This window comes from Vicinamibacteria bacterium (assembly GCA_035570235.1).
Taxonomy (GTDB): domain Bacteria; phylum Acidobacteriota; class Vicinamibacteria; order Fen-336; family Fen-336; genus DATMML01.
On the sequence record DATMML010000039.1, the window covers coordinates 1 to 42298 of the forward strand.

Consider the following 42298-nt stretch of genomic DNA (forward strand, 5'->3'; position numbering starts at 1 on the left):
GGGGGGGGGGGGGGTGCGGGTGGACATGAGCGGCGGGTTCGGCGAACAGGACCTGGGGGGCTTCTCGGACTTCTTCCGCACGTTCTTCGGGGGTGCGGGAGGGGGAGGTGGCTTCGAGGATGCGTTTGCGACCCGGCCCGGCGCGGACCTCGAACAGACCGTAGAGCTGAGCCTGCGGGATGTGCTTCGGGGTACCACCCGTACGGTGGAGGTGAGAGGTCAGGGGCACCGCCGCGTGGAGGTCAAAATTCCCCCCGGGGTGAAGGAGGGCTCGCGGGTGAGGGTTGCCGGCGAGGGAGGGGGCGAGGCGGGGGGGCCGCGGGGCGACCTCTACCTTCGCGTGCACATCACGCCCGACCCGAAGTTCGAGCGGAAAGGCGACGACCTCCAGACCACCGTGACGGTGCCGCTCACCACGGCCGTGCTCGGGGGCGAGGCCGATGTCCCCACCCTCGAGGGACCGGTGGGGATCAAGGTCCCCCCCGGAACCGCCCCCGGACAGACGTTCCGGCTGCGCGGCCACGGCCTGCCCCGTCTGGAGGCGGGCGGGGGCCGCGGGGATCTGCTCGCCACCCTGGGCGTGGCTGTCCCTAAGAAGCTGAACTCCCGGGCTCGGGAGCTCTTCGAGGAGCTGCGGGGGCTCGGACACTAGGCGCGCGATAGAGCGGCGGCGCCTTGACCAGCCGCGGGGGTCGGAGCTATTATCCGTCCATCGGAGGAGGACAATTGATGAAAGGCAAGCTGGTCGCGGGCCTGACCGCGGCGGTCGCGCTGGTCGGTTTGAGCGGGGCGGCGCAGGCGCAAAGCAAGAAAGCCGACCGTCCCAAAGTGGCGGTCATGGACTTCGACTACGGCACGGTCAACAACTGGTGGGGACAGTACGACATCGGCAAGGGCATGGCCGATCAGGTCGTGGACGCCCTCGTGAACGACGGCTCCTTCCGTGTCATCGAGCGGAAGAAGTTGGACACGGTGCTGGCCGAGCAGGACTTTGCCCGTAGCGACCGCGCCGACCCCAGTGCGGCCAAGCTCGCCAAGGTCGGGAAGGTGCTGGGCGTGAAGTACATCATCGCTGGCTCCATCACGAAGTTCGGGGGCGAGGAGAAGACCTACGGCGGGGGCGGTTTTGGAGGGGGCAAGATCGGCGGCCTCGGCCTGAAGAAGGCCAAGACCTACGTGACCCTGACCGCGCGCATGATCGACGCCACCACGGGTGAGGTGCTGATCTCCGCCAAGGGCGAGGGCCTCTCGACCAAAGGCGGCGGTCTGGCCTTGGGCGGAGCCGGCGGCGGCGGAGGCGCGGGATTCGCCATGGGCACCAGTAACTACAAGGACAGCGCCATCGGGGACGCGCAAGAGCAGGCCACCCAGAAGCTCGTGGCCCAGCTCGTGGCCCGCAAGGATCGCCTGGAGGAGTAGCTCTTTCCAGGTCACGCGGGGCCGCCGGTTGCCGGCGGCCCCTCTTTTTTTCTACACTCTCCCCGTCGGTACACTCTTCTCCCTGTCCATGTCTGAACCCGTCCTCACGATCGCCAACCAGCTCACCATCCTGCGCATGGCCCTCGCCCCCGTCCTGGTCGTGCTTCTGCACTACCGGGCCCACACGGGGGCCCTCATCGTTTTCGTGGTGGCGGGGTTGACGGACCTCTTGGACGGACTGATCGCCCGCCTGGGGCACCAGCGGACCACCCTCGGCGCCACCCTGGATCCGGTGGCGGACAAGATCCTGCTCGGCTCCTCCTACGTGGCGCTGACCTGGAGCTCGGGGCTCTATTGTGCGATCCCCGTCTGGCTGACCGTGACCCTCCTCTCCCGGGACGCCATCATCGTGGTGAGCGTGGCCGTGATCAACCTGACCCTGGAGCGCCGCGTCTTCTACCCCTCCCTGCTCGGCAAGTTCGCCACCGGAAGCCAGCTTCTGACCGCGGGGGTCGTGTTCCTGATGAACGCGGCGGGGGAGTGTCTGCCTTTGGTGGAGCACCTTTGCCGGCTCACTGCCGCGATCACCGTGGCTTCCGCCCTGCACTACGTTTATCGGGCCTCGGTCCGGCGGGTCCCGCGGCTTCCGGGCGCCTGAGCGGGTCGCGGAAGGCCGATCAGACCCCGAGCTTCTGGCGGAAGTAAGCGAGGGTGTTGGCGAGCCCCTCTTCCAGGGACACCCGTGGCTCCCAGCTGAGCCGCTCGCGGGCCCGGGTGATGTCGGGCTGACGCACCCGGGGGTCGTCGACGGGGAGGGGCCTCGTCACGATCCGGCTCTGCGAGTCGGTCAGGGTCAGGATCCGCTCCGCGAGCTGGCGGATGGTCAGCTCCTGGGGGTTGCCCAGGTTCACGGGTTCGTCGACCTCGGAGGTCATGAGGCGGTAGACCCCGTCCACGAGGTCGGAGATGTAGCAGAGGCTCCGGGTCTGGCTCCCGTCCCCGAAGACGGTGACGTCTTCCCCCCGCAGGGCCTGGCTGAAGAACGCGGGGATGGCGCGGCCGTCCTCCACCCGCATGCGGGGTCCGTAGGTGTTGAAGATGCGGGCGATCCGCGTCTCCACCCCATGCACACGGTGGTAGGCCATGACCATGGCCTCCGCGAAGCGCTTGGCCTCGTCGTAAACCCCGCGGGGGCCCACGGGGTTGACGTTGCCCCAGTAGTCCTCCCGCTGTGGGTGGACCAGGGGATCCCCGTAGACCTCGGAGGTGGAGGCGAGGAGAAAGCGCGCCTTCTTGGCCTTGGCCAGGCCGAGGCCGTTGTGCGTGCCCAGGCTGCCCACCTTGAGGGTCTGGATGGGCACCCGCAGGTAGTCGATGGGGGAGGCCGGGCTGGCGAAGTGGAAGATGAAGTCGAGGGGGCCGGGTAGGGAGATGTAGTTCGTAACGTCGTGCTTGACGAAGAGGAAGTCCCGTCCCGTGAGGTGCGCGATGTTGGTGACATCGCCCGTGAGCAAGTTGTCCATCCCGACCACGCTCAAGCCCTGGTCGAGCAGGTACTCGCAGAGATGGGATCCGATGAACCCGGCGGCCCCGGTGACGAGGGCCCTAGGCAAAGCTCAGCCCGCCGCCCGGGACGGGGGGCGGGGGCGGGAGCGCTCCGCACCGCGTCCCCTCAGTAGGCATGCTTTTGGCCAAACCCCCGGAAGAGGGTCAGGATCAGGATCTTGATGTCGAGGAGGAGCGACCAGTTCTCGATGTAGTAGAGGTCATACTCGATCCGCTTCTCGATCGACGTGTTACCGCGCCAGCCGTTCACCTGGGCCCAGCCCGTGATCCCGCTCTTGACCCGGTGGCGCAGCATGTACTGCGGGATCTGCTTCTTGAACTGGGCCACGAAGGGCGGCCGCTCGGGGCGTGGCCCCACCAGGCTCATGTCCCCCAGGACCACGTTGATGAGCTGGGGGAACTCGTCCAGGTTGAAGCGCCGGAGCCAGGCCCCGATCGGGGTGCGCCGCGGGTCCTCGGAACTGGCGAAGACGGGGCCGGTGTCCTTCTCCGCCTCGTCCACCATGGTTCGGAACTTGAAGATCTGGAACGTCCTCCCGTCCAGGGTCATGCGCTCCTGGCGCAGCAGGATGGGGCCCTTGCCCCCGAAGAGCTTGATGAGGAGCGCGATCAGCGGGAAGCCCAGGCAGAGCACGAGCAGGAAGGCGGTGCCGATCACCACGTCCATGACCCGCTTGACCATGCTGTTCCAGCCCCGGAGGGGGACCTCGTTGAGGCTGATGATAGGGATGCCGTCCAGGTCCTCCAGGGCGGCCTTGATGGTGGCGTACTGGACGAGATCGGGCACGACCTTGATGTCGAGGCACTCGTTGCTCACGGCCTTGATGAGGCCGACCAGCTTGGCATGGTCCTCGAGGGGCAGGGCCACGTAGATCTGATCGGCGCCCGTCTGCCGGGCCACCTCCGCCGCCTGCTCCAGCGTGCCCAGGACCGGGAGCCCCCCCAGACCCGAATGGCCAGGGGTGTCGTCCAGGAAGCCTAGGACACGGTAGCCCAGCTCGCGGTGGGCCCCCAGCGTCTCCGCCACCGCCCGACCCAGGTCGCCCGCGCCCGCCACCAGGACCTTCCTCACGTTGTAGCCCGCTGCCCAGAGCCGCTCCAAGTAGCGGCGTAAGGCAGAGCGACCCAGATTCAGGAGGACCACGTCGAGGAGGACGAACAGACCCACCACCGCCTGGCTGTATTCCCAGAGCGGGGCCACCTCGGGCTGGAACCGATAGTAGACGCGGACGTAGAGCGTGGTCCCCAGGGTCAGGGCGGTTGCGATGAGGACGCTGAAGAGAATGCCGAAGAACTCATCAATGCGACTGCGGCCGCGCTTCACCTGGTAGAGGCCGTGGAAGTAGAGCACCGCCGGCCAGAGCACGGAGAGGAGAGGCAGGAGCAGGAGATAGCGCGAGAGCTCGGGCACGCCCTTGGTGACCGGGATGACGCGGCCGAGGGCTTCGAAGCGGAGGAGGTAAGCCAGGATCCAGGCCAGGTTCGTGGCCACCACGTCGACGACGACGAACGCGGCGACCATCACGCGGGTCTGGAACTTCACCATGGGGGGTTCGTTCTCATGCGGGCCAGGCTCCCCTGGGCGGCTCCTCCGTCCGCCCCTGCTCCTTGAGCGCCTTCTCCACGAAGGCCCGGAACCGAGATTCGAACACTTGGCGGCTGCAGGCCTCGGCGCGGGTTCGAAGCGTAACCCTATTAAAACTCAGGGTCTCCAGGGAGTCAACGGCGGCCTTGAGGCCGGCGGGGGAGCCCTCCCCGAAGAGCACCCCCGTCTCACCCGGAGTGACCGATTCCGGGCCCCCGCCCTCGGCGAAGACCACGGCCGGGCGGCCGCAGGCCATCGCCTCCAGGGGCACGATGCCGAAATCCTCGATCCCGACCATGAGCACGGCGCGGCACGATCGGTAGAGCTCGCGCAGGGTGGGGTCGTCCACCCGGCCGATGAACGTCGCCTCGGGGGGGGCGAGGGCCCGGAGCCGGGCCTCCTCCGGGCCGGTGCCCACGATCTTGAGGGGCCGCCCGGTGCCGCGATAGGCCTCCAGGACGAGGTCCACCCGCTTGTAGGGGGCGAGGGCGGAGACCACGAGGTCGAAGTCGCCCGCGCCGCCCGCGCCGGGCGTGAAGAAGTCGGTGTCGACGGGGGGCGGGATCACCTCCGCCTCGCGGCCGTAGTAGCGAAGGATGCGGGCGGCCACGTGACGGCTGTTGGCCGCGTAACGGTCGACGGCACCGGAGGTCGCCACATCCCAGGCGCGGAGGGCCTCCGCGGCCAGGGGAACGACCCGGCGGGCCAGGGGGGAGAGCCGGGGAGGGGCGAAGTAGTCGAGGTAGCGGTCCCAGACGTACCGCATGGGGGTGTGGCAGTAGCAGAGGTGGAGGGCACCCGACGCGGCCCGCACCCCCTTGGCCACGCAGTGGGAGCTGGAGATCACGAGATCGTGGCCGGCGAGGTCGATAGAGGCGGCGGCGGCGGGAAAGAGCGGCAGGTAATGACGGTAGTGCCGGGCCGCGCCGGGGAGGGATTGCACGAACGTGGTGCGGATGTCGCGCGCCTCCAACTCCGGGCAGAGCGAACCCCGCACGTGCAGAAGGGTGAAGATGGGTGCTTCGGGAAAGAGCCGGGCCAGGGAGAGGAGAACCTTCTCCCCCCCCCGCATGCCGGTGAGCCAGTCGTGGACGAGGGCGACCTTCAGCGCATTTCCTGGGCGGCCAGCGCGGGGAGCGGCCGCCCCAGGGCCCTCAGATAGCCGGAGTGGATGGCCTTGACCGAGCGTTTCCAGCTGAAGTCGCGGACGCGGGACCGGCCCCGCTCCACGAGCACCGCGCGCAGGGCGTCGTCGCCCAGAACCCGCTCGATCCCAAGCGCGATCTCGTCCACGCTGTAGGGGTCCACGAGGAGGGCGGCGTCACCGACCACCTCGGGCAGGGAGGAGATGCGCGAGGTCACGACGGGGGTGCCGCAGGCCATGGCCTCCAGGGGAGGCAGGCCGAACCCCTCGTAGAGGGAGGGAAAGGCGAAGACCGAGGCCAGGCGGTAGAGGGCGGCCAGGGTGCGGTCGGGCACGAAGCCGAAGAAACGCACGTCCTGGCGCACCCCCGCGGCCTCCACGCTCCGGCGCAGGGAGCCGTAGCGGGTCACCTCGTCCCCGATGATGAACAGCTTCAGGTCGTCGTGGCCCGGGCGCTGCTTCACGCGTCCGAAGGCGGCGATCAGGCGTTCGAGGTTCTTGTGGGGCTTGATGTTCCCCGCGAAGAGCACGAAGCGGCCGCGGATCTGGTAGCGCTCCTTGACACGCTCCATCTCCTCCGGGCCGGGATCCTCCAGCATGGTGGCGTCGATCGCGTTGGGCACGACGAGAACGCGCTCGGGGTCGGCCCAGGGATAGAAGCGGAGGATGTCGCGGCGCGAGGCCTCGGAGACCGTGAACACGAGCGCGCTGCGGCGGATCGCGCTCCCCATCATGAAGTGCGCGTAGCGCCAGCCCATGCGGCTGGGCAAGTACTGGGGGAAGAGGAGGTGGATGCAGTCGTGGATGGTCACGACCGAAGGGATGGTGCAGAGCAACGGACGCACGTAGTGGGGCGAGTGGAGGAGCTCGGCCCCGAGCCGGCGGAGCTTGATCGGGATCGTGATCTGCTCGCGGAGGCTATAGCCGGCGGAATCATCCACCACGGGCACGAAGTTGTCGGCCAGGTCGCGGAGGGTGGGGGCGTCGTTGTGGTGGCAGAAGACGAAGTAGGTGCTGTCACCGTCCAGGCCGGCTAGGTGCCGGACCAGGTTGCGGACGTAGGTCCCGATCCCATAGTCCCTCCACTTCCGGGCGTCGATCGCGACCCTCATCGGGACTGCCGCTCCTTGATGAGCTCCTCGCCGCCGGTCGGGGCCCCTCGATTCCCAGAGGTCTCATCCAGGAGGCGCGGGGTCGGGGTCCACGTCGGGTGTCTCTCTCCAAGTGCCACTCCCACCCTAACATGAGCTCCCCGCCGGCCGCAAAGGGAATCAGCCCCTCCGCGCCGCGCGAAGGAGCCGGCCCGCGTCGCGACGCCGGGCCTGGCGTTCCGGCCCCGGCCCGAGGGCGGCCGCCCATCGGGAAAGGGCGAGCAGGAAGACGCGGGCGCGGAGGAAGGCGCGGGGCAGCCATCCGTTGTGCTTCCGGTAGTAGAGGATGTGGCTCCGGTGGTACTCCAGGTCCGCCCGGGAGCCCGCCCTCTGCATGCTCCGTCCGAGATGGTGGAGAACCTCTGCGGCGGGGGTGAAGAGGATCCGCCACCCCGCCCGACGCACCCGGACACAAAGGTCCACGTCCTCCTCGTAGAGGAAGAACGCTTCGTCGAATCCGCCCACGGCGAGGAGGGCCTCTCGCCGCGCGAGCAGGCAAGCGGCCGAGACCCAGACCGGCTCGTGTTCATCCGCGTGGATCCGCTCGGCCCGGGCCAGGGCGGCGGGGACGCGCGCGCGGACGCCGCGCACCAGGCGCCGCTGTCCCCACTCGCTCAGGGGCGTCAAGGCCGGCCCCGATGAGACCTGGATGGTCCCGTCCGTGCCCCGGGTGCGGGGCGCCACCACCCCGACTTCCGGCCGCGCGTCGAGGAGGGCGACGAGGGTCTCGAGGGCGCCCGGGCGGACCTCGGCGTCGCTGTTCAGGAAGAGGATGTAAGGGGCTCGTGCCTCGCGTAGCCCGCGGTTGGCGGCCCGGGCGAAGCCGAGGTTCTCCTCGTTCTCGAGCAGAAGGACGGTGGCAAACTCGCGCCGGACCGTCTCCGGCGAGAGATCCGCGCTGGCGTTGTCCACCACGATCACCTGCAAAGGCAGGGTCGGGTGGTCAGCCAGGGAACGGAGGCAGCGGCGGAGCTCCTCGCAGGTGTTGAAGGAGACGACGACCACCGCGACGCGGGCGGGATCGGGCCCCCCTTGGTAGGGCCCCCTCACGGGGTGGCCCCGTGCATCGCGCCCAGGGTTTGACGGGCGGTCTCGGCCCAGGAGTAACGCGCGGCCAGCGCACGCCCCCGGGACACGAGCGACTCCCGCAGGGCCTGTTCGCTTAGGAGGCGATCGAGGGCTCCCGCGACGGCGGTCACGTCTCTTGGCTCCACCACCAGGGCGGCCTCGCCGAAGATCTCGCCCAGGGCCGGCCGCCGGCTGACCAAGAGGGGTACGCCCCGGGCCGCCGCCTCGAGGGCGGGGAGCCCGAAGCCCTCGTACTCGGACAGGAAGACCGCGGCGTCCGCGGCCGCGTAGCACTCGGCGAGGGTGGCCTCGTCCGCGAAGCCCGCGAGCCGCACGTGACCGCCGAGGTCGAGCATTTGGACCAGTCCCTCGAGGTCGAGGCGGGGATGGGTCCGGTTCTCTCCGATCACGTCGAGGCGGAGCCGGGGCCAGGGCCGGCGCAGGAGGGCCACGGCATGCAGCAGCTCGGGCAGGCAGCGGCGGTTCAGGACCGCGCCCACGGTGAGGAGGTAGGGACCGCGGGCGCCCCGGCGGGCCCGCGCCTCTGCCCGGGGGGGCGGGGGCGGCAGGTCGTCGTCGGGGCCAAGGGGGACGTGGAGGATCCGGTCGGCGCAGTCCGGGAAGCGGCCCGCAATTTCGCGCCGTGTGAACTCGGAACAGGCGAGGACGGTGCGGGAGGCGCGGATGCTCGCCGCCACCAGCACCCGCCGGCGAAGACCGTCGAGGGCACCGAAGTCCTGGGGATGGGAGAAGAACGAGAGGTCGTGTACGGCGGTCACCCGGGGGACGTGGAGGGCGAGGGGACAGGTGTAAGCCGGCGAGAAAAAGACCTGGATGCCGTCGGTGCGGGCGGCCTCGGGCAGGCTCCGCTCCTGCCAGAAGAGTCCGCGCCGGGAAGGGAGGCCGCGGCAGAGGATTCGGGGATGGGCGAGGACGGGATCGGCGGGGGGAGGGCCGTTGAAGTAGGCCACGAAACGGTCGTCGGCGCCCGCGGTCCAGAGCCGGAGCAGGTTGCGGAGATAGCGACCCGTCCCCGTGGGCCGGCCTTGCAGCTCCCGGGCGTCGACGCCGATCGTGAGGGCCCCCGTCCCCAAGGGCCCCTGAGCCGGGCTCACCGGCCCAGGATACGGCGGTAGAAGCCCAGGGTCTCCCGCACCGTCGCATCCCAATCGAAGCGCCGGCTCCGGGCGAGGCCCTTCTGCCGCTGTTCCTCCGCATAGGCGGGGTCATCGAGGACTCGTTCCAGGCCCCCCGCGATCGATCCCGCATCGAGGGGATCGACGAGGGTGGCGGCATCGCCGGCAATCTCCTCGAGGGCCGATCCCCGTGAACAGACCACCGGCAAACCCGCGGCCATGGCCTCGGCAGCGGGGAGTCCGAATCCCTCCTCCAGGGAGGGCAGGACTAGGAGGGCGCAGGCGGCCATGAGGGCCCTGAGTTCGCGGGTGGCGAGGTAGCCGGTGGACCGGATCTGGGGGGCGATCTGGGAGCCACCCTGGGCCCATCCGGGGCCGGGTCCAACCAGGACGAGGGGGGGGGTGCGGGGCCGCCGGCGGGCGAGCCCCATGTAGGCCATGGCCAGGTTCACCACGTTTTTGCGCCCCTCGTCGCTGCCCACGTAGAGGATGGCGCCCCGGGGCAGCCCGCGGCGGGCGAGCACGGCCTCGACCTCGGGGGCGGGAACGGGGGCTCGGTAGATGGGGTCGACGCCGTAGGGCGTGACCGCCAGTTTCTCCTCGGGGACGTCCAGGAGGCGCCGGATGTCGGAGGCGGTGAACTCGGACCCGCAAAGGACGCCGTCCGCGCGACGGACGTGGGCCCGCACGAGGGGCACGTAGTCCCGCTGCACCTCCGCCCGCGTCATCTCCGGATGCTTCAGGAAGAACAGGTCGTGGATGGTGAGCACATGGCGGGCCCTCCGGCCGGGGACGATCAAGGGGTGGGGCGAGTGGATGAGGTCCAGGGGAGCCCCCACCAGGCGGTCCAGGGCCGGCGCCCCCAGCCGGTTCCAGGCGAAGTTGAGGGCGCGGACGGGGATGCGGCGGTCCACGAAGGTGACGTTGGGGGCCCAGGCGCGGGGGGGGTAGCGATCGCGGAGAGAGGCGGAGAAGAAGAAGAAGCGGTCCTCCGGCGCTGCCACCGGCAGCCTCTCCGCGAGGGCGAGGATGTAAGCCCCCGCCCCCGTGGGCCGCAGGAGGGAAGGCCGGAGGTCGAGGCCCACATTCATGGTCGGTTCCGGAAGCGATGATACCAAGCCGGGCCCAGGGGCACGAGGGGCTCCGGAGAGGGTCGTTGTGCTAAAGTCACCGCTCGCTCCCGTGGCCGCCACGGTGGGCCGGAGATACTCGATCGTGAACATAGGAGTGGTGGGCAGCGGATATGTCGGCCTCGTGGTCGGTGCGTGCTTGGCGGAGAACGGCAACTCCGTGGTCTGTGTCGACTCCGACGCAGAAAAGGTCGCGGCCCTCTCCGGGGGCGTGATCCCCATCTACGAGCCGGGGCTCGCGGAGATGGTGCCGCGCAACGTTGCCGAGGAGCGCCTGCGCTTCACCACCGATCTCGCGGGCGCGGTGCGGGGAAGCGAGGTGCTGTTCATCGCGGTGGGGACGCCCCAGGGCGAGGACGGCTCCGCGGATGTGAAGTACGTGCTCGGGGTGGCGGAGGGCATCGCCCGCGCCATCAACGGGTTCAAGATCGTGGTCAACAAGTCCACGGTTCCCGTGGGCACCGCCAAACGCGTGCGGGAAGTCATGGCCGCCATTACCACCCATCCCTTCGCGGTCGTCTCCAACCCCGAGTTCCTGAAGGAAGGGGTGGCGGTGGACGACTTCCTGAAGCCGGACCGGATCGTCATCGGCACCGATGACCCGAAGGTGGAAGCGGTGATGCGGCAGCTCTACGAGCCCTTCGTGCGCACCGGCAACCCCATCCTGGTCATGGACCACGCCTCCGCCGAGCTCACCAAGTATGCGGCCAACGCCATGCTCGCCACCCGCATCTCCTTCATGAACGAGATCGCCAACCTCTGCGACAAGGTGGGAGCCGACGTCCGCCAGGTGCGGCTGGGGTTGGGCCGGGACGGCCGGATCGGGGCCTCTTTCCTGTTTCCGGGCGTGGGCTACGGCGGCTCCTGCTTCCCCAAGGACGTGAGGGCGCTGCTCCGCATCGGCCACGACCTGGGCTGCGAGATGTCGGTGGTGGCGGCGGTGGATCGAACGAACGAGATGCAGAAGCGTAGCCTCGTCCCCCGCATCGAGGCCTATCTGGGCGGCCTGGCCGGCCGCGTGGTGGCGGTGTGGGGGCTGGCCTTCAAGCCCCGCACGGACGACGTGAGGGAGGCCCCCGCCCTGGCCATCATCGAGGCCCTCCTGGCCGGGGGCGCCGCCGTCCGGGCCTATGACCCCAAGGCCAGCGGGACCGCGCGCCGGATCTTGGGCAACCGCGTGGCCCTGTGCTCGCGGAGCTACGAGGCGGTGGAAGGGGCGGACGCGCTGGTAGTGGTCACGGAGTGGAACGAGTTCCGGGAGCCCGACTTTCAACGGATGAAGTCCCTGATGCGCCGCCCCGCGGTCTTTGATGGACGGAACATCTACGAGCCGAAGCAGCTGCGGGAGCTGGGTTTCCATTACGAAGGCATCGGCCGGCGGTGAGGGTGCTGGTCACGGGCGGCGCCGGCTACATCGGCAGCCATGCCGCCCGTGAGCTCAAGGACGCGGGTCACGACGTGGTCGTGCTCGACGACCTCTCGGCCGGGCATCGGGGGGCGGTCCCGGCCGGGATCCCCCTGGTGGTGGGCGACCTAGGCGATACGGGCGCGCTGCGTCGGGCCCTCTCCGGCGTGGAGGCGGTCCTCCATTTTGCGGGCCTCCTGAGCGTCGGGCAGTCGGTCGCGGATCCCATGCCCTATTACCTGACCAACCTCACGAAGGGGGTGGCCCTGCTCGGGGCCATGGCGGAGGCGGGCGTGCGGAAGCTGGTCTTCAGCTCCACCTGCGCGGTCTACGGGATGCCGGTCCGCATTCCCGTGGACGAGGACCATCCCCAGGACCCGATCAGTCCCTACGGGGCGACCAAGCGGGCCTTCGAGAGGGCCCTTGCCGACCTGGCCACGGCCGGGCGTCTGAGCGCGGTGTCTCTGCGCTACTTCAACGCCTCCGGCTGCCATCCCGACGGCTCGTTGGGCGAGGATCACCGTCCCGAGGAGCATCTCATCCCCCTCGCCCTGGACGCGGCGCTCGGACGGCGGCCCCCCCTCACCATCTATGGGACCGACTACGACACCCCCGACGGGACCTGCATCCGCGACTACATCCACGTGCAGGATCTGGCCCGGGCCCATATCGTTGGTCTGCGCGCGCTCGAGGGCGGCGAGCCCTTTCAGGCATTCAACCTGGGGAGCGAGAGCGGCTATTCCGTGCGGGAGGTCCTCCAGTCGGTGGAGCGGGTGGCGGGCAAGCCGGTGCCGGCCCGGGCCGGCGCGCGGCGACCGGGAGACCCCCCCCGGCTCGTGTCGTCCGCGGCCCGAATGCGTGCCCTCGGGTTCCGCCCCACCCATGTGGAGCTGGACGGCATCGTGGAGACGGCCCTGCGCTGGAGGTTGGATCACCCACGGGGCTACGGGGCGGCGGCATGAGCCGGGGCCGCCCCACCCCCCTCCTCGACCCCCTCCTGACCGTGGTCATGCCGGTTTACAACGAGGCGGCCACGGTGGAAGAGATGGTAGGGCGGGTGCTGGCAGTTCCCCTCCGTCTCGAGCTCATAGCCGTAGACGACGGCTCCCGAGACGGCAGCCGAGAGATCCTGCTCCGCTTGGCGGGGGAAATGGGCTTCAAGGTCCTGCTCCAGGAAAGGAACCAGGGGAAGGGGGCGGCGGTCCGCCGGGGCATCGAGGAGGCGAAGGGAGACGTGATCGTCATCCAGGACGCCGACCTCGAATACAGCCCCGAGGAATACCCGGAACTGATGGACCTCATCGTGAAGGGCAAGGCGGATGCGGTGTTCGGCAGCCGCTTCATCGGCCGCCACCGCTGCTTCCTCTTCACCCATTACCTGGCGAACCTGTTCCTGAACCTCGTCACCAACGTGCTCTACAACACCACTCTCACGGACATGGAGACCTGTTTCAAAGCGGTGCGGGCGGACGTCCTCAAGAGCCTGCGCCTTCGCAGCAACCGCTTCGGAATCGAGCCGGAGATCACGGCCAAGCTGTTCAAGCACGGGGCCCGGGTATACGAGGTGCCGATCACTTATGAGGGCCGGGACTACTCGGAGGGGAAGAAGATCACCTGGAAGGACGGCTTCCCCGCACTCTGGACGCTGATCAAGTACCGGTTCATGGACTGAGGCGGGGGCGCCCGGGCATGGGTCACGCCACTGGGGGACGGACGAAAGGGGCCAGGGGCGAAGTTCAGGGCGAGGTCCACCGTACCTTCCTCCTCGGGCCGCGGAGAGTGAGCGCCGCCCTTGCCCTGCCTCGGTGTTCCCGCTATACTTACCCGCCCGGGCCCGCTCGCTAAAGCGCGTCGTTCCAAGGAGATGAGGTCATAGCCCTTCCCGCGTTGCCGCCGCTGAACGGAGTCCCGCCCGCGGCCTCCCCTCGGAGGCGCACCGGCTTGGCGCTGCGGGCCGAGACGCTGGTCGTCTGGGCCCGCTCCGAGGTCCGTCAGTTCATCCGGCTCCTGTCCTACACCCGTCCCTACCGGGGACGACTCCTCCTCTCCTGGGTCGCCACCGCGGGATACGCGGCCTCCGGGGCCGTGCTCGTGTCGAAGGTCAAGCCGATCTTCGACGAGGTCCTGATCCAGGGCGTGAACGTGGGCAGGGTCTCCGCCGCCATCCTCCTCCTCTATCTCCTGAAAGGCGTCTGCTCCTACGTCTCCACCACCCTCGTGGCCTCGGTGGGGCAGAGGGCGGTGACCGACCTGCGCAGCGCCGTGTACGAGCACGTGCTGCAACAGTCGTTCACCTTCCTGGCCCGCCACACCACCGGCGCCCTCATGAGCCACATCACGACCGACGTGGAGAGGATCCAGAACGCGGTCTCGGAGATAGCGGGCGACCTCCTGAAGGAGGGCCTGACCGTCCTCGGCCTGCTGTTCGTCCTTTTCTACATGGACTGGCGGCTGGCCCTGTTCGCGCTGGTGGGCATGCCCCTGGCCTTTATTCCCCTCGTCCGCCTGGGCCGGCGTCTGCGCGCCTCCAACGAGACCTCCCTAAGGCGCTGGCGCGACATCTCCGAGATCCTGCAGGAGACGATCTCCGGATTCCCGGTGGTGAAGGCTTTCGGGATGGAGATGTTCGAGCTCGCGCGCTTCCGCCGCGCCGCCGGCCGGTTGCTCAACGTGAACATGCGGATCACCCGCACCACCGCCGTCCTGCCCCCCCTCATGGAGGCGGTGGGGGGGCTGGCGCTGATCGGGGCCCTTTTCTACGGCAGCAACCGCATCCGCACGGGTGACATGACCCCGGGAGCATTCGCCTCCTTTCTGACCGCGCTCTTCGCCATGTATACCCCCATCAAGCGCCTGTCGCGCGTGAACGCCACCCTGCAGGCGGCCCTGGCCGCCTCCTCGCGGATCTTTGAGGTCCTGGACACCCACGAGGAGGTTCGGGAGGAGAAGGCCGCGCTACCCCTCCCCCGGATGCGGGAGGGGATCGAGTACCGCGGCGTGGGCTTCCGCTACGCGGACGGCCACGGGGCCATCTTGCGGGGAGTGAGCTTCGGGGCCTGCATGGGCGAGGTGGTGGCGATCGTGGGGACGAGCGGGGCCGGCAAGACCACGCTCGTGAACCTCCTCCCGCGCTTCTACGACGTGACGGAGGGGGAGATCACCATCGACGGGGTGGACGTGCGGCGGGGGACGCTGGCCAGCCTGCGCGACCAGATCGGTCTCGTGACCCAGCAGACCGTGCTCTTCAACGACACCGTTCGCGCGAACATCGCCTACGGCCTGGAGGACGTGGACGCGGCCCGCGTGGAGTCGGCCGCCCGGGCCGCCTTCGCCCACGACTTCATCCTGGACCTGCCCCGACGCTACGACACCGTCATCGGGGAGCGGGGGAGCCGGCTCTCGGGGGGGCAGCGGCAGCGCATCGCGATCGCACGGGCCATCCTGAAGGACCCCCCCATCCTCATCCTGGACGAAGCCACCTCCGCCCTGGACGCGAAATCGGAGCGGCTCGTGCAGGACGCGCTCGCGAACCTCATGAAAGGACGTACGACCCTCGTCATCGCCCACCGTCTGGCCACGGTTCGGGAGGCCGCCCGGATCGTGGTCCTGGAGGGGGGCGAGGTCCGGGAGGTGGGGACGCACGAGGAGCTTCTGCGCAAAGGGGGGGTCTACAGCCGGCTCCACGACCTGCAGTTCGCGCCCGAGGACCCCGCCGTATGATCCGGTCGATGACCGGCTTCGGATCCGCAGCGGCGGAGTCCGAGACGCTGCGGGCGGCGGTCACCGTGCGCAGCCTGAACCACCGCTATCTGGACCTCACCGTCCACCTCTCCCGACGGCTGGTGCCCCTCGAGCCCGAGATCAAGGAACTGGTGCAATCCCAGATGTACCGGGGCCGGGTGGAGCTCTCGCTGGAGGCCACGTTTCCCGATGCCTGGGCGGAGGAGGTGGTGGCCTCCCGCCCCCTGGTGTCGCAGCTCGTGCACACCTTGCGCCAGATGCAGGCCGAATACGGTCTGGAGGGAGGGGTGCAGGTGTCGGACATCCTTCGTTTCCCAGGTGCGCTCCAGACCGCGGAGGCCCCCCCCGTCCTGGACCCCGATCGGCGGGGGCGTCTGCTGGCCCTCGTGGGGCAGGCGCTTCAGGGCCTGGCCGCCATGCGGGAGGCGGAGGGGCGGCGGCTCGAAACCGAGCTCCTCCGGAGCCTGGCCGCCATCTCGAGCGGGGCGGACCGCATCGAGGCCCTCTCCGTGGCGTCCCGGGAGGGGCGCCGCGAGGTCCTGCTGGAGAGGCTGCGCGGCCTCTCCGTGGAGCTGGGCCTCGACGACGCCCGTCTCTACCCGGAGGTGGTGCGGGCGGTCGAGCGGCACGACGTGAGCGAGGAGGTCCAGCGCCTCCGTTCGCACGCGGCCATGGCCCGGGAGCTCATCGAGGGGCAGCCGCCCTCGGGGAAGCGCCTGGACTTTCTGGCCCAGGAGCTGATGCGGGAGGCCAACACCATCGGGAGCAAGATCGCGGACGCCGCCCTCGTCCGGGAAGTGGTGGGCCTCAAGAGCGAGGTCGAGAAGTTCCGGGAGCAGGTCCAAAACGTTGAGTAGTCCACGGCCGAGCGTGGTGGTGGTCTCTGCCCCCTCGGGGGCGGGGAAGTCCACCGTGCTGGGAGTTGTGGTCCGGGAGCTCGAGGGGATCCGCTTCTCCGTCTCCCACACCACTCGCCCGCCCCGGCCGGGCGAGAAGGAAGGGGTCCAGTATCACTTCGTGGACCACGCGGGCTTCGAGAAGATGAGGGAGCAGGGCCTGCTCCTCGAGTGGGCCCCCGTGCACGGGTACCTATACGGAACCGCGCTTGCCGAGTACGAGCGAGCCCAGCGGGAAGGGGTGGACCTGCTCCTAGATCTGGACGTGCAGGGAGCGGCCAAGGTGCGGGCGATCCTCCCCGACGCCGTGACCGTCTTCATCCTGCCCCCATCCTATGAGGACCTTGAGCGGCGGTTGCGCGGGCGGGGCCAGGACGACGAGGCCGCCATCCGTCGGCGGCTAGAGGTGGCCCGCGAGGAGCTAAGCCGCTGCGTGGAGTATAATTACGCGATCGTGAACGACGACCTCGCCACCTGTGTGGAGGCGCTAAAGGCCGTCATCCGGGCTGCGCGCTTTCGCATGAGTCGTATGGAAGGGCCGGCCCGGGCCATCCTGGCTACCTTTACTTCGAACAAGGAGACATGAAATCAATGCAGCAGCCGAGCCAGCCGCAATTGATCCTGCCCAAGGACGTGGACAGCAAGTTCCGCTTCATCACCGTGGCCGCCCAGCGGGCCAAGCAGCTTCAGAACGGGGCCAAGCCTCGGGTAGAAGTGAAGAGCCGCAAGGCCACCCGGGTGGCCATCGACGAGGTCCTGGCGGGTTTGGTCTCCTGGGAAGTCCGGGATAAGCCGCCCGCGCCCGTGCCCGAAGCCTGAGGGAGCCCCTTGCCGACCGTCGTCCTGGGCGTCACCGGATGTATCGGGGCCTACAAGGCCTGCGAGATCCTGCGCGAGCTTCAGAAGCGCGAGGTGGACGTCCACGTGGTCATGACGGAGAGCGCGACCAAGTTCGTGGCCCCCCTGACCTTCGAGGCCCTCTCCCGCCACCCGGTCTTCCTCGATCAGTGGGCCCTGGGGGAGCAGAGCGACATCCGCCACATCAGCCTGGCCGACGCCGCCGACCTGCTGCTCGTGGCCCCCGCCACCGCGAACACCCTGGGCCGGTTTGCCCGGGGGATCGCGGACGACGCGCTCAGCACCCTCTACTCCGCCACCACCGCGCCCGTAGTGGTGGCTCCGGCCATGAACGTCAACATGTTCAGCCACCCGGCGGTGCTGGAGAACCTGCGCATCCTGCGCGGTCACGGGGTACGCATCGTGGAGCCGGGGGCGGGCTATCTGGCCTGCGGCTGGCTGGGCAAGGGCCGGCTGGCCGAGGTGGGGGAGATCGTGGAGGCGGCCCTGGCCGCCCTGGCCCGGCGACGGGACCTGGCCGGGGAGGCGGTGCTCGTCACCGCGGGGCCCACCGTGGAGGACATCGATCCCGTGCGCTTTGTCTCCAACCGGTCCTCGGGGCGGATGGGCTACCGGCTGGCGGAGGGAGCGCGCGACCGGGGGGCGCGCGTGACCCTCATCTCCGGCCCCACCTCCCTGCCCGCGCCGCGGGGCGTGGACTTCGTGTCCGTCCGCTCCGCGGAGGAGATGTCCCGGGCCGTGGAGGAGCGACTGGGGGGAGCGACGGTGGTGGCCATGGCGGCGGCGGTCTCGGACTATCGCCCGGCCACGGTGTCTCCCACCAAGCTCAAGAAGACGGACGGGCCCTCCCGGCTCGAGCTCGTGCGCACCCCCGACATCCTCAAGTCGCTGGGGGAGGGCAAGGGAGAGAGGATCCTCATCGGCTTCGCGGCGGAGACCGATCACCTGCGGGAGGCGGCCCGGGAGAAGCTCCGCGCCAAGCGCCTGGATTTCATCGTAGCCAACGACGTGACGACGCGAGAGGCCGGCTTCGGCGGGGAGATGAACGCGGCCGTCCTCATGGACGCGGACGGGCGGGAGACGGAAATTCCGCTCATGAGCAAGCGTGAGCTGGCGGAGCGGGTCTGGGACGCGGTGGCCGCCCTCCGCGCCGGGAAGGGCCGGGGCCGCCTCCAAGAGGCGGGAAAGGGCCGGTGAGCGAGCGGGACGAGGTCCTGGGGGAGCTCCGGGAGCGGGCCCGCTTCTACGCCACCCTGACCACTATCGGCGTGCCCGCCCCCCCGCCCGCCGCTCCCCCCGCGGCGGGTCCGACCGTGGGGGGAGAGGAGCTTAAGGCCGTTCGGGAGTCGCTCGGGGACTGCCAGCGTTGCAAGCTCGCCCACGGCCGCCGGAACATAGTCTTCGGCCAGGGCAACCCCGAGGCGCGCCTCATGTTCGTGGGCGAGGCGCCTGGGTCCGAGGAAGATGTGCAGGGCCTGGCCTTCGTGGGCAAGGCCGGTCAGCTCCTCACCCGGATCATCGAGGCCATGGGAATGAGCCGCGACGAGGTCTACATCGCCAACGTGATCAAGTGCCGCCCGCCCGAGAACCGCAACCCGGAGCCGGACGAGATAATGGCCTGCCAGCCGTTCCTCCAGAAACAGATCGAGACCATCCATCCCCGGGTGATCGTGGGGCTCGGCAAGTTTGCCGGCCAATGGCTGCTCAAGACCGCGGAGCCGATCTCACGCCTGCGTGGCCGCCTCGGGGAATACGAGGGCATCCGGGTCATGCCCACCTACCACCCCGCCTACCTTCTGCGGAACCCAGGGGCCAAGAAGGATGTCTGGGAAGACATGAAGGTCGTGCGCGGGCTCCTCGGCGCGTAGGCCCGCGGTTCCACGGGACCTGGCCCGGCCGTACCCCGCGGTAAGTTAACGGCCGCCATGGAAGGCCGCGCCGTCAACGTCGCCCTCCCCCTCCCCCTGCAGGTCGCCTTCTCGTACCGCCTGCCCCCGGGCCTGCCCACCCCGGAGCGGGGCGTGCGCGTGCTCGTGCCTTTCGGCTCGCGCCGCGTGATCGGGGTGGTCACGGGCTCGGCGGAGGAGGGCTCGGAGCGGGCCCTGAAGGACATCGCGCAGGTGCTCGACGATGGTCCGCTCGTGGCCTCCCCCCTGCTCGATCTGGCGGCCTGGGTGGCCGATCACTACCTCGCACCCCCCGGGGAGTGCTACCGGCTGGTGCTCCCGCCGGCGGGGATCAGAGCCAGCCGGGCGGTGGCGCGTCTCGCCCGGCCGGAGGCGGCCCCCGGAGATCCTGTGGTGGACGCCCTGCGCGGGGGCCCCCTCCGGGTGTCGGTGCTCGCGCATCGGCTGGGCGTCGCGTCCGAGGGTCGCCTGGCTCGGCTGCGCGCGGCGGGTATCGTGGAGGTCGACCAGGACCTGCGCGCTCCAGGGTTCCGTCGCGTGCGGGTGGCGGTCCTCACCGGGGCGGGGGCTCACGCCCGCGGCGCCGCCCAGCAGGAGGTTCTCGACCGGCTCCGGGAGGCCGGGGGCCGAGCCCGCCTCGCCGAGCTCGTGCGCGACCGGAGTTCCCTGCGCGGCGCGCTTAAGCGTCTGGTCCTGGGGGGCGCGGTCCGGATGGAGGAGGAGAGCGACGTGCGCGCCGCGGAGATGCTGCCCGGGGGAGCGGGGACCGCGCCCACCCCCACCGAGGACCAGGCCCGCGCTCTGGAGCCAATCCTGGAAGCGGTGTCGGCGCGGCGCTTCGCCCCCTTCCTCCTGCACGGGATCACGGGCAGCGGGAAGACCGAGGTCTACTTTCGGGCCGCCGAGCGCGCGCTCGACCAGGGCGGCGGCGGCCTCATCCTCGTCCCCGAGATCGCTCTCACCCCCCTTCTCGTGCGCGCGGCCACGGCCCGCTTCGGGAACACCGTCTGCGTGCTCCACAGCGAGCTCTCGGCGGGGGAAAGACACGATCAGTGGTGGCGGGTTCGGGAGGGAGGGGCCCGCTTGGTGCTGGGGGCGCGCTCGGCGGTGTTTGCGCCCGTCAAGGACCTGGGCCTGATCGTGGTGGACGAGGAACACGAGGCCGCCTACAAGCAGGATGAGAGCCCCCGCTATCACGCACGGGACGTGGCGGTGATGCGGGCCACGATCGAGGGAGTCCCCGTGATCCTGGGCTCGGCCACGCCCTCCGTGGAGTCGCACGCCAACGCGCTCCGCGCCAAATACACGAGGCTCGTCTTGCCCGCGCGCATTGGGCCCCGGGGACTCCCCAAGGTGCAGATCGTCGACCGCCGCCAGGTCCTGAAGGCGGGGGGGGACCCCATCTTGAGCCCTCCCCTGCGGGAGGCCCTGGCGGACCGTCTGGCCCGCCGGGAGCAGGCCCTCCTCCTCCTGAACCGCCGCGGCTGGGCCACCAGCCTCCTCTGCCGCGAATGCGGCCTGGAGGCCGCGTGCCCCAACTGCTCGGTGTCGCTGGTGCTCCACGAGGGGGGAGGCACGGCCCTTTGCCACTACTGCGGCCACCAGGGCCGGGCCCCCACCGCCTGCGGCTCCTGCCGCGGCGCCTACCTACGCCTCACCGGCTACGGCACCGAGCGCGTGGTGGAGGCCGTCCGGGCCGCGCTGCCGAACGCGCGCGTGGACCGCCTGGACCGGGACCGCGCGGGTCGCCGGGGCACGGTGGCGCGGGTCCTGGCCGCCTTCGAGGCGGGGGAGACTGACATCCTGGTCGGCACCCAGCTAATCGCCAAGGGCCACGACTTCCCCCGGGTCACTCTCGTGGGGGTGGTGGATGCCGATGTCGGCCTGGGCCTGCCCGATTTCCGGGCCGCGGAGCGGACCTTTCAGCTCCTGACCCAGGTGGCGGGCCGGGCCGGACGGGGGGAGGTGGCAGGCGAGGTCATCCTCCAGAGCCACATGCCCGACCACTATGCGCTCGGCTTCGCGTGCGCGCAGGACTACGAGTCGTTCTTCGAACGGGAGATGGAATACCGACGGACCATGGGCTACCCGCCTGTACAGGCCCTCCTGAACCTGGTCGTGCGCTCTCGGGAGGGGGCGGCGGGGAGGGGGGAGGCGGAGGCGCTGGCCCGCAGTCTGCGCGAGGGGGCGGGGACGTACCGGGTGCTGGGCCCGGCCCGGGCTCCCCTGGCCCGCCTGCGGCGGGAGCACCGGTTCCAGATCCTGCTCAAGGGCTCGCGCCGCGCCATGCGCGAGGCGGTGCAGCGGGCACTGGTCGCGCGCTACGGACCGACCCGCTGGCCGGGGGTGTCGGTGGACGTGGATCCCCTCAGCGTGATGTGAGTAGGGCTCACTCGCCGAAGAGTGAGCGCCACGTGAACAGGAACGGGCTCGGCGTGAAGGAGACCGCGAAGACAAGAAAGCCGAGAATGCCGACCGCCACCCTCACCCAGCCGAGGGGGGCGTGGTCGTTGAGGGTCGGCGGGTGGGGACGGCGGCCGAGGAGGAGGAGCAGAAGGCTCCACAAGAGCCAGGAGGGATGGAAGTAGAGCAGCGCCAGACAGGCCACAATTCCCAGCCGTGAAATGAGGGCCGCCCGTCCACGGACGAGGGCGTAGGTCACGTGGCCGCCGTCGAGCTGGCCGACCGGCATCATGTTGAGGGCGGTCACGAGAAGGCCGAACCAGGCGGCCAGACCGAGGGAGCCGATGGCCAGGGTCATGCCCTCCGGGGAGGGCCCCTGGAGCAGGTCGACGATCCATTGAAAGAGGAGCGGCGCGCCGAAGCCGAGGTATTCAGTTCCTTCGCCGCCGTTAGGCGGGGGAATCCAGCGCGCCTCCAGGACTCCGAGGACGAGTACGGGCAGGCAGACGACAAAGCCGGCGAGGGGCCCTGCGATACCGATATCGAATAGGGCCTTCCGGTTCGGGATCGGACTCCTGATCCTGATGACCGCTCCGAACGTGCCCACAAAGGGCAGAGCCACCCACCCGAGGAGGCCTCCGAGGGGCAGCCACAGTCCGGGGATGAAGAAAGGAAGCGTGGCGTCGACTCTGTAGTAGCGGCAGGCCAGGTAGTGGCCCATCTCATGGGAGAGAAGGATGGATATCAGGGCCACTGTGAGCTTGAGTCCTTCTCCGACGTCCCCAGACCTCTGCGCGCCCGCGAGGCAGACGGAGATCGCGGTGAGCGCGAAGAGGACGACGTGGCGGCCCCATCGGTTCCAGCCGGATTGGCGGGGGCGAAGCTCCGGGAAGCCGCCCGCCCAAGGATCCTCCTCGGGGGTGAGGTGCGCTTCGGACTTCCCGACGGTGGGGTGGGGCCCGGTCGGGGGCAGGGGAAACCTCACGCGGCGCCGGAGTCGGGCGCTACTGACTGAGGTTCTGGAGGTCCTTGCCCGGCTTGAACCGGATGGTTCGGCCTGGCGGGATCTTCACTTCCTTGCCCGTCCGCGGGTTGCGACCGATTCCGCGCTTTCTGGGCTTGACCTGGAAGACGCCGAACCCCCTGAGCTCGATCCTCTCCCCCTTCATCATGGAGTCCTTCATGGCCTCGAGGACGGCCTCGACCGCCACCTCGGCCTTGACTTTCGTGATGTCGGCCGCCTTGGAGACCTCGTTGATGATGTCCACCTTGATCATGGGGATGGACCTCCTTCTAAGTGCCACGTATTATAGGACTAGCCGGAATTCGGTGTCAAACGAACAGTGCTCCCTATCCCTCGCATCGCGATCGTCGGCCGGCCCAACGTGGGGAAGTCCACGCTCTTCAACCGCATCTGCGGTCGACGCAAGGCCATCACCGACAGAGGGGCCGGCTCCACGCGGGACCGGAACTACGCGCAGGTCTCGTGGCAGGGCGCGGCGTTCGAGCTTGTCGACACCGGGGGGCTCCTGCTCGAGACGGACGATCCCCTGCTGGGGCCCGCCGCCGACCAGGCAAAGCGGGCCATAGACGAGGCCGACCTCGTCCTTTTCGTGGTGGACGGACGGGCGGGGCTTCTGCCCGACGATGCCTCCATCGGCCGGCAGCTTCGGCGCGGGGGCAAGCGGGTGGTTGTGGCCGTCAACAAGATCGAGGGCGCCTCCGACGGTGCCCCCGAGTTCGCCCGGCTGGGCTTCCCGACCGTGCTGTCGCTGTCCGCCGAGCATGGGCAGGGTGTGGGTGATCTGCTTGATGCCGCGCTCATGGCCCTGCCGCGGGTGGCGGTGCCGGAGGAGGCGTCCCCGCCCCTGAGGCTCGCTCTCGTGGGCCGGCCCAACGTGGGCAAGTCGTCCCTGCTCAACCGGCTGCTGGGGTCGGAGCGAGCCGTGGTGTCCGCCATCCCGGGCACCACGCGGGACACCGTGGACAGCCTCCTCGAACAGGGGGGCAAGCGCTACCACTTCTTTGACACCGCGGGCATAAGACGGCAGCGCCTCTTGAAGGAGACGGTGGACCAGGTCAGCGTCGTCCAGGCCCGGCGCTCCATCGAGCGGGCGGATGTGGCGATCTTGCTCCTGGACGCCACGGAGGGAGTCCGCGAGATGGACGCCACCATCGCCGGCTACATCCAGAAAGCGGGTCGGGGGGTGGTGATCGCGGTCAACAAGTGGGACCTGGCCCGCGAGCACTCCGCGACCATGCGCGGCTTCGAGGCCGAGGTGCTCCGCCATCTCAAGTTCCTGAGCTGGGCGCCCCGGGTTTTCGTGTCCGCGCGGAGCGGGAAGGGCGTGGCCGGGCTCTTGAGCACGGCCGAGCGCGTGCAGGCCGCCCGCCAGACCCGGGTGACCACGGGGGAGCTGAACCGCCTGCTGGCGCGCGCCGCGGAGGCCCATGCCCCCAAGGCGGACAAAGGCAACCGGCAGGTGCGGATTCTCTTCGGGACCCAGATCGGGATCGCACCCCCCACTTTCGTGCTTTCCCTCAACCATCCTGTCGACCTGCACTTTTCCTACCAACGCTACCTCGAGAACCAGCTTCGGGCGGCCTATGGGTTCGAGGGCACGCCCATCGTGCTCAAGGTGCGGACCCGAAGACACTGAAATATCCTTGAGGGACGGCCCTCTTGACACCTCCAGTACGCTTTCTTCTTGACATCGCCAGGGGGGTCTCATATAATGGTTGAAATCCTTAGCGTAAGCCTTTGTAACTCCTGACTTTTCGCCTTTTCTTGAGCTGGTTCGGGCTCCCATGACGAAGGCCGACATTGCCAGGATTGTGTACGAAAGGCACGGGGGCATCTCGAACCGCGAAGCTGCGCGGCTGGTCGAAATCATCTTTGAGTCCATCAAGCGCCATCTCGGGGAGGGCGAGAAGGTCCAGATCACCGGGTTCGGAACGTTCGTGATCCGCCAGAAACGGGAACGGCGAGGACGCAATCCCCAAACTGGAGAGGAGATGTTGATCAAGCCCCGCAGCTCCGTTGTGTTCCGCCCGTCAAAGCTCTTCGCCCCGGCCGCAATCGAGTAGCTCTCTGCGGTCGCCCGCGATGGAAAAGCAGATCCCCAACAAGCTCTTCTTCAAGATCGGGGAGGTCTGCGAGATCACCGACACCCAACCTTACGTGCTGCGTTACTGGGAATCGGAGTTCCCGGCCCTGGCCCCGGCCAAAAACAGCTCGGGCCAGCGGATCTACCGGCGCCGGGACATCGAGACCGTGCTGCGGATCAAGCAGCTCCTCTACGAAGAGGGCTTCACGATCGCGGGGGCGAAGAAGCGGCTGGAGTCCGAGCTCGCGGGCCGCACCCCGACGCCCACCCCCGAGGGCCAGGTCACGCCGCCTCCCGACGACCAAGGGCGCGCCGTGCTCCGTGAGGTCCGGCAGCAGCTGCGGGAAATATTGACTCTGCTCCAGCGGGATGATACAAAACGGGTTTGACCGTCGGCGTCTCGGGATGTGGCGCAGCCTGGTAGCGCACCTGCTTGGGGTGCAGGTGGTCGCCGGTTCAAATCCGGCCATCCCGACCATAGCCCTTCCCGGGGTAGAGTCGCTCCTCCCCGACGGTGGCCGGAGCGAGTGCGACGCGAGCCGACCCCAAGCGAGGAGGTGACCGGTGGAAGTCCTTTCGACGCTCTTCTCCCCGGCCCGACTGGCCTTCGCGGGGTACATTCTGCTCGTGTACCACGGCGTCCTTGGCCCGCGTCGCTGGTGGCTCATCACGCTCCTCTTTTTCGTGGCGGAGATCCTTCACAACGATTGCCTGAAACCCGCTTTCAATAAGTGGGGCGAACGTCTCGCCGACTGGAACTGGAAGAAAAAGAAGTAGCCGCTCCGCGCGACTCCCACCCCGCCCGCTCACCACTGCTCCCGTCGTTCCCACGGGCCGTCCTCCTCGTCCCCTGAGGAGCGAGTCCTCTGCTCGGCGGCCGCGGGGGCCCTCCCCGATTTGTGGTATTCTGCTCGTTCGATTTGCGGGCCGAGGTCCACACCGGGCAGCCACGCGAGGGAACACCGGAGAGCATGTCGCCTCACCCCTGGGCTTGTTGGTGTGCGGTTGGTCGCGGAACCGAGTCCACCCATCCCGACCGTGACCGGCCGACCGCGCTCCTCGCCCCCGGACGCGGTCTTGGGGTTTTCCCCCTTCCATGAGCCAGCCACTCCTCCTGGTGACGAACGACGACGGTGTCCATGCCCCTGGTATCCGGGCCCTGGCCGCGGCCCTGGCCCACCTGGGGGAGGTGCACATCGTGGCCCCCGACCGGGAGGTGAGCGCCTGCGCCCAGTCCCTGACCCTGAAGCACCCGCTGCGGGCGGAGACCATCGAACCGCGGGTCCACGCCGTGGACGGCACGCCCGCGGATTGCGTGAACCTGGCCCTGGTCAAGCTGCTGCCCCGTCGCCCCGACCTCGTCCTCTCGGGGATCAACCGCGGGGCCAATTTGGGAGAGGACGTCTTCTACTCGGGCACGGTGGGGGGGGCACGGGAAGGGACGTTCTTCGGGCTCCCCTCGGTGGCCATTTCGCTCGCGGCGCGGGCGGAGATGGACTTCGAACCCGCGGCCGCGTTCGCGGCCAAGCTGGCGGCCCTGGTCCTGGAGAAGGGGCTACCGGAGCGCACGCTGCTCAACGTCAACGTCCCCCCCGGGAGCCCGCGGGGCACGGCCATCACCGTGCAGGGGCGGCGGGAGCACGAAGGAACCATCCTCGAGGGCCTCGACCCGCGTCGCCGGACGTACTACTGGATCGAGGAGGGCCGCGATCGGTGGGTGAGCGACGAGATGTCGGACATCCACGCGATCCGGCAGGGATTGATCTCGATCACGCCCCTGCAGACCGACACCACCCACCACGCCGTGCTCGCCGCCTTCCGGGGCTGGGAGCCGGGGCTCAACGGCAAGGGGCGGAAGTAGCCCCGTTTCCGGGCGTGCTCCCGGGGGCCGAGAGGGCTCTGCCCTCAGCCGCCGGCTCCAGCCGGACGGCAAGCTCGAGGGCCGAGCTTCTTGGGCGGCCCGGCGTCCTTCTCCCACGGCCGGGCTGAGTCGGACCAGGGAGGCGGGTGGATATGGTCGGCCTAGTCTGGAACAATCGCGGGAGGGAGGGGCCGTGAGCCTGGAAGTCGCCCGGGTCGTTCCCAGCAGTTGTCCCCTGGACTGCCCAGACGCCTGCAGCCTGGAGGTGACCCTGCAGGGGGAGCGCCTCGCCAAGATCGAGGGAAGCCGCGCGAACCCGGTGACGCGAGGGTTCATCTGCGACAAGGTCCGACACTACGCGGACCATGTCTACGGTCCCGGGCGGCTCCTCGAGCCCGGGGTCCGGCGGGGAGCCAAGGGGGAAGGCCTCTTCGCCTCCGCCTCCTGGGACGAGGCGCTGGACCGGGTGGCGGAGAAGATGGATGCGGTCCGGCGGGAATGGGGGGGCGAGGCGATCCTCCCCTTCTCCTACGGCGGCTCCAACGGCTACCTCTCCCAGGACACGACCGATGCCCGCCTGTTCCGGCGGCTGGGCGCCTCCCGCCTGGCGAGGACCGTCTGCGCCGCCCCCACCGGGCGGGCGGCCCAGGGGCTCTACGGCAAGATGCCGGGGGTGGCGCTGCAGGACTACGTCCACGCGCGCTTGATCGTCATGTGGGGCGCCAATCCGTCGGTCTCCGGCATCCACCTCCTGCCCTTCGTCCAGCAGGCCCAGAGGGCGGCCGCCCGCCTCGTAGTGGTGGACCCCCGCCGCACCCCCCTCGCCCGCCGGGCCGACCTCCACCTGGCGCTGCGGCCGGGGACGGACCTGCCCCTGGCCCTGGCCGTGCTCCGCTGGCTGTTTGAGACCGGGGCGGCCGACGGCGCCTTCCTAGCCGCACACGCCACGGGGGCGGAGGAGCTGCGGCGGCGGGCCGAGCCCTGGACGATCGCCCGGGCGGCGTCGCTGGCGGGAGTGGCGGCGGCCGACCTAGAGGCCTTCGCCCGCCTCTACGCGGCGTCCCGGCCGGCCGTCGTGCGCTGCGGCTGGGGGCTGGAGCGCAACCGCAACGGAGGCTCGGCGGTGGCTGCGGTGCTGGCCCTCCCGGCGGTGGCGGGGAAGTTCGGGGTGCGGGGAGGGGGCTACACCCTCAGCAACTCCGGGGCCTGGACGCTGGACACGGAGGGAGCCGCCGCCGAGCCCGAGGTGCCGACCCGCCTCGTCAACATGAACTTGCTGGGCCACACCCTCATGGGGGGGGTGGATCCGCCGATAAAGCTTCTCTTCGTCTACAACTGCAACCCCCTCGCCACCATGCCCGCTCAGGAGCGGGTGCGGGAAGGGCTCTCGCGGGAGGACCTCTTCACCGTGGTCTTCGACCAGGTGCGGACGGACACCGCGCGCTACGCGGACGTGGTCCTCCCCGCCACCACCTTCCTGGAGCGGAGGGAGCTATCTCGGGGCTATGGAGCCCTCGTGCTCCAGGACGCCCAGCCGGTCATCGCGCCCTGCGGCGAGTCCCGCTCGAACCATGAGGTCTTCACCGAGCTCTGCCGCCGCCTGGGCCTGGCCCGGGCGGGCGAGCCCGAGACGGCGGAGGAGCTCACCGCGGCCATCCTGAGCAGCGATCCCCGGGAGGGCGAGCTCCGGCGGTCCATGCGGGAGGAAGGGGTGGCCTTCCCGGTGGGCGGTCCGGCGCCCGTGCAGTTCGTGGACGTCCTTCCCCGTACCTCCGACGGGAAGGTCCATCTGCTGCCCGAGGAGCTGGACCGCGAGGCGCCCCGGGGCCTCTACGCCTATCAGCCCGACCCCGCCACGGAGCGCTTCCCGCTCGTGCTCATCTCTCCCGCCACCCACCGCACGATCAGCTCCAGCTTGGGCGAGCTGTACTCCCGTCCCGTCCCCGTAGAGCTCCACCCCGACGACGCCGCCGCCCGCTCGATCGCGGAGGGCGACCCCGTGCGGATCTTCAATGCCTTGGGAGAGGTTCGCTGCCGCGCCCGCATCAACCCCGACCTTCGGGGGGGAGTGGCCTTGCTGCCCAAGGGCCTCTGGAGCCACAACACCGCGAGTGGCACCACCGCCAACGCCCTCGTTCCCGACACCCTCACCGACCTCGGGGGCGGGGCCTGCTTCAACGACGCGCGCGTGCAGGTGGAGCGGCTCTAGCCTTTCCCGGGCGGCTTCAAGCCGAAGACCAGGAAGTACTGGTAGGGCAAGAAGGTGTGCTCGCGCAGGAGCTGAAAGCCCGCCGCTTCCATCTGCCGGATCAGGTCTTCGCGGGCGATCTTGATGGACAGGGGTGGACCCAGGGGCAGCTCCCTCTTGTGGAAGTCGATCATGACCACCTGGCCGCCCGGGCGCAGCATCCTCTTCATGCGGGCCAGGTAGGCCTCCTGGTCAGCGATGTGATGCCACGTATCGCAGATGAAGAAGCGATCCACGGAGGCGTCCCGCAGCAGGGGATCGTCGGGCGCGGCCAGGATGGTCTGCAGGTTGCGGATGCCGGCGTCGCGGATGCGGCGGTTCATGTACACCGTCATGTCCGGGCTGATGTCGACGGCATAGACCCAGCCCGTGGGTCCCACCGAGGAGGCGAGGCGGAGGGCGAAGTAGCCGGACCCCGCCCCGACATCCGCCACCACCTCGCCGGCCTTGAGGCCCAGAGCGGCCACGACCTCGTTCGGCTTCTGGTAGGCATCCCGCGCCGGGTCCTCCAGCATCGCGATGTAGGCCTGGGCATCGCCGTGAAGCTGGCGCATCTCGTGGGGCGTGCGCGGCGAGGAGTCCTGGGCGGGGGCGAGGGACATGGGACCGGCCAGGAGCACGGCGAACGCGGCTCTTCGGATTGGCACGGAGCCTCCGATCAAGTTCGGGCCACGGAATGCACGGCCTCGACCAGGCGGTCGACTTCTTCCCGCGTGGTGTAGCAGGCGCAGCCGGCGCGGACGAGGCCGTCCTCCCCGTGGGCCAGGCGGCGGACCGCGGTGGTCGCGTAGAAGTCGCCGTGGGAGACGAACACCGCGTGGCGGGCGAGAGCAGAGGCGACCTGTCCGGAGGGGTGGCCGGCCAGGGTGAAGGCCACGGTGGGTGTGCGGGGGGCCAAGGGGGAGGGCCCGTAGAGCGTTAGGCCGGGGATCTCGCCCAGGCCCGCCCAGAGACGCTCCACGTGGGCTTGGCTGCGCTCATGGAGGGCCCCAAAGACCTCGAGCAGGGAGGCTCGGCGATCGCCACCTCCGGCCAAGGAGGCCAGGAAGTCCACCGCCGCCGCTGCGCCCACCAGGCCCTCATGGTTCTGGGTCCCCGTTTCCAGGCACTCCGGTGCGCGGTCGGGGGCGGGGGCGAGCTTGGGAGGGTCCAGGGCCTCGATCCGCTCCCGCCGGCCATAGAGAACGCCCACGTGGGGGCCGTAGAACTTGTAGGCGGAGCAGGCCAGAAAGTCGCAGTCGAAGCTGCGCACGTCGGGAAGCACGTGGGGTGTGTAGTGAACGGCGTCCACGAAGACGAGGGCCCCCGCCGCGTGGGCCTTCTGCACGGCTCCGTGCACGTCGTTGATCGTCCCCAGGGCGTTGGAGGCGGCTCCGATGGCGAGGAGCCGCGTGCGGGGGGTGAGGGCCTGGGCTAGGTCGTCCTCGTCGAGCTGGCCCGTCTCCGGCCGGAGGGCGACCACGCGGACGGTGAGCCCTCGCTCACGGGCCACGGCGCGCCAGGGGTCGACGTTCGCGTGGTGGTCCAGTTCCGTGACCACGACCTCGTCCCCCGGGCCCCATCCCCGCCCCAGGGCCCGGGCCAGGTGGAAAGTGAGGGTGGTCATGTTGGCCCCGAAGACGATCTCGCCCGGCGAGGCACCCAGCAGGTCCGCGAGGGTGGCCCGGGCCCGGGCGAGGGCGGCGTCGGTCTCGAGGCTCGTGGGGAAGTGCCAGTGCGTGTTCGCGTTGTGGTGGAGCAAGTAGTCGTCCATGGCCTCCACCACCACCCGCGGGACTTGGGTTCCTCCCGGCCCGTCGAAGTGAGCGACGCTCCGTCCCTCATGACGGCGCTCGAGAGCGGGGAAGTGGCGGCGGATCGCCTCCACGTCGGCCACCCTCCCGGTGGTGCGGTCAGTCGCGACTCTCATGGGCCTCCGTTCCTCCGCGCGCCCCGCGGAGCATACCCCAGCTCGTGGCCCCGGCCGCCCCCGCAAAGCCGCACTGCCCGGCCCAGTAGAGGAGGATGATCGGGATGGGAGCGGCGGGGAGGGGGGCGTGGAAGCGATCGAGGGCGATCAGGCTGTCGCTGGCCGCGAAGGCCAGGGCTCCCAGGAGGCCGATCCACTCGTCCGCGCGCGGAGAACCGCGGGCGCCGATGCGTACCGCCGCCCTCCACATCACGACGCAGATGGCCAGGACGTAGAGGAGGACGGGAACGGCCAAGGCGCCGAGGTTGGGCAAGAGGAGGGCGTAGATCGAGGCGCCCCACCCCGCAAACGGCAGGGCGCGGAGAATCGCGAGCCGCGGGGTGTCGAGAAAGAACCCGGTCGCGTAGGCCACGTGCGCGCCCAAGAAGGCCAGGAGGCCAGGCAGGAAGAGGCCGCCCTCGAGGAGGGCGTCTCCGACCGCGGAGAGACAGAGGCCTACGGTCACGGCGCGGGCGAGAGGATCGCGCCTTTGCGCCGCCACTGCCGCGGCCAGACACAGCACGGGGAGGGGCTTGGTCAGGAAGCGCAGAGCGGGAAGGTCGAGCCCCAGTCCGACCAGGAAAGCGGCCGCGGCCAGGAAGCCAAGGCCGGCGAGCGTCACACGCCACCGCATGGCGCGGTGATTCTAACGGACTTCACGGTCCTCCCGCCGCCCGCTCCATCTTTGGTGTAGGCTCGGGCCGCATGGACGCCTTCCGCAGCCTCTTCCGGCCCCTCAACGGGCCGCGGGCGATCGTGCTCGCCCTCTTCATCGGCCTCCTCGTGCTGTTCCGCCACGTACTCGTGCTCCTGGTGTTCATGGTGGCGTTCGCCCGCCCGCTGCGTCTGGCCTCGCACTGGCTGGCAAGCCATACCCGCCTGCGCCGCTCGGTCGCCCTCCTGCTCCTGCTCGCGTCGGCCGCCGGGCTCCTGACGGTGGCGGTGGACCTGGGGATGGTGCGGGCGTTTGAGGCCTTCCTGGCCGCGCGGGAGGCGCTACCGGAGCGGATCGCCGCCTTCCGGCAGACGCCGCTCTTCCTTGAGGTTCAGGAGTACCTGGGGGGAGCGGATCTCATCGTAGACGCCGCCAAACGCTATGCGGCGGGGATCCTCGGCTATTTGGCGGTGGTGGGCCACCTGGTCCTGCACGCCTTCATCGGCTTCATCCTGGCCGTGGTGTACGTGCTGGAGCAGGAGGAGATCGACGGCTTCCGGGACCGGCTGGACCCGCGCTCGCTGGGGGGGACGCTCCTGCGATGGCTGGGCTACTTGGCGGACGCGATTTCCGTCACCCTGCAGTTCCAGATGGTGGTGGCCGCGTGCAACGCCGTCCTTACGTTGCCCGTGCTTCTCTTGGTCGGCATCCCCCACGCGGCGCCCCTTCTCTTCATGATCTTCTTGTCCGGGATGGTCCCCGTGGTGGGGAACTTTGTGGCGGGGGCGGTCTTGACCCTGCTTGCCTACCAGGCCAGCGGCTGGCCGGGGGTGGCGACCTTCGTGGGCCTGACTTTCCTGCTGCACAAGGTGGAGTCGTACTACCTCAACCCCCGCCTGGCCTCAAGGCACGTCCGGCTCCCCGGCTTCGTGCTCATCATCAGCCTGATCCTCTGGGAGGACCTGCTGGGCTTCGTGGGCCTCTTTGTCTCCTTCCCCTTCCTCTATGTGGCCAGCCGGATCGGAGCGGAGTTTAGGGAGGAGGAGGGAGGCGCCGTCGCGCGGGCTCCGCAAGCCGCGAGCGCCGGCTGAGAAAGACGAAGGGGAGCTGCCCGGTAAGGCAGCTCCCCTTGTCCAAACGAAAGAGGAAGAACTACTTCTTGGGCTCGTCCTTCTTGGGCTCGTCCTTCTTGGTGTCGTCCTTCTTCTCTTCCTTCTTCGCCGTGGCCTTGGTGCTCTTCTTGTGGGTGGTCTTCTTCTCGTCCTTCTTGTCCGCCTTCTTGGTCTCGTCCTTCTTGGTGGGCTCGGCGGGAGTGGTAGTGGCCGTGGTCTGCGCGAAAGCAACGCCGGAAGCGAACAGGAACGCGATGAGCAGCGCGAACTTCTTCATTAGATTCAATCTCCTAAAGAGGGGTTGAGAGCAAAACAACCATCAACACCCTCTAGTCCAGCAAGAGGGATGCCATAGGATGGGTGTAGCTCTGGTCGGCGTAAGGCTCTATTGCTGATGACGTTATGGACTGCGACGGGGAAAGGAGGCCGAGGCAGCGGGTTTGCGTGCACGCTTCCGAACAGCAATGTGCACGATTTGGTGCACCCCAATCCGGAGCGCCGCGAGCGCTTCCGCTGCGCCTCTCCGTGACCGCATAGCCCCCGCTCCTGGATCGTGCCATGCTCTGCGTCGCCGGAGGATCCCATGAGCAGCCCCAGCCAGCCCATCGTGCTCGTGGCCATGGGGGGCCACGCCTTCATGCAGCCGGGCGAAGCGGGGACCATCGACGAGCACGAGCGCAACGCCGACGGCATTGCCTCCCTCCTCATGACCCTGGTCGAGCGCGACTACCACCTTCTGATCACCCACGGCAACGGGCCCCAGGTCGGCAACCTCCTCATCCAGCAGGAGGGTGGGAAGGAGGTGCCCGCCCTGCCCCTGGACGTGCTCGTGGCCATGACGGAGGGGAGCCTCGGCTACATTCTCCAGCAGAGCTTGCTCAACCACCTGCGGAAGAGGCAGATGCGCCGCTACGTGGTGACGGTGGTGACGCAGGTCGTGGTGGACGAGAACGACCCCGCTTTCAAAGAGGCGCACAAGCCCATCGGGCCCTTCCTCACCCGGGAGGAGGCCGAGCACCGGCGCGATCAAATGGGCTGGAAGGTCAAAGAGGATGCCGGGCGGGGCTGGCGCCGCCTGGTGCCGTCGCCCCGGCCCCTGAAGGTGGTGCAGCGCCACATGATCCGCGACGCGGTCCGAGCCGGCCACATCGTGGTGGCCTGCGGCGGGGGGGGCATCCCGATCAAGCAGCGGGCGGACGGCAGCTACGCGGGTGTCGAGGCCGTGATCGACAAGGACCTGACCTCGAGCGTGCTCGCCACCGACGTCAACGCCGCCCTGCTCATCATTCTCACCGCAGTGCCCCAGGTCTACATCAACTTCGGCAAGCCCGACCAGCAGGCGCTGGGCGCGGTCACGCTCGAAGAGCTGGAGCGGCTGCAAGGGGAGGGCCACTTCCCGGCCGGGAGCATGGGGCCCAAGATCGAGGCCGTGATCCGCTTCCTGCGCAGCGGTGGCCGCCGCGCCCTCATCACGAATCCCGAAAGCCTCCCCCAGGCCATCGACGGGCGGGCGGGCACCCACTTCATCGGGGGGATCTGAGGGAAGGCCGCTTCAGCTCGAGACGCGGATCAAACCCCTCAATCGGGCGTGCTGGGGGCCGCTCGGGTGGGCCCACTGGAGGCCGTAGCAGAGGGCGCCCGCACCGTTGCGACCGGTCTCGCCCCAGACGACGCGCCCGGCCGCCTGGAAGGGCTGGGGCTCGAGGGCGAAGCTCAGGCGAAGGACGAGGTTCTCTCCCACATCGAAGGCGCCGGTCGTCCACACGCAGGCCCCGGCATCCGAGATGTTGGCGACCACGCCGAAGGCGCGGGGCAAGCCTTGGTTCTCGATGACGACCGTGACCGCGCTCCTCGGGATCACGCGGAGCGCATTCCGCTTGCGCATAGCCTCCCGGCTCCCCTTTACCGACCGACCCGCCCCCGGGTCGCCGGGGTCGCGGTCCGCTGAAACGGCCCCGCCGCCGGCGAGCAAGTCGAGACTACGCTCGGAGATGGGTCGGGTCAAGCAGGGCCCAGCCGCCGATGCGGAGCCACGGGGCTCAGGGGCGACCACACGCCAGCACCTGGGCTTTAGCGCGGTTGGTGCTGAGCAGAAGCTCGTCGTCGCTATCCGGAAAGCGATTGCCGGGCGAACGCTGGAGCATCAGGTCTACGGCGAGCCGCTCACGCGGGGAGAAGTCGGATAAGTCATAGATTTCCGGGCCGTTAAACATCACATCCCCGACTCGTGGAGAGTGCCCGAGACCGAAGGTATGGCCCAGCTCATGGAGCACCAGGGGCAGGCGCAGAGCCAACTCCCGGCTGCGCAGGGCGACGGTCGCGCCCGTTATGGCGCCGCGGCTGTCGATCTGGCGGCGGGTCACGCCTCCCGCTCCGAGTTGCAGGAGCACGGGATCGTTGGGGTCGATCCAGGTGCTCACGGTAAGCGCCCCCGGGGGGGCAGCGTCGGCCACCATGTACGTCACCACTCCCTCGGTGGCCGTGGTCAGCAGCGCGGCCGCCTGCTTGTGGATCTCCAGGGCCGCGGGGTCGGACCGGATCTCCGCGGAGGGCACGACGAAGACGGGACCCCGGAGGACCCGAGCCAGGGGCTGCCCGGCGGAGGGGCACGTGGCTTCCGTGCAGTTGTAGACGAGCCGGGCCGAGTACTCCTCGTCCAGTCCGGTCGGGCTGACTTTCGGCCAGAGGCTCAACGGGCTTGACCGAAAGAGTGTCCGGCGCTCCAGGAAGCCCGAGGCGCTCGCATCCACGTCCGTGGCGCCGGTGGAAACAGCCAGGAGCACGATCTTCCCCTCCGAGTCCGTCGTGTAGGCCCGGCCGTCCACAAGGACGCGGACTCCCGCCACCGGCTGCTGGGTCTCGCCGGAGATGAAGCTCAGGGCGTGGAGGGCGTGGAGGGATTGAACGGCGGGAGCGCCGGCACCGCCGAAAACGGGGGGAACCGCGGCCGCCGGCGTGGGACCGGTGGGGCTGCCCCCGTGGCACGCGACGAGGCCGGACGCGAGCGCTAGCAACGCGACAGACTGCCTCATGGGTTCCCCCGGAGGTGACCGCAGCCCTCTTCGGACCTGACTTGCCCGCGTCCGGCCTCGGCCTGCACTAGTGAGCTACGGACGGGCCGAGGTTGGGGACGTGATGGAAGTCACCCCCTGGCCTCTTACGAGCAAGGCGCGGGCCAGGTTCTTGGAGCCGGTTCTGTCCGGAACAAGCGGAGGCGGGCGCGGCTTCGGCACCACTTCGTGTCGCCTCCCAGCCACATCGGCGGCGACGGACTCCCGCCGTGCCATAATCGGCCCCGGCCCCGCCTTGGGCAGCGAGGGGGACGGTGCTACATCGGAGTCGGCGCCCTCGACGTGCCGTTCACGCTTCCCGCGGCGTCCGCCAAAGGTCGGCGGGGGTCTCGACGCTCCGCGTGCTTAACCTCACGCCCTCCTGGCCGTAGCGCCCGGCATGTGGGCGAGTCAGGAGGCCACGCTACGATGAACCGCCGCCGAATCAAGTCGAATAAACAGCCCTGGGCGCAGCGTCTGCTCGCTCGCACCCGGGGGGGCGGGGGTCGCGTTCCATCAAGCGCTCCGGTGAGGGAGGTGCGGTCATGAGCCCCCGCGGCCGTCCGGCCGGCCAGGTGTTGGGCTGGGGTCTGCTCGGAACCGCCCGCATCAACCGCTCCCTCGTGCCTCCCCTGCGCGCCTCCAGCCGCAACCGTCTCCTGGCCGTGGCCAGCCGCTCGGCGGAGCGGGCGCAAAGCTACGCGCGGGAGTGGGAGATACCTCGCTCCTACCCGGACTACGAAGCGCTCCTGGCCGATCCCGAGGTGGACGTGGTCTACATCCCCCTCCCCAACGCGCTCCACGCTGAGTGGACCGTGCGGGCGGCGCAGGCGGGCAAGCACGTGCTCTGCGAGAAGCCTCTGGTGCTCTCCGCGGAGGAGATGGCGCGGGTGGAGGCCGCGGCCAAAGAGGCCGGGGTGGTGGTGACGGAGGCCTTCATGTACCGGCACCACCCTCAGACGGAGCGGATCCGGGCGCTCGTGAAGGAGGGGGCGGTGGGACAGCTCGGCCTGGTGCGGGGGTGTTTCACCTTCGACCTCACCCGGTCCCAGGATGTCCGCCTCCTCCCCGAGCTGGGGGGCGGCAGCCTATGGGACGTCGGATGCTACCCGGTGAGCTTGGCCCGGTTCGCGATCGCCGCGGAGCCGGTGGAGGCCTTCGGCTGGCAGCGGAGCGGTCCCTCGGGGGTGGATGAGGTGTTCACCGGCCAGATGCGATTCCCGGGGGACGTCCTCGTCCAGTTCGACTGTGGCTTCCGCTCGCCTTTCCGGGCGGAGATGGAGTTTGTGGGGACGGAGGGAGTGCTGCGCGTACCCTGGCCTTTCCGCCCGGGAGCGGACGCGAGCGTGATGCTGACGCGGCGGAACGGGGAGACGGAGACCATCCCCACGGGGGGAGGGGACCGCTATGCCCTGGAGGTGGAAGACGTCGCGGATGCGGTTCTTGAAGGCAAGCCCCCGCGGGTTATTCTGGGAGAGAGCCGGGGCAACATGGTCGCCCTCCTCGCCCTCCTCCGGTCGGCCCGGGAAGGTCGCCCGGTGCGGATCGGCTAGGCGCGGAGGCTGGCGGCGGGGATTCGCACCAGCAGGTCCGCGAGCTCGCCCCGGCTCTCGGCTCCAATCGTGAAAGCGTCCAGCACGGGCGAGGCGAGGGCGTAGGCGAGGGCCTCGTCCACGCGATGGCGCATTTGGCCCTGGCCGAGAATCTTCATCCCGATGACGCCCTTCCCCTTTCGCTTCATCTCCTCGAGAACGGGGAGGACGGTGCCGGGGGGCGCGTCCATGTAAGCCCCGATGGGATTGAACCGGGCCAGGTCCACGTCCACCCAGTCCGTGGCGGCGGCAGTGCGGAGGGCCTCTAGAGAATGGCAGGAGACCCCGTGGGCCCCGATCACGCCCTTCTCCTTGGCCTCGCTCAGCACGGCCATCGCCCCCTCCCGCCGCCGGGGCCAATCGCCCTCGGTCAGGCAGTGCAGGAGCAGAATGTCGATGCGGTCGGTCCCGATCTCGCGGCGGAACCGGTCGAGGTCGGCCCGCATCTCCCCCTCCGTCTGGGCTTCGGTCTTGGTCATGATCACGACCTGGTCTCGGCGGAGCGTCTTAAGGGCTTCCCGGGCGTGGGCGTGGGTGCCGTAGGTGTCGGCCAGATCCCAGAAGGTGAGCCCCTGGTCGACCCCGGCCCGCAGAAGCCCGGCCAGGCCGGAGAGGCCCAGCTGGCGCGATTGATTCGAGCTGCCGCCAAACCCATGGGTCCCCGTGCCCTGGGCCAACCGAGAGACCCGTATGCCCGTGCCCCCGAGGGCGACGATGTCCTGGGCCTGCCGCGGGCGCGAGGCGGCGAGGAGGGGAAGGCGGCCCCAGCCGATGAGGGCGGCGGCCGCGGTGCCCTGGCGGACGAAGTCGCGACGGTTCATGTAGCACCCCCTTGCGACGACTCTAGCACGGCTGAATGGCGGACTCGCTGCCCTGTTCCAGCTTGAGGGCGATGTAGGTGGCGGCGGCGGAGAATACCACGGACCAAACCAGACCCTGGGCCACGGACCGGAGGCTGACCTCCGGAAGCGCCCGGTCCGGCCCCACGACCGGCGGGTAGACCTCGCCCGCCCCCAGCTCGCGGAAGGCCTTGTCCGGGAGGCTCACCTCGTCGTCGGTCGCTTCCGGGCGGTGGCTTGTCGGCCAATGGCTCCCTCCGAGGCCTGGAAAACCGGCTAGGGCGGGTACTTCTCCATGACCGACTCCACCACCCGGCGCGAGAGGGTGTGGTAGAGGAGGCGGGCGGCGGCGAAGATTTCACGGGCGAGCGCTCGGGTGCGGGCGTGCATGCCGAGCGCGGTGTAGAGGGGGCGGAGGTATTTCATCCGGCCCACGCGGGTGAGGACCTCGCGGATGCGGTCGAAGGCGGGGGGGTAGTCGGATCCCGCGGCGATGGTCAGCCACTCCACCAGGATCTCGTAGTTGCCGCGGGCCGAGAGGCCGAAGGCGGAGTCCAGCCATTGGCAGGAGGCTGAGTCCAGCTGTCGCGGCAGGTGCTGGAGGTAGACGAGGGTCTCGCTCGGGCTCCAGCGACGCATCCGATCCGGAGCCGGCCGCGCGCCCGCGGGCCAGCCCTCGGCGAGGGCGGTCAGCTCCTCGAGGGCGGGGGAGCGGAAGACGGGTGCGTTCTTTGGGAGGCCCGCCTGATAGAGCCAGGTGTCGACCTCGACGCGCCCCGCCACCCCCGGCAGTTGCTCCTCAAGGAAGGCGATGAACTCCTCGGAGGTGATGGAGGTGAAGCGGAAGCGATCGATGTAGGCGCGTAGGAAACGGTCGAAGCGCTCCCGGCCGGCCGTGCGCTCGATCAGGGTCAGGAGGCGCGAGCCCTTTTCGTAGGGGATGGAGGAGAACGCGTCGTCGGGGTCGATGCCCTTGAGGTCGGTGCGGAGGCGCGTGAGCGGAGACTCCGCCCCGAACCGCTCCACCGACTGCTCGAGAGCCTTCTGGCCAATGGCCCAGCCGAGAACGGCCTCCGCCTCGCCGTGGAGGGCCTCGAGGATTCGGCGTTCCGCCCAGACCGTGAAACCCTCGTTCAGCCAGAAGTGGTCCATGGTGGCGTTGGTGACGATGTTGCCGGTCCAGGAATGGGCGAGCTCGTGCGCGACCACGTCGACGAGCGAGCGGTCGCCGGCGAGCAGGGTGGGGGTTAGGAACGTCATCCGAGGATTCTCCATCCCGCCGTAGGGAAAGGAGGGGGGGAGCACGAGCATGTCGTAACGGTCCCATTCGTAGGGCCCGAACAGCTGCTCGGCCTTGGTGAGCATGGCCTCGATTCCCGCGAACTCCCAGGCCGCGGCCTCCACCGTCTCCGGCTCCGCCCACACCCGGGAGCGCGGGCTCAAATCACGGGGCTCCAGGTGGCCCACGGCCAGCGCGAGCAGGTAGGAGGGGATGGCCTGCGGCATCTCGAAACGGAAGGTACGGGCCCCCGGCCGGGGCGCGGGCCGGTGGGCTCCCGGGGCCGCGGACATGACTGCGGTCAGGGCCTCAGGCAAGGTGACCTCTGCCTCGTAGGTCACCCTCACATAGGGGCTGTCCTGGAGGGGCACCATGGTGCGGGCGTGGATCGGTTGGCACTGGCTGAACAGAAAGGGGTGGCGCTTGCCTTCGGTCTGCTCGGGCGTGAGCCACTGGAGGCCCACCGCTTCCGGCGACGTCTCATAGCGGATCGCGACCTCGCGGGTTCCCGGGGGCAGCTGGAGGCGCAGGCGGCGGCCCAGGATCGGGTCGGGGTCCCCGAGGGCGAAGGGAACGCGCACTCCCTCGCCCGCCTCCACGGATTGGATGCTGAGCCCCTTGGTGTCGAGGTCGAGTTGGCCCGCGTCCGAGCCCGCCAGCTCCAGGACGACCACGCCCTCCAGGGACCGGCGCTCGAAGTCGACGGCCAGGCGCAGGCGGAGTCGGCGGGTTCTAGGCTGGTCCGAGTCGAAGTAGGAGTGCGGATCCGGGCAGGTCACAAGTGTTTGTCTCCAGAGTTGTCGCGGGGAGCGCGTCGAGTCTGGGGGCGTGCCGGTCAGACCTGCCCGCGCTTGAGCTCCCCGTCGATGGAGGGTCGGACCTCGGGCTTCAGGGGGGCGTCGGCGATGAAGCCCACCGTGAGCAACCCCCCCTCCACCGGGACGCGCCAGGCGGTCAGGTGCTTGCCGCTTAGGGGTACCGAGACCGAGCGGGTTGGCGCGTCCTTCAGGGCCTTGTCCATGGCCGGCACCAGCCGAGCCGCGATGGCTTCCACGCCAGGGGGGGGCCAGTCCCCGCTGAAGGCGGCGATCTGACCTTGAACGTTGATGAGGAGTGCGCCCCCGGCCCGGGCCAGAAAGAGGCAGTCCTGCAGGATCTCCGTCCAGGTGGGCGGCGCGGGCGGCAGGGGTGGCTCCTCGGCCATGGCCGACTCCAGGTCCGCAACGAGCTCGAGCTCGGGCTCGGCTTCGTGGGCGGAGGGAGCGGAGAGAGCGGAAGGGGCGGATTCCGCTTCGCCCTGTATGTCCGGCAGGTCGGGTTCGCGCTCCGTCTCGAGTTCGAAGACCGGGGGTGGCACGTGGGGCTCCGGCCGGGGAGGAGCGACAATCCGCTCCGGCTTGGGCGGCAGCGGGGGCTCCACCGCAGAGGGCTCCGGCTCGGGGGGGCGCGGGGCGGGCCTTGGGGCTAGCGGGACGTCTGCGGGGGGGGGCGCGGGGGCCCCGCTGGGCGGAGGGGAGGCGGGCCGGCCGAGGGCATCCCGACTCGCGGTCGGCTGACTCAGGCGGCGGGCGATCGCACGCGCCGTCTCGAGGTCAGAGGAGCTGCCGGGCGGGCTTAGCTTCATGGGGCTGTTTCTCCATTCCACGGAACCGGTCCATCCGTGCCTCGAGCTCGTCGGCTAGGAGCTCGAAGCGGCGCGCCTCGGGGATGGGAGACCCGCCTAGAAAGCCGAGGGGGAGGCCGCCCTCGCTCGCCCGGGCGAAGACCTCGGAGCGGGGCACGATCGTTTCGAGAGCGTCGGGAAAGCCGTTCCAGATCTCGCGCAGCACGGCCTGGACGCTGGGCTTGTCCCTCTCCACCATGGTGGGGAGAATGCCCAGGAGTCGCAGACGGGGATTTTCATTGGCTTGGACGTGCTCCAGAACGCGCAGGGCTTGGGTCATGGAGCGCAGGGCGAGAGCCTCGGTCTGGAAAGGCAAGAGAACGAAGTCCGAGATGGCCAGGGCTGCCCGGGTGACCATGCCCATGCCAGAGGGGGTGTCCATCAGGACGATGTCGAAGCCCTGTTCGACGCTGGCGAGCGCGTGCTCCAGAATCCCGGGGCTGGAAAGCTCGCGTTCATAGGAAGAGACATCGGTAGGGTCCAGCCGGCCGCGCGTCAAGAGGCTCAGGGCGGGGAGATGGGTGGCGGTGACCGCCTGCCTTGGCTCGGCCTGGCCCATGAGCAACTCGGCCAGCCCTTGAAGCTCGGCGTCGCCCTTGGCCAGGGACAATGCGATCCCCCCCTGCGGGTCGAGGTCGGCCAGAAGGGTCTTGCGGCCCCGGTCGGCTAGGGTGACCGCCAGGTTCAGGGCGACGGTCGTCTTGCCCACGCCCCCCTTCTGGCTTGAGATCGCCACTCGACGTGCCATCCACACCCCCTGTGCGCCTGCAGTGTAGCGCCGGGCGGGCGAGTCGTGAAGTGGATGGCCCCGAATTTTGGGGTTTCGTCCGCCCCACCTCCGAGGCGGGGGCGAGCCCGAGGCGGCCGGTCCGGCTCCGGGAGCCGCACCCAGTCGTCTGGATGACTCGTGTCAGATCAATAACTTGAAGCCAACCAATCCCGGGAGTGTGGCGTCTTTTCTCATTTGAGGAGTCGCGAGAGAGATCGACCCTCGGAGGTGAGCATGACCAAGAAGCATGTCGCCGGGCTCGTACCCGCGGTGACACTTTGCCTCGCCACGCTTGCGGTGGGGGCGTCATCCCGGCAGTCAGTCACGGTGGAGTTACCAGAGGCGACCGCGCTCAACGGCACCCAGCTGAGCGCGGGCACTTACACGATTTCATGGATGGGCGAAGGACCCGAAGTGGCCGTGACCGTGAAGAAGAGCGGGAAGGTCGTGGCCGAGACCCGTGGCAAGCTCGTGGACATCGGCCGCAAGGCGGAGGAAGACGCGGTGGTCGTGAGGACGGACGGAGGAGGCAGCAAGACCCTGACCAAGGTCCAGTTCGGAGGCCGAAAGAGCGCGCTCGTCGGAGCGCTTGACCGAACGCGACGCCCGGCAGCCGGTTGCGACCAGCAGAGGCTGCCCAAGGCTGATATGGAGTGACGGCTTGTCAAGCCCTAGCGTTGGGACTTGCCGTTTTGTTCTTGGCATTCGTTGTGTCCGTTGTCCGTTATCCGTTCCTCCTTCGGAAGACGAAGACGACGGATGAGGC

The 42298-nt window shown here is 69.6% G+C and carries 43 protein-coding genes and 1 tRNA gene; 24 read left to right on the forward strand and 20 right to left on the reverse strand.

Annotation, left to right across the window (positions count from 1 at the left end):
* The 3 genes from VN461_06905 to VN461_06915 all read left to right on the forward strand — a co-directional run.
* Positions 1 to 652 (forward strand): J domain-containing protein (locus tag VN461_06905; protein ID HXB54496.1); only part of this gene is annotated, 652 nt, incomplete at its 5' end.
* Positions 653 to 729: 77 nt separating this feature from the next.
* Positions 730 to 1419, forward strand: a complete 690-nt coding sequence (locus VN461_06910) for a CsgG/HfaB family protein (protein ID HXB54497.1) — start codon at positions 730 to 732, stop codon at positions 1417 to 1419.
* 88 nt (positions 1420 to 1507) lie between these two features.
* On the forward strand, positions 1508 to 2077 hold the full coding sequence (locus VN461_06915; GenBank protein HXB54498.1) for a CDP-alcohol phosphatidyltransferase family protein: 570 nt from the start codon (positions 1508 to 1510) through the stop codon (positions 2075 to 2077).
* A 19-nt stretch (positions 2078 to 2096) separates the two neighbouring features.
* On the opposite strand, the gene VN461_06920 is transcribed toward VN461_06915, so the two are convergent.
* The 7 genes from VN461_06920 to VN461_06950 form a co-directional block, all read right to left on the reverse strand.
* Positions 2097 to 3032: a UDP-glucuronic acid decarboxylase family protein gene (locus tag VN461_06920; protein HXB54499.1), complete on the reverse strand. Its 936-nt coding sequence runs from the start codon at positions 3030 to 3032 to the stop codon at positions 2097 to 2099.
* A 59-nt stretch (positions 3033 to 3091) separates the two neighbouring features.
* The gene (locus tag VN461_06925) at positions 3092 to 4531 is read right to left on the reverse strand and encodes an undecaprenyl-phosphate glucose phosphotransferase (protein ID HXB54500.1); all 1440 of its coding nucleotides are present in this window, start codon (positions 4529 to 4531) and stop codon (positions 3092 to 3094) included.
* A gap of 13 nt (positions 4532 to 4544) precedes the next feature.
* Positions 4545 to 5642, reverse strand: coding sequence for a glycosyltransferase (locus VN461_06930; protein HXB54501.1), 1098 nt, complete (start codon positions 5640 to 5642; stop codon positions 4545 to 4547).
* A gap of 32 nt (positions 5643 to 5674) precedes the next feature.
* Positions 5675 to 6826, reverse strand: a complete 1152-nt coding sequence (locus tag VN461_06935; GenBank protein ID HXB54502.1) for a glycosyltransferase family 1 protein — start codon at positions 6824 to 6826, stop codon at positions 5675 to 5677.
* 159 nt (positions 6827 to 6985) lie between these two features.
* Entirely contained in the window at positions 6986 to 7915 is a 930-nt protein-coding gene (locus VN461_06940) for a glycosyltransferase family 2 protein (GenBank protein ID HXB54503.1), read from the reverse strand.
* Complete coding sequence (locus VN461_06945) at positions 7912 to 9048, reverse strand: glycosyltransferase family 1 protein (GenBank protein HXB54504.1); 1137 nt, start codon at positions 9046 to 9048, stop codon at positions 7912 to 7914. The genes VN461_06940 and VN461_06945 overlap by 4 nt, the downstream gene beginning before the upstream one ends.
* Positions 9045 to 10160: a glycosyltransferase family 1 protein gene (locus VN461_06950; GenBank protein ID HXB54505.1), complete on the reverse strand. Its 1116-nt coding sequence runs from the start codon at positions 10158 to 10160 to the stop codon at positions 9045 to 9047. Before VN461_06950 ends, VN461_06945 begins: the two co-directional genes overlap by 4 nt.
* Positions 10161 to 10284: 124 nt before the next feature.
* Between VN461_06950 and VN461_06955 the strand changes: the two genes are divergently transcribed.
* From VN461_06955 to priA, 10 genes are all read left to right on the forward strand, one after another.
* The gene (locus tag VN461_06955) at positions 10285 to 11583 is read left to right on the forward strand and encodes a UDP-glucose/GDP-mannose dehydrogenase family protein (GenBank protein HXB54506.1); all 1299 of its coding nucleotides are present in this window, start codon (positions 10285 to 10287) and stop codon (positions 11581 to 11583) included.
* Positions 11580 to 12566: a UDP-glucose 4-epimerase GalE gene (galE, locus tag VN461_06960; protein ID HXB54507.1), complete on the forward strand. Its 987-nt coding sequence runs from the start codon at positions 11580 to 11582 to the stop codon at positions 12564 to 12566. The genes VN461_06955 and galE overlap by 4 nt, the downstream gene beginning before the upstream one ends.
* Positions 12563 to 13276, forward strand: a complete 714-nt coding sequence (locus tag VN461_06965; GenBank protein HXB54508.1) for a glycosyltransferase family 2 protein — start codon at positions 12563 to 12565, stop codon at positions 13274 to 13276. Before galE ends, VN461_06965 begins: the two co-directional genes overlap by 4 nt.
* Positions 13277 to 13545: 269 nt before the next feature.
* Positions 13546 to 15324: an ABC transporter transmembrane domain-containing protein gene (locus VN461_06970; protein HXB54509.1), complete on the forward strand. Its 1779-nt coding sequence runs from the start codon at positions 13546 to 13548 to the stop codon at positions 15322 to 15324.
* Between the two features lie 8 nt (positions 15325 to 15332).
* Complete coding sequence (locus VN461_06975; protein ID HXB54510.1) at positions 15333 to 16202, forward strand: YicC/YloC family endoribonuclease; 870 nt, start codon at positions 15333 to 15335, stop codon at positions 16200 to 16202.
* Positions 16195 to 16827, forward strand: coding sequence for a guanylate kinase (gmk, locus tag VN461_06980; GenBank protein HXB54511.1), 633 nt, complete (start codon positions 16195 to 16197; stop codon positions 16825 to 16827). The genes VN461_06975 and gmk overlap by 8 nt, the downstream gene beginning before the upstream one ends.
* A complete protein-coding gene (gene rpoZ, locus VN461_06985) occupies positions 16824 to 17060 on the forward strand; it encodes a DNA-directed RNA polymerase subunit omega (protein HXB54512.1) in 237 nt (78 codons plus the stop codon). Before gmk ends, rpoZ begins: the two co-directional genes overlap by 4 nt.
* Positions 17061 to 17069: 9 nt before the next feature.
* Positions 17070 to 18296 carry a bifunctional phosphopantothenoylcysteine decarboxylase/phosphopantothenate--cysteine ligase CoaBC gene (gene coaBC, locus VN461_06990; protein ID HXB54513.1) on the forward strand — a complete coding sequence of 409 codons (1227 nt, stop codon included), beginning with the start codon at positions 17070 to 17072 and terminating at the stop codon, positions 18294 to 18296.
* Entirely contained in the window at positions 18293 to 18967 is a 675-nt protein-coding gene (locus tag VN461_06995) for a uracil-DNA glycosylase (protein HXB54514.1), read from the forward strand. The genes coaBC and VN461_06995 overlap by 4 nt, the downstream gene beginning before the upstream one ends.
* Before the next feature lie 57 nt (positions 18968 to 19024).
* Entirely contained in the window at positions 19025 to 21388 is a 2364-nt protein-coding gene (gene priA, locus VN461_07000) for a primosomal protein N' (protein HXB54515.1), read from the forward strand.
* A gap of 7 nt (positions 21389 to 21395) precedes the next feature.
* Here priA and VN461_07005 read toward each other — a convergent pair whose 3' ends face one another.
* Positions 21396 to 22394 (reverse strand): site-2 protease family protein, encoded by a 999-nt coding sequence (locus tag VN461_07005; GenBank protein ID HXB54516.1) that lies wholly within the window; start codon positions 22392 to 22394, stop codon positions 21396 to 21398.
* Between the two features lie 19 nt (positions 22395 to 22413).
* The gene (locus tag VN461_07010; GenBank protein HXB54517.1) at positions 22414 to 22686 is read right to left on the reverse strand and encodes an HU family DNA-binding protein; all 273 of its coding nucleotides are present in this window, start codon (positions 22684 to 22686) and stop codon (positions 22414 to 22416) included.
* A gap of 66 nt (positions 22687 to 22752) precedes the next feature.
* Here VN461_07010 and der point away from each other — a divergent pair, with 66 nt between their 5' ends.
* The 7 genes from der (at position 22753) to VN461_07045 (ending at position 28586) form a co-directional block, all read left to right on the forward strand.
* Positions 22753 to 24069, forward strand: coding sequence for a ribosome biogenesis GTPase Der (gene der / locus VN461_07015; GenBank protein HXB54518.1), 1317 nt, complete (start codon positions 22753 to 22755; stop codon positions 24067 to 24069).
* A 148-nt stretch (positions 24070 to 24217) separates the two neighbouring features.
* On the forward strand, positions 24218 to 24496 hold the full coding sequence (locus VN461_07020; GenBank protein HXB54519.1) for an integration host factor subunit alpha: 279 nt from the start codon (positions 24218 to 24220) through the stop codon (positions 24494 to 24496).
* Positions 24497 to 24515: 19 nt separating this feature from the next.
* The gene (locus VN461_07025) at positions 24516 to 24905 is read left to right on the forward strand and encodes a MerR family transcriptional regulator (protein ID HXB54520.1); all 390 of its coding nucleotides are present in this window, start codon (positions 24516 to 24518) and stop codon (positions 24903 to 24905) included.
* Positions 24906 to 24917: 12 nt separating this feature from the next.
* Positions 24918 to 24994, forward strand: a tRNA-Pro gene (locus tag VN461_07030).
* An 86-nt stretch (positions 24995 to 25080) separates the two neighbouring features.
* On the forward strand, positions 25081 to 25293 hold the full coding sequence (locus VN461_07035; GenBank protein ID HXB54521.1) for a hypothetical protein: 213 nt from the start codon (positions 25081 to 25083) through the stop codon (positions 25291 to 25293).
* 319 nt (positions 25294 to 25612) lie between these two features.
* Entirely contained in the window at positions 25613 to 26377 is a 765-nt protein-coding gene (gene surE, locus VN461_07040) for a 5'/3'-nucleotidase SurE (GenBank protein HXB54522.1), read from the forward strand.
* 193 nt (positions 26378 to 26570) lie between these two features.
* Positions 26571 to 28586: a molybdopterin-dependent oxidoreductase gene (locus VN461_07045; GenBank protein ID HXB54523.1), complete on the forward strand. Its 2016-nt coding sequence runs from the start codon at positions 26571 to 26573 to the stop codon at positions 28584 to 28586.
* Here VN461_07045 and VN461_07050 read toward each other — a convergent pair.
* Genes VN461_07050 through VN461_07060 form a run of 3 tightly spaced genes read right to left on the reverse strand, consistent with a single transcriptional unit; the run spans position 28583 to position 31207 of the window.
* Complete coding sequence (locus VN461_07050) at positions 28583 to 29272, reverse strand: methyltransferase domain-containing protein (GenBank protein HXB54524.1); 690 nt, start codon at positions 29270 to 29272, stop codon at positions 28583 to 28585. The genes VN461_07045 and VN461_07050 overlap by 4 nt on opposite strands.
* 11 nt (positions 29273 to 29283) lie before the next feature.
* Positions 29284 to 30534: a cysteine desulfurase-like protein gene (locus VN461_07055; protein ID HXB54525.1), complete on the reverse strand. Its 1251-nt coding sequence runs from the start codon at positions 30532 to 30534 to the stop codon at positions 29284 to 29286.
* The gene (locus VN461_07060) at positions 30518 to 31207 is read right to left on the reverse strand and encodes a lysoplasmalogenase (protein HXB54526.1); all 690 of its coding nucleotides are present in this window, start codon (positions 31205 to 31207) and stop codon (positions 30518 to 30520) included. Before VN461_07060 ends, VN461_07055 begins: the two co-directional genes overlap by 17 nt.
* A gap of 71 nt (positions 31208 to 31278) precedes the next feature.
* On the opposite strand from VN461_07060, the gene VN461_07065 reads away from it, so the two are divergent.
* Positions 31279 to 32319: an AI-2E family transporter gene (locus VN461_07065; GenBank protein ID HXB54527.1), complete on the forward strand. Its 1041-nt coding sequence runs from the start codon at positions 31279 to 31281 to the stop codon at positions 32317 to 32319.
* A gap of 61 nt (positions 32320 to 32380) precedes the next feature.
* Here the strand turns inward: VN461_07065 and VN461_07070 are convergent, their stop codons facing one another.
* Positions 32381 to 32617: a hypothetical protein gene (locus VN461_07070; GenBank protein HXB54528.1), complete on the reverse strand. Its 237-nt coding sequence runs from the start codon at positions 32615 to 32617 to the stop codon at positions 32381 to 32383.
* Positions 32618 to 32923: 306 nt separating this feature from the next.
* On the opposite strand from VN461_07070, the gene arcC reads away from it, so the two are divergent.
* Entirely contained in the window at positions 32924 to 33880 is a 957-nt protein-coding gene (gene arcC / locus VN461_07075) for a carbamate kinase (protein ID HXB54529.1), read from the forward strand.
* A gap of 12 nt (positions 33881 to 33892) precedes the next feature.
* Here arcC and VN461_07080 read toward each other — a convergent pair whose 3' ends face one another.
* Both VN461_07080 and VN461_07085 read right to left on the reverse strand, forming a co-directional pair.
* The gene (locus VN461_07080; protein HXB54530.1) at positions 33893 to 34225 is read right to left on the reverse strand and encodes a PilZ domain-containing protein; all 333 of its coding nucleotides are present in this window, start codon (positions 34223 to 34225) and stop codon (positions 33893 to 33895) included.
* 154 nt (positions 34226 to 34379) lie between these two features.
* A complete protein-coding gene (locus tag VN461_07085; protein ID HXB54531.1) occupies positions 34380 to 35372 on the reverse strand; it encodes a hypothetical protein in 993 nt (330 codons plus the stop codon).
* Positions 35373 to 35935: 563 nt separating this feature from the next.
* Here VN461_07085 and VN461_07090 point away from each other — a divergent pair.
* On the forward strand, positions 35936 to 36943 hold the full coding sequence (locus VN461_07090; GenBank protein ID HXB54532.1) for a Gfo/Idh/MocA family oxidoreductase: 1008 nt from the start codon (positions 35936 to 35938) through the stop codon (positions 36941 to 36943).
* On the opposite strand, the gene VN461_07095 is transcribed toward VN461_07090, so the two are convergent.
* The 5 genes from VN461_07095 to VN461_07115 form a co-directional block, all read right to left on the reverse strand.
* Positions 36940 to 37803, reverse strand: coding sequence for an aldo/keto reductase (locus tag VN461_07095; protein ID HXB54533.1), 864 nt, complete (start codon positions 37801 to 37803; stop codon positions 36940 to 36942). The two genes, VN461_07090 and VN461_07095, sit on opposite strands and share 4 nt — an antisense overlap.
* 22 nt (positions 37804 to 37825) lie before the next feature.
* Positions 37826 to 38029 (reverse strand): hypothetical protein, encoded by a 204-nt coding sequence (locus tag VN461_07100; GenBank protein ID HXB54534.1) that lies wholly within the window; start codon positions 38027 to 38029, stop codon positions 37826 to 37828.
* 68 nt (positions 38030 to 38097) lie between these two features.
* Positions 38098 to 39879, reverse strand: a complete 1782-nt coding sequence (locus tag VN461_07105) for a M1 family metallopeptidase (protein ID HXB54535.1) — start codon at positions 39877 to 39879, stop codon at positions 38098 to 38100.
* Positions 39880 to 39935: 56 nt separating this feature from the next.
* Complete coding sequence (locus tag VN461_07110; GenBank protein ID HXB54536.1) at positions 39936 to 40520, reverse strand: hypothetical protein; 585 nt, start codon at positions 40518 to 40520, stop codon at positions 39936 to 39938.
* A 172-nt stretch (positions 40521 to 40692) separates the two neighbouring features.
* A complete protein-coding gene (locus VN461_07115) occupies positions 40693 to 41511 on the reverse strand; it encodes a ParA family protein (protein ID HXB54537.1) in 819 nt (272 codons plus the stop codon).
* A gap of 255 nt (positions 41512 to 41766) precedes the next feature.
* On the opposite strand from VN461_07115, the gene VN461_07120 reads away from it, so the two are divergent.
* A complete protein-coding gene (locus VN461_07120) occupies positions 41767 to 42189 on the forward strand; it encodes a hypothetical protein (GenBank protein ID HXB54538.1) in 423 nt (140 codons plus the stop codon).
* The last annotated feature ends 109 nt before the right edge of the window (positions 42190 to 42298 follow it).

What these genes read in the sequence shown, in the direction of transcription:
- VN461_06975 (HXB54510.1), top strand. Translation starts at nt 15,333, where the DNA reads ATGACCGGCTTCGGATCCGCAGCGGCGGAGTCCGAGACGCTGCGGGCG.
- VN461_07095 (HXB54533.1), bottom strand. Translation starts at nt 37,803, where the DNA reads ATGAACCGTCGCGACTTCGTCCGCCAGGGCACCGCGGCCGCCGCCCTC.
- rpoZ (HXB54512.1), top strand. Translation starts at nt 16,824, where the DNA reads ATGAAATCAATGCAGCAGCCGAGCCAGCCGCAATTGATCCTGCCCAAG.
- VN461_07020 (HXB54519.1), top strand. Translation starts at nt 24,218, where the DNA reads ATGACGAAGGCCGACATTGCCAGGATTGTGTACGAAAGGCACGGGGGC.
- arcC (HXB54529.1), top strand. Translation starts at nt 32,924, where the DNA reads ATGAGCAGCCCCAGCCAGCCCATCGTGCTCGTGGCCATGGGGGGCCAC.
- surE (HXB54522.1), top strand. Translation starts at nt 25,613, where the DNA reads ATGAGCCAGCCACTCCTCCTGGTGACGAACGACGACGGTGTCCATGCC.
- VN461_06935 (HXB54502.1), bottom strand. Translation starts at nt 6,826, where the DNA reads ATGAGGGTCGCGATCGACGCCCGGAAGTGGAGGGACTATGGGATCGGG.
- priA (HXB54515.1), top strand. Translation starts at nt 19,025, where the DNA reads ATGGAAGGCCGCGCCGTCAACGTCGCCCTCCCCCTCCCCCTGCAGGTC.
- VN461_07070 (HXB54528.1), bottom strand. Translation starts at nt 32,617, where the DNA reads ATGAAGAAGTTCGCGCTGCTCATCGCGTTCCTGTTCGCTTCCGGCGTT.
- VN461_06910 (HXB54497.1), top strand. Translation starts at nt 730, where the DNA reads ATGAAAGGCAAGCTGGTCGCGGGCCTGACCGCGGCGGTCGCGCTGGTC.
- VN461_07025 (HXB54520.1), top strand. Translation starts at nt 24,516, where the DNA reads ATGGAAAAGCAGATCCCCAACAAGCTCTTCTTCAAGATCGGGGAGGTC.
- VN461_06915 (HXB54498.1), top strand. Translation starts at nt 1,508, where the DNA reads ATGTCTGAACCCGTCCTCACGATCGCCAACCAGCTCACCATCCTGCGC.
- VN461_07055 (HXB54525.1), bottom strand. Translation starts at nt 30,534, where the DNA reads ATGAGAGTCGCGACTGACCGCACCACCGGGAGGGTGGCCGACGTGGAG.
- VN461_07115 (HXB54537.1), bottom strand. Translation starts at nt 41,511, where the DNA reads ATGGCACGTCGAGTGGCGATCTCAAGCCAGAAGGGGGGCGTGGGCAAG.
- VN461_06950 (HXB54505.1), bottom strand. Translation starts at nt 10,160, where the DNA reads ATGAATGTGGGCCTCGACCTCCGGCCTTCCCTCCTGCGGCCCACGGGG.
- VN461_07010 (HXB54517.1), bottom strand. Translation starts at nt 22,686, where the DNA reads ATGATCAAGGTGGACATCATCAACGAGGTCTCCAAGGCGGCCGACATC.
- VN461_07120 (HXB54538.1), top strand. Translation starts at nt 41,767, where the DNA reads ATGACCAAGAAGCATGTCGCCGGGCTCGTACCCGCGGTGACACTTTGC.
- VN461_07090 (HXB54532.1), top strand. Translation starts at nt 35,936, where the DNA reads ATGAGCCCCCGCGGCCGTCCGGCCGGCCAGGTGTTGGGCTGGGGTCTG.
- VN461_06930 (HXB54501.1), bottom strand. Translation starts at nt 5,642, where the DNA reads ATGCGGGGGGGGGAGAAGGTTCTCCTCTCCCTGGCCCGGCTCTTTCCC.
- VN461_07065 (HXB54527.1), top strand. Translation starts at nt 31,279, where the DNA reads ATGGACGCCTTCCGCAGCCTCTTCCGGCCCCTCAACGGGCCGCGGGCG.
- VN461_06965 (HXB54508.1), top strand. Translation starts at nt 12,563, where the DNA reads ATGAGCCGGGGCCGCCCCACCCCCCTCCTCGACCCCCTCCTGACCGTG.
- VN461_06925 (HXB54500.1), bottom strand. Translation starts at nt 4,531, where the DNA reads ATGGTGAAGTTCCAGACCCGCGTGATGGTCGCCGCGTTCGTCGTCGTC.
- VN461_07085 (HXB54531.1), bottom strand. Translation starts at nt 35,372, where the DNA reads ATGAGGCAGTCTGTCGCGTTGCTAGCGCTCGCGTCCGGCCTCGTCGCG.
- VN461_07060 (HXB54526.1), bottom strand. Translation starts at nt 31,207, where the DNA reads ATGCGGTGGCGTGTGACGCTCGCCGGCCTTGGCTTCCTGGCCGCGGCC.
- VN461_07080 (HXB54530.1), bottom strand. Translation starts at nt 34,225, where the DNA reads ATGCGCAAGCGGAATGCGCTCCGCGTGATCCCGAGGAGCGCGGTCACG.